The 57,671-nt window shown below is 43.3% G+C and carries 64 protein-coding genes (1 of these 64 running past the window's edge); 51 read left to right on the top strand and 13 right to left on the bottom strand.

All coding sequences use genetic code 11. From position 1 onward, the window contains the following. Nucleotides 1-529, top strand: partial view of a dTDP-4-dehydrorhamnose 3,5-epimerase gene (gene rfbC / locus F9K23_12545; GenBank protein KAB2914948.1) — the 3' portion only. It extends 14 nt beyond the left edge of the window; 529 of the gene's 543 nt are visible here — the last part of the coding sequence; its start codon lies off the left edge, out of view; the stop codon is at nt 527-529. A gap of 38 nt (nt 530-567) precedes the next feature. Further along, nucleotides 568-1,500: a tryptophan 2,3-dioxygenase gene (locus F9K23_12540; protein KAB2915031.1), complete on the top strand. Its 933-nt coding sequence runs from the start codon at nt 568-570 to the stop codon at nt 1,498-1,500. Between the two features lie 140 nt (nt 1,501-1,640). On the opposite strand, the gene F9K23_12535 is transcribed toward F9K23_12540, so the two are convergent. Further along, entirely contained in the window at nt 1,641-4,148 is a 2,508-nt protein-coding gene (locus F9K23_12535; GenBank protein ID KAB2914947.1) for a T9SS type A sorting domain-containing protein, read from the bottom strand. Nucleotides 4,149-4,221: 73 nt separating this feature from the next. Further along, nucleotides 4,222-4,851: a hypothetical protein gene (locus F9K23_12530; GenBank protein ID KAB2914946.1), complete on the bottom strand. Its 630-nt coding sequence runs from the start codon at nt 4,849-4,851 to the stop codon at nt 4,222-4,224. A 209-nt stretch (nt 4,852-5,060) separates the two neighbouring features. Between F9K23_12530 and rbfA the strand changes: the two genes are divergently transcribed. The 8 genes from rbfA (at nt 5,061) to F9K23_12490 (ending at nt 11,524) form a co-directional block, all read left to right on the top strand. Beyond that, nucleotides 5,061-5,444, top strand: a complete 384-nt coding sequence (gene rbfA, locus F9K23_12525) for a 30S ribosome-binding factor RbfA (GenBank protein ID KAB2914945.1) — start codon at nt 5,061-5,063, stop codon at nt 5,442-5,444. 11 nt (nt 5,445-5,455) lie between these two features. After that, a complete protein-coding gene (locus tag F9K23_12520) occupies nt 5,456-6,262 on the top strand; it encodes a class I SAM-dependent methyltransferase (GenBank protein ID KAB2914944.1) in 807 nt (268 codons plus the stop codon). A gap of 109 nt (nt 6,263-6,371) precedes the next feature. Further along, on the top strand, nt 6,372-7,598 hold the full coding sequence (locus F9K23_12515; GenBank protein ID KAB2914943.1) for an FtsX-like permease family protein: 1,227 nt from the start codon (nt 6,372-6,374) through the stop codon (nt 7,596-7,598). A gap of 6 nt (nt 7,599-7,604) precedes the next feature. Then, nucleotides 7,605-8,165 (top strand): aminoacyl-tRNA hydrolase, encoded by a 561-nt coding sequence (locus F9K23_12510; protein ID KAB2914942.1) that lies wholly within the window; start codon nt 7,605-7,607, stop codon nt 8,163-8,165. Nucleotides 8,166-8,173: 8 nt separating this feature from the next. Beyond that, nucleotides 8,174-8,905: a sulfite exporter TauE/SafE family protein gene (locus tag F9K23_12505; GenBank protein KAB2914941.1), complete on the top strand. Its 732-nt coding sequence runs from the start codon at nt 8,174-8,176 to the stop codon at nt 8,903-8,905. An 88-nt stretch (nt 8,906-8,993) separates the two neighbouring features. After that, complete coding sequence (locus F9K23_12500; GenBank protein KAB2914940.1) at nt 8,994-9,698, top strand: CPBP family intramembrane metalloprotease; 705 nt, start codon at nt 8,994-8,996, stop codon at nt 9,696-9,698. 34 nt (nt 9,699-9,732) lie between these two features. Next, nucleotides 9,733-10,722, top strand: coding sequence for an NAD-dependent epimerase/dehydratase family protein (locus tag F9K23_12495; protein KAB2914939.1), 990 nt, complete (start codon nt 9,733-9,735; stop codon nt 10,720-10,722). Between the two features lie 4 nt (nt 10,723-10,726). After that, on the top strand, nt 10,727-11,524 hold the full coding sequence (locus tag F9K23_12490; GenBank protein ID KAB2914938.1) for an SDR family NAD(P)-dependent oxidoreductase: 798 nt from the start codon (nt 10,727-10,729) through the stop codon (nt 11,522-11,524). A gap of 104 nt (nt 11,525-11,628) precedes the next feature. Here F9K23_12490 and F9K23_12485 read toward each other — a convergent pair whose 3' ends face one another. From F9K23_12485 to F9K23_12475, 3 genes are all read right to left on the bottom strand, one after another. Continuing rightward, nucleotides 11,629-12,705 carry a restriction endonuclease gene (locus tag F9K23_12485; GenBank protein ID KAB2914937.1) on the bottom strand — a complete coding sequence of 359 codons (1,077 nt, stop codon included), beginning with the start codon at nt 12,703-12,705 and terminating at the stop codon, nt 11,629-11,631. A gap of 320 nt (nt 12,706-13,025) precedes the next feature. Next, on the bottom strand, nt 13,026-13,313 hold the full coding sequence (locus tag F9K23_12480) for a GIY-YIG nuclease family protein (protein KAB2915030.1): 288 nt from the start codon (nt 13,311-13,313) through the stop codon (nt 13,026-13,028). A 226-nt stretch (nt 13,314-13,539) separates the two neighbouring features. Beyond that, nucleotides 13,540-13,965 carry a GNAT family N-acetyltransferase gene (locus F9K23_12475; protein KAB2914936.1) on the bottom strand — a complete coding sequence of 142 codons (426 nt, stop codon included), beginning with the start codon at nt 13,963-13,965 and terminating at the stop codon, nt 13,540-13,542. Nucleotides 13,966-14,116: 151 nt separating this feature from the next. Between F9K23_12475 and F9K23_12470 the strand changes: the two genes are divergently transcribed. From F9K23_12470 to F9K23_12445, 6 genes are all read left to right on the top strand, one after another. Continuing rightward, on the top strand, nt 14,117-15,190 hold the full coding sequence (locus F9K23_12470; protein ID KAB2915029.1) for a class I fructose-bisphosphate aldolase: 1,074 nt from the start codon (nt 14,117-14,119) through the stop codon (nt 15,188-15,190). Nucleotides 15,191-15,369: 179 nt separating this feature from the next. Then, the gene (locus tag F9K23_12465; GenBank protein ID KAB2914935.1) at nt 15,370-16,251 is read left to right on the top strand and encodes an acetyl-CoA carboxylase carboxyltransferase subunit beta; all 882 of its coding nucleotides are present in this window, start codon (nt 15,370-15,372) and stop codon (nt 16,249-16,251) included. Nucleotides 16,252-16,262: 11 nt separating this feature from the next. Continuing rightward, complete coding sequence (locus F9K23_12460) at nt 16,263-16,661, top strand: VOC family protein (GenBank protein KAB2914934.1); 399 nt, start codon at nt 16,263-16,265, stop codon at nt 16,659-16,661. A 72-nt stretch (nt 16,662-16,733) separates the two neighbouring features. Then, nucleotides 16,734-17,003 carry a 30S ribosomal protein S15 gene (gene rpsO, locus F9K23_12455; protein ID KAB2914933.1) on the top strand — a complete coding sequence of 90 codons (270 nt, stop codon included), beginning with the start codon at nt 16,734-16,736 and terminating at the stop codon, nt 17,001-17,003. Nucleotides 17,004-17,099: 96 nt separating this feature from the next. Next, nucleotides 17,100-19,502 (top strand): polyribonucleotide nucleotidyltransferase, encoded by a 2,403-nt coding sequence (locus tag F9K23_12450; GenBank protein ID KAB2914932.1) that lies wholly within the window; start codon nt 17,100-17,102, stop codon nt 19,500-19,502. A gap of 60 nt (nt 19,503-19,562) precedes the next feature. Continuing rightward, nucleotides 19,563-20,024, top strand: a complete 462-nt coding sequence (locus tag F9K23_12445) for a hypothetical protein (protein KAB2914931.1) — start codon at nt 19,563-19,565, stop codon at nt 20,022-20,024. Here F9K23_12445 and F9K23_12440 read toward each other — a convergent pair whose 3' ends face one another. From F9K23_12440 to F9K23_12430, 3 genes are all read right to left on the bottom strand, one after another. Beyond that, on the bottom strand, nt 20,025-20,852 hold the full coding sequence (locus tag F9K23_12440; GenBank protein KAB2914930.1) for a hypothetical protein: 828 nt from the start codon (nt 20,850-20,852) through the stop codon (nt 20,025-20,027). Between the two features lie 9 nt (nt 20,853-20,861). Next, on the bottom strand, nt 20,862-23,477 hold the full coding sequence (locus F9K23_12435) for an AAA family ATPase (protein KAB2914929.1): 2,616 nt from the start codon (nt 23,475-23,477) through the stop codon (nt 20,862-20,864). Between the two features lie 300 nt (nt 23,478-23,777). Further along, nucleotides 23,778-25,019, bottom strand: coding sequence for a T9SS type A sorting domain-containing protein (locus F9K23_12430; protein KAB2914928.1), 1,242 nt, complete (start codon nt 25,017-25,019; stop codon nt 23,778-23,780). Between the two features lie 182 nt (nt 25,020-25,201). Between F9K23_12430 and F9K23_12425 the strand changes: the two genes are divergently transcribed. The 3 genes from F9K23_12425 to F9K23_12415 are packed head-to-tail and all read left to right on the top strand — an operon-like array spanning nt 25,202 to nt 28,387. Further along, entirely contained in the window at nt 25,202-26,371 is a 1,170-nt protein-coding gene (locus tag F9K23_12425) for an ABC transporter ATP-binding protein (protein ID KAB2914927.1), read from the top strand. A 5-nt stretch (nt 26,372-26,376) separates the two neighbouring features. After that, nucleotides 26,377-27,894 carry a hypothetical protein gene (locus tag F9K23_12420; GenBank protein ID KAB2914926.1) on the top strand — a complete coding sequence of 506 codons (1,518 nt, stop codon included), beginning with the start codon at nt 26,377-26,379 and terminating at the stop codon, nt 27,892-27,894. Between the two features lie 49 nt (nt 27,895-27,943). Beyond that, nucleotides 27,944-28,387: a GNAT family N-acetyltransferase gene (locus tag F9K23_12415; protein KAB2914925.1), complete on the top strand. Its 444-nt coding sequence runs from the start codon at nt 27,944-27,946 to the stop codon at nt 28,385-28,387. A gap of 65 nt (nt 28,388-28,452) precedes the next feature. Here F9K23_12415 and F9K23_12410 read toward each other — a convergent pair whose 3' ends face one another. Both F9K23_12410 and F9K23_12405 read right to left on the bottom strand, forming a co-directional pair. Continuing rightward, complete coding sequence (locus tag F9K23_12410; protein KAB2914924.1) at nt 28,453-29,031, bottom strand: hypothetical protein; 579 nt, start codon at nt 29,029-29,031, stop codon at nt 28,453-28,455. 74 nt (nt 29,032-29,105) lie between these two features. After that, nucleotides 29,106-29,684 (bottom strand): hypothetical protein, encoded by a 579-nt coding sequence (locus tag F9K23_12405; protein KAB2914923.1) that lies wholly within the window; start codon nt 29,682-29,684, stop codon nt 29,106-29,108. Between the two features lie 125 nt (nt 29,685-29,809). Here F9K23_12405 and F9K23_12400 point away from each other — a divergent pair, with 125 nt between their 5' ends. From F9K23_12400 to F9K23_12385, 4 genes are all read left to right on the top strand, one after another. Further along, nucleotides 29,810-30,721, top strand: coding sequence for a TIGR01777 family protein (locus F9K23_12400; protein ID KAB2914922.1), 912 nt, complete (start codon nt 29,810-29,812; stop codon nt 30,719-30,721). 38 nt (nt 30,722-30,759) lie between these two features. Next, a complete protein-coding gene (locus tag F9K23_12395) occupies nt 30,760-31,095 on the top strand; it encodes a hypothetical protein (GenBank protein KAB2914921.1) in 336 nt (111 codons plus the stop codon). Nucleotides 31,096-31,193: 98 nt separating this feature from the next. Further along, nucleotides 31,194-32,249 (top strand): NAD-dependent epimerase/dehydratase family protein, encoded by a 1,056-nt coding sequence (locus F9K23_12390; protein KAB2915028.1) that lies wholly within the window; start codon nt 31,194-31,196, stop codon nt 32,247-32,249. Nucleotides 32,250-32,588: 339 nt separating this feature from the next. Continuing rightward, nucleotides 32,589-33,257 carry a hypothetical protein gene (locus F9K23_12385; GenBank protein ID KAB2914920.1) on the top strand — a complete coding sequence of 223 codons (669 nt, stop codon included), beginning with the start codon at nt 32,589-32,591 and terminating at the stop codon, nt 33,255-33,257. A gap of 1,631 nt (nt 33,258-34,888) precedes the next feature. Here F9K23_12385 and uvrA read toward each other — a convergent pair. The 3 genes from uvrA to F9K23_12370 form a co-directional block, all read right to left on the bottom strand. Beyond that, entirely contained in the window at nt 34,889-37,717 is a 2,829-nt protein-coding gene (uvrA, locus tag F9K23_12380) for an excinuclease ABC subunit A (GenBank protein KAB2914919.1), read from the bottom strand. Nucleotides 37,718-37,861: 144 nt separating this feature from the next. After that, complete coding sequence (locus tag F9K23_12375; protein KAB2914918.1) at nt 37,862-38,431, bottom strand: hypothetical protein; 570 nt, start codon at nt 38,429-38,431, stop codon at nt 37,862-37,864. Between the two features lie 53 nt (nt 38,432-38,484). Next, nucleotides 38,485-39,231 carry a TonB family protein gene (locus F9K23_12370; protein ID KAB2914917.1) on the bottom strand — a complete coding sequence of 249 codons (747 nt, stop codon included), beginning with the start codon at nt 39,229-39,231 and terminating at the stop codon, nt 38,485-38,487. A 732-nt stretch (nt 39,232-39,963) separates the two neighbouring features. Here F9K23_12370 and F9K23_12365 point away from each other — a divergent pair. From F9K23_12365 to F9K23_12230, 28 genes are all read left to right on the top strand, one after another. Beyond that, on the top strand, nt 39,964-41,169 hold the full coding sequence (locus F9K23_12365) for a site-specific integrase (protein KAB2914916.1): 1,206 nt from the start codon (nt 39,964-39,966) through the stop codon (nt 41,167-41,169). 463 nt (nt 41,170-41,632) lie between these two features. Next, nucleotides 41,633-42,481 carry a hypothetical protein gene (locus F9K23_12360; protein ID KAB2914915.1) on the top strand — a complete coding sequence of 283 codons (849 nt, stop codon included), beginning with the start codon at nt 41,633-41,635 and terminating at the stop codon, nt 42,479-42,481. A gap of 138 nt (nt 42,482-42,619) precedes the next feature. Continuing rightward, nucleotides 42,620-42,922: a helix-turn-helix domain-containing protein gene (locus F9K23_12355; protein KAB2914914.1), complete on the top strand. Its 303-nt coding sequence runs from the start codon at nt 42,620-42,622 to the stop codon at nt 42,920-42,922. Between the two features lie 88 nt (nt 42,923-43,010). Further along, on the top strand, nt 43,011-43,244 hold the full coding sequence (locus F9K23_12350; protein ID KAB2914913.1) for a hypothetical protein: 234 nt from the start codon (nt 43,011-43,013) through the stop codon (nt 43,242-43,244). Between the two features lie 49 nt (nt 43,245-43,293). After that, the gene (locus F9K23_12345; protein ID KAB2914912.1) at nt 43,294-43,500 is read left to right on the top strand and encodes a hypothetical protein; all 207 of its coding nucleotides are present in this window, start codon (nt 43,294-43,296) and stop codon (nt 43,498-43,500) included. Further along, a complete protein-coding gene (locus tag F9K23_12340) occupies nt 43,497-44,789 on the top strand; it encodes a winged helix-turn-helix transcriptional regulator (protein KAB2914911.1) in 1,293 nt (430 codons plus the stop codon). Before F9K23_12345 ends, F9K23_12340 begins: the two co-directional genes overlap by 4 nt. Before the next feature lie 29 nt (nt 44,790-44,818). Then, nucleotides 44,819-45,115: a hypothetical protein gene (locus F9K23_12335; protein ID KAB2914910.1), complete on the top strand. Its 297-nt coding sequence runs from the start codon at nt 44,819-44,821 to the stop codon at nt 45,113-45,115. Next, nucleotides 45,112-45,519, top strand: coding sequence for a hypothetical protein (locus F9K23_12330; GenBank protein KAB2914909.1), 408 nt, complete (start codon nt 45,112-45,114; stop codon nt 45,517-45,519). The genes F9K23_12335 and F9K23_12330 overlap by 4 nt, the downstream gene beginning before the upstream one ends. 109 nt (nt 45,520-45,628) lie before the next feature. Beyond that, nucleotides 45,629-45,835 carry a DUF4248 domain-containing protein gene (locus F9K23_12325; protein KAB2914908.1) on the top strand — a complete coding sequence of 69 codons (207 nt, stop codon included), beginning with the start codon at nt 45,629-45,631 and terminating at the stop codon, nt 45,833-45,835. Between the two features lie 190 nt (nt 45,836-46,025). Beyond that, entirely contained in the window at nt 46,026-46,499 is a 474-nt protein-coding gene (locus F9K23_12320; GenBank protein KAB2914907.1) for a DUF5004 domain-containing protein, read from the top strand. A gap of 186 nt (nt 46,500-46,685) precedes the next feature. Continuing rightward, on the top strand, nt 46,686-47,270 hold the full coding sequence (locus F9K23_12315) for a hypothetical protein (GenBank protein KAB2914906.1): 585 nt from the start codon (nt 46,686-46,688) through the stop codon (nt 47,268-47,270). Beyond that, entirely contained in the window at nt 47,267-49,048 is a 1,782-nt protein-coding gene (locus F9K23_12310) for a hypothetical protein (protein KAB2914905.1), read from the top strand. The genes F9K23_12315 and F9K23_12310 overlap by 4 nt, the downstream gene beginning before the upstream one ends. Nucleotides 49,049-49,077: 29 nt before the next feature. Continuing rightward, a complete protein-coding gene (locus tag F9K23_12305; GenBank protein KAB2914904.1) occupies nt 49,078-49,641 on the top strand; it encodes a hypothetical protein in 564 nt (187 codons plus the stop codon). A 127-nt stretch (nt 49,642-49,768) separates the two neighbouring features. After that, nucleotides 49,769-50,446, top strand: coding sequence for a hypothetical protein (locus F9K23_12300; GenBank protein ID KAB2914903.1), 678 nt, complete (start codon nt 49,769-49,771; stop codon nt 50,444-50,446). Nucleotides 50,447-50,501: 55 nt separating this feature from the next. Next, nucleotides 50,502-50,876 carry a hypothetical protein gene (locus F9K23_12295; GenBank protein ID KAB2914902.1) on the top strand — a complete coding sequence of 125 codons (375 nt, stop codon included), beginning with the start codon at nt 50,502-50,504 and terminating at the stop codon, nt 50,874-50,876. Between the two features lie 5 nt (nt 50,877-50,881). Then, nucleotides 50,882-51,136 carry a hypothetical protein gene (locus tag F9K23_12290; protein ID KAB2914901.1) on the top strand — a complete coding sequence of 85 codons (255 nt, stop codon included), beginning with the start codon at nt 50,882-50,884 and terminating at the stop codon, nt 51,134-51,136. Nucleotides 51,137-51,245: 109 nt separating this feature from the next. Then, nucleotides 51,246-52,208, top strand: a complete 963-nt coding sequence (locus tag F9K23_12285; GenBank protein ID KAB2914900.1) for a hypothetical protein — start codon at nt 51,246-51,248, stop codon at nt 52,206-52,208. After that, complete coding sequence (locus F9K23_12280) at nt 52,198-52,440, top strand: hypothetical protein (GenBank protein ID KAB2914899.1); 243 nt, start codon at nt 52,198-52,200, stop codon at nt 52,438-52,440. The genes F9K23_12285 and F9K23_12280 overlap by 11 nt, the downstream gene beginning before the upstream one ends. Before the next feature lie 2 nt (nt 52,441-52,442). Continuing rightward, nucleotides 52,443-52,703, top strand: a complete 261-nt coding sequence (locus F9K23_12275; protein ID KAB2914898.1) for a hypothetical protein — start codon at nt 52,443-52,445, stop codon at nt 52,701-52,703. Next, complete coding sequence (locus F9K23_12270; GenBank protein KAB2914897.1) at nt 52,700-53,518, top strand: hypothetical protein; 819 nt, start codon at nt 52,700-52,702, stop codon at nt 53,516-53,518. The genes F9K23_12275 and F9K23_12270 overlap by 4 nt, the downstream gene beginning before the upstream one ends. Nucleotides 53,519-53,667: 149 nt before the next feature. Further along, nucleotides 53,668-53,865 (top strand): hypothetical protein, encoded by a 198-nt coding sequence (locus tag F9K23_12265; protein ID KAB2914896.1) that lies wholly within the window; start codon nt 53,668-53,670, stop codon nt 53,863-53,865. A gap of 1 nt (nt 53,866) precedes the next feature. Continuing rightward, on the top strand, nt 53,867-54,808 hold the full coding sequence (locus tag F9K23_12260; protein ID KAB2914895.1) for a hypothetical protein: 942 nt from the start codon (nt 53,867-53,869) through the stop codon (nt 54,806-54,808). Continuing rightward, the gene (locus F9K23_12255) at nt 54,809-55,051 is read left to right on the top strand and encodes a hypothetical protein (protein ID KAB2914894.1); all 243 of its coding nucleotides are present in this window, start codon (nt 54,809-54,811) and stop codon (nt 55,049-55,051) included. Between the two features lie 38 nt (nt 55,052-55,089). Further along, the gene (locus F9K23_12250) at nt 55,090-55,602 is read left to right on the top strand and encodes a hypothetical protein (GenBank protein ID KAB2914893.1); all 513 of its coding nucleotides are present in this window, start codon (nt 55,090-55,092) and stop codon (nt 55,600-55,602) included. Continuing rightward, entirely contained in the window at nt 55,602-56,231 is a 630-nt protein-coding gene (locus tag F9K23_12245) for a hypothetical protein (GenBank protein ID KAB2914892.1), read from the top strand. The genes F9K23_12250 and F9K23_12245 overlap by 1 nt, the downstream gene beginning before the upstream one ends. Continuing rightward, nucleotides 56,228-57,004 (top strand): N-6 DNA methylase, encoded by a 777-nt coding sequence (locus tag F9K23_12240; GenBank protein ID KAB2914891.1) that lies wholly within the window; start codon nt 56,228-56,230, stop codon nt 57,002-57,004. Before F9K23_12245 ends, F9K23_12240 begins: the two co-directional genes overlap by 4 nt. Before the next feature lie 81 nt (nt 57,005-57,085). Further along, complete coding sequence (locus tag F9K23_12235) at nt 57,086-57,298, top strand: hypothetical protein (protein KAB2914890.1); 213 nt, start codon at nt 57,086-57,088, stop codon at nt 57,296-57,298. Further along, a partial coding sequence (locus F9K23_12230; GenBank protein ID KAB2914889.1) for a hypothetical protein occupies nt 57,285-57,671 on the top strand: 387 nt, incomplete at its 3' end. The genes F9K23_12235 and F9K23_12230, both read left to right, overlap by 14 nt.

Here is a 57,671-nt window from a genome sequence, read left to right as displayed (position 1 = left end):
AATTTTCATGGATGGCCCGTTGGTTTTACAACCGAAGGTTTTTTACGATGAACGCGGCTATTTTTATGAAAGCTATAATGCCGATGCTTTTAACAACGCGGGCATACCCGATGTGTTTGTGCAAGACAATCAATCGCTTTCGCAAAAAGGAGCATTGCGCGGTTTACACTTCCAAGCCCCCCCATACGCCCAAGGAAAACTGGTGCGCGTAATAAAAGGGGCGGTTTACGACGTTATTGTGGATGTGCGTAAAGATTCGCCTACTTATGGCAAACATTACGGCATTGAGCTTACTGAGGAAAATTTTACAATGTTTTGGGTGCCGCCGGGGTTTGCGCATGGCTTTGTGACCCTAAAGGATAATACCATCTTTACTTACAAATGTACCAATGTTTACAACAAAGCATCAGAGGGCGGCTTGCTATGGAGCGACCCTGCATTGGGCATTGACTGGAATATTGAGAACCCTATTGTATCTGACAAGGACAAGGTTTTGCCCAATTTTGAAAACTTAGTTTCTCCCTTTTAATTTATATTGCGAAGATTTTTATGAAAACAGAGGAGTCAATAGAGATTACCCCACGCATGTATGAACTGCTCTCACAACTTGAGCAGAAATACGAAACGATGGGGCAGAACATGGAGGCATACCTTGAAGGGTTGTTGTATGCCGACTATACAACGTATTGGGATTACATCCAAACCGATGCATTGCTGGCTTTGCAAACACCGCGTACGAGCTTTCCGGATGAGATGGTGTTTATCATGTACCATCAAATTACCGAGTTATATTTTAAACTTGCTTTGCACGAAATTGAACAGATATGCAAACACCCTAACCTTACTTCGGCATTCTTTGCCCAACGTATGAAAAGGGTAAACGCATACTTTGATAACCTTACCGCTTCATTTAAGATTATGATTGACGGTATGGAACCTGAGCAGTTTCTTAAGTTCCGTATGTCGTTGCTGCCTGCAAGCGGCTTTCAATCATATCAATACCGCGCTATTGAAATTTGCGCTACCAACTTTTATAACCTTGTAGGTAAAGATTACCGCGACCGTTTTAATGGCGAGGCAGATGTGGATGCAATGTTTGATTACATCTACTGGAAATCAGGTGCTACTGAACTTGCTACTGGCAAAAAAACGCTTACTCTTACTCAGTTTGAGCGCAAGTACACCCCTGCATTGAAACGCCTTGCTAATGAATACAACCACAAAAACCTTTGGGAACGTTTTAAACAGTTAACCGACAAAGACGATGAGTGTGTGAAAGAAATGCGCCACTTTGATTTGAATGTGAATGTTAACTGGCCCATGGTACACATGCGTTCAGCAGCACGCTACCTGCAAAAACCTGAAGGTGAAATAGCTGCCACAGGAGGTACTAACTGGCAAAAATACCTTGCCCCCCGTTTGCAAAAGCGCATTTTCTACCCTCAGCTTTGGAGCAACGAAGAGTTAGAAAATTGGGGTACCGGTAGTGTAAACTATTAATCCAACAACTTTTAAACGTATAAAATCCCGCCACTGAGCGGGATTTTTTCATTTCAGCCCATTACATAGCTACCTTGGACAATAAAAAAGGCGCAGCAAATTGCTGCGCCTTATAGCAACTGATAGCTCCAGTAAATCCCTTATTTTATTACCAACCTGCCTGCTGCCAACGTTTCAGTAGTAGTGCGTACTTTATACGCATACATACCGGCAGCTAGGTTTTGCAGGTTCAATGTGGTTTCATTACTAGTTAACTCTATTGTTGTAATTACACGCCCTATAACATCGTACAACTCAAACTGAATGCCTTTGTATCGGGCAACATCTTCAATTTTTATCACGGTGCTGCCTTCGGCGGGGTTGGGGTACACCAATAAACCAACTTTGTTAATGGTCTCTCCTACCGATGATTTTACAAACGATATTTGTTTAGTAACACTATCAGCCCCGCAAAAATTAGCCACTACCATTGTTACAGGGAATGTGCCGCTTTGATTTGGAATAAGATTAAGATTACGGTTGGGGTTGGTTTGGTTTGTCCCGAATTTCCAAGTGTATGAATTACCAAACAGAGAGGTATCACTCAATCTAATCGTATCATTTTGTATGGTGTAGGTAAACCCTGCTTTTGGGCTGTTGATTACCGTTAATGATTTTTTAGACGAATCGGATGAGCTTCCGCAAACATTTGCAGCCCTTACCCAAATTGTGTGCGCAGCCCCCGGATTACTAAACGTAATCACCACCGAGGTATCGGTACTGTTATCAGTAGTGCCGCCGCCAATTACACCCCACGAGTATCCCAAAGCAGTGGGTACGCTGTTGATGGTAAACAATTGTTGTTTCATACACCCTGTATCAGGTCCTGTAATAACTCCGGGTTGGGCAGGTTTTGCAGGCAAAATGTTAATATAATCTACTTTAGTGGTGGTATCATTATCTACAACCCCTTCAACAATTAGTTGAACGGTTTTAGCACCTGATGTGTTATACATTACTGTGTGAGGGCCTTTGCCTGTAGCGGTTGCAGGCGAAGCTCCTGCGCCGAAATCCCATGTGTAGGCATTGGTACTGCCCACCGAAGTATCAGTAAATATTATTGACGACCCTGGGCAAACTGAGGTAAGCGAAGCTTTGAAACCTGCAATGGGGATTAACGAACAGAAGTTAGGATTAAGCGCCTTCATAATGGGTTTAGCACATACGGCGGCCGCTGTGTTCATGTCCATTACATAGTTACCGCCTTCTAAATCACCAAAAGAGCTAAGCGCACGTTTGGTTTGACCGTTTGAGATGGAGTAGTGCATAATCTCGCTACTGTTTATCACGTGACCCAATTGATGCCCGTGACCCAACTCGTGCACTGCAACACTTTCAAAATCGTATTGACTAATTGAAGGCGAACTGGTGTTAAAGTTCCAATTAACTCCGTCATCAAACACAATATCCAATTCAGCAACGTACCAAAAGGTAGTCGGACCTATCACACAACCGCTCCACCAGCTTGAGCAACGTCCTAATACACCGTTGGGCAACTCGCTGCCAATATCAAAACGGATAACGTTTACGGCATCGCGGGCAATCGTATTTACAGTGGTTGTGCTGCCAATATCCCAATTAATAAGGGTGCCGCAACGCCAGTTCTGAAACGCCCTCAAAAACGATTGCTTGGCCGCAGTATTCGAGTTAAAATCGGTATAAAACTGCCAAGTGTACCCAGTTCCGTTAATACCCACATGAACGGGTTGGTACACAATATCATTAGCATCTTTTACATTCAGTTGGGCAAAATTTATTACAAGATTGCCAGTTGATTGTGCTGTTCCGCTTCCGTTGTTCACTTCTATTTTTCCGGTACCTGCTTTAGAGGTTATCTCTACTTTTATTTCAGTATCAGTCCACGAAATGTATTCAACATCTACAGGCTGTGTTACACCGCTACCACCGTTATCAGCATTTTTAAAAGCCACATAACTTGCTCCGCGTGTTGCTCCAAAATCAGTACCTGTTATGGTTAGTACGGTTTTTGTACCTGCCGAAGCACTATCAGGAGTAAACGAGGTGATTGTAGGAGCTACGTTTATTACAGGGTCGCCGTTTTCTGAATATGTATCCAATACCACGGGCTGCTTGCCTGTAATAGCAATTATTTTAGTATATAGTTCGTTTTTAATGTGGTATTTGGCAAAAGGGTCGGTAGCAGTAATGCCGTCAGCAGTAAACTCTGCAAAGCCCTGCGGGCCGGCATAAGCCTCAAACTTATCAAATGAGCTTAACGCTCCTGCCCCGTTCAAGCGCACCTTACTTGGGTTGCAGAAGAACACTCCTCTGTCGCCGGTGTGCAGTTCAAGGGTAGCACTTACCTCTTGTCGTGTAAGTCCCATAGTACCACCTTCTGTTACCACATAAAACACCCTGCCGTTATTGGCCAGACTGCCCTTAAACAGTTTGTAGGCATACACCTTATGCACGGTGTAAATATTATCACGCAAAGTGTTCCAATAGCTGGTGCTGCTTAGCACCCTACCTTCTACAATATGTGAAGATTGGTTAACACGGTCGGCAAGCGGTACCGGATACAACATACATTGTCCCCATACTCCCGCACTAATAAATAAAAGGGTAGTAATTAGTAAAAAACGTTTCATGCAGCACAATAAATTGGTTAGCGGCAAGATACTTATTTTTTAGACAAGAAATAAAAACGGAAGTGTGGTTACACTATCTAAAGAGATTGATAATTAAGGCTACAGCTACCAAAATATAAACCATTGCAACAATACGGTTCATCCACATGGTAAACTTATCAGTAAGCTTATTTTTAATCTTGTGAGCTCCCAATGCAATCATGCTTTCAGTAAAAAAAATACCGCAAAGCGCACAACTAAAAAACAAGATGTTTTGATTGAGGTTGTACCCCATTTCGCCCGTTGTATAGGTAGAAATAGCAGCCCAAGCAAAGAAGTTAGCGGGGTTTAATGCGTTTAATAAAAATCCTTTACCAAAATAATAAACCATGCCTCCAAAACTGATAGGTGCCGAAGCAGCTGATTTATCGATGGGTTTTTTGGCGTGCAACAATGTATAACCGCCCAACAACATTAAAAACGAAATAGCGGCAAGCTGCACCCAACGACTACTTAAATCACCCTCTGTAAATAAGCTGGTACCCAATAAGGCAAAAGAGATAAATAAAATATCTGAAGCAATTACCCCTGTAGCAATGGTGATACCGGTTTTATAACCGCCTTTAATACTGTTTTGTATAAGGGCAAAGAATACCGCCCCCAGTCCCATGCTGAGTCCTAAACCAGTGGCAAAACCTTTAAAAACGATACTAATTGTATGCACGCGTGGGGCGAAGATACAGAATACGCCTATATTTATACAACACCTGCCGTGTAATTGCGGTTGGTTACCTCCCGCTGAAGCCGCCTGCCACGCATAGTACAGACAAGCTGTAGTCTATTTTAACTTGTTAGTTTTGAATTTTTTAAATCTTTTTGGCGTGAGGTTTGTTGTATATACATAAAAGTGATAGATATTTGTAAGTTAGTTTTATGGACAGCCGAAGGCAGGAAAAATTCGCGAAACTTATTCAGCGAGACTTGGGGGATATTTTCCTTCAGAAAACATCCTCATTGTTTAAGGGTAATTTTATTACCATTAGTGGGGTAAAAGTATCGCCCGACTTGGGCTACGCTAAAATATATCTAAGCTTTTTTAAAGCGGATAAACCAAACGATTTGTTGGATATTGTGCAATTGCATGCTAAAGAAATAAGGCATGAACTTGCTGCCAAAATAAAAAATCAGGTACGCAAAATACCTGAACTTGAATTTTATATTGACGACAGCTTGGATTATGTGGAACACATGGAAGGTGTGTTTAAAAAGATAAAAGACGAAGAGCAACGCACTATAGCCCATCAAAGCAAAGGATAACAGGTAAGGCAATGGATTGTCAACGGATTGAAACGGTATTAGCTAAAGTTTTTAACAGCAATACCAAGCAAAAACAAATGTTTTATTGGCTGCTCGACTTTTTCTTACTAAAAAGCTGGCACGTTCACAGGGAGCTGAAAATATGGTCTCAGGCCAACAAACATCCTTCTCATATTCTTGATGCAGGCTCAGGCTATGGGCAATACTCGTACTACATGTCTAAACTAAGCCCGCAGTACAACATTACTGCGATGGACTTACGCCAAAATGCTATTTGCGAGTGCAACCAGTTTTTTAGAAGACAGGGATTAAACAATATATTCTGCCGCAGCGGCAACTTGCTTGAATTGAATCAGCCTAACTCATTCGATTTGATTTTGGCAGTAGATGTGATGGAATACATTGAAGAGGATACCACTTTATTTAAGTTGTTTTATGACGACCTTAAAGACAATGGTAACCTGTTGATATTTACCCAAGCATCAAAACGCAACGAAAAACCTACCGAGTGTATGAGCACCGGTATGCACGGCGAAAAAGTGCGCGTAGGTTATGATATGGCAGAACTTAAAGAACGTTTGCGTAAAGTAGGCTTTAAGAAAGTTCGTGCACGCTACTCGTATGGCAAAGCAGGTAAACTTTCATGGGCATTATCAATGAAGTTCCCCTTCAAACTGCTTAACATTTCACGTTTATTCTTTATACTGCTTCCGTTTTATTACGCGGTAATGCTACCCGTGTGTTTGTTACTCAACTACCTTGATACACACGTGGGACACCTTAACGGCACCGGTTTATTGCTAAAAGCCTATAAATAAGACACATCCCGCATTATTTTTCAGGATATACTTTAGTGTATTGTTTTGGTGTTTTAAATACTACCATACAAGCACCTAAAACCTTATTTTTGCCTCAAAGCCCACACGTTTGAACCTTTCTAACTTTATATCGCGCAGATACCTGTTTTCAAAAAACAATAAAAACGCCATTAATATTATTTCGGGTATTTCTGTAGCGGGCTTTGCTGTCGGCTCATTTGCCTTGGTAGTAGTACTCTCGGTATTTAACGGGTTCGAAAGTTTGGTTACATCGCTGTTTAACTCGTTTGACCCCGATATAAAAATTATTGCTGCCGAAGGCAAAGTATTTAACCCTGATACTGCCAAACTTCCACAATTGAAACAAATTGACGGAGTGCTGCACATTACCGAAGTATTGGAAGAAAAAGCGGTTTTGAAGTACGACGACAAACAAACAAAAGCCACCGTAAAAGGTGTGGGCGAAGGTTTTGAAAAGTACACAGGCATTGACACCATGATGGTTGACGGCAACCTTGTGCTAAAGGATAAAGAACACCAATATGCCGTATTAGGCTATGGGATAGCCCGTTACCTATCAATAAACGTAGATAATTTTTTCATTCCCCTTACTGTATTTACCGCCAAGCGAGGCGATGTTACTTCGCTTGACCCTGAAAACGCCCTTGTAAAAAAGCAGATAACCCCTGCGGGTGTTTTTAGTATTGAAGAAAACATTAACGATGAGTTTGTAATAGTACCTATTGAGTTTGCCCGACAGTTACTTGAATACAAAACTGAAATATCAGCCTACGAGGTGATATTGAAACCGGGCACTAATATGCAAAAGATGCAACGGCAAATGCAGGAAGTTTTGGGCAACGGTTTTGTGGTTAAAAACCGCTACCAACTGCAAGAAGTATTGTACAAGGTGTTTAATACCGAGCGTTGGGCCACCTACTTTATCCTTACGTTTATATTGCTGGTAGCCGCATTTAATGTAATCGGTTCGCTTACTATGCTGGTGATAGATAAAAAAGGAGACATCTCAGTCCTAAAAAGCATAGGTGCCAGTGACGGATTGATACGCAGTATCTTTTTTAAAGAGGGCTTGCTGATTGCTCTTATCGGTGCGTTTGTGGGGATAGGTTTAGGCGTATTAGTATGCTGGTTGCAACAAACTTATGGGTTTATTACCTTGGGCAATCAGGGTACGTTTGTGGTAAGCAACTATCCTGTGAAAATGAAAGCGTTTGATATACTGCTGGTGTTTTTCACCACTATAATTTTAGGGGCTGTTACATCCATGTACCCCGCCCTTAAATCATCAAAACAAGAAATGTATTTTGGAAAATAAACGGGTATGAAGTACTTAATAGCGGGACTGGGAAACGTGGGTGCCGAATATGAGTTTACAAGGCACAATATAGGCTTTGAGGTGTTGAATGAAATAGCAAAACGCCTTGAAGTACAATTTGAAGTAGGCAGGCACGCCTATGTAGCTGAAGCAAGGCACAAAGGCCGCACACTTTTATTAGTGAAGCCTACCACTTACATGAACCTGAGCGGTAAAGCGGTGGCCTATTGGAAGGCCGAGCTTAAAGTAGAGTTAAACAATATAATGGTGGTTACCGACGACCTTTCGCTGCCGTTTGGCAAAATGCGGATGCGCGGCAAGGGAAGCGACGGCGGACACAACGGACTGAAAAACATTACCGAGGTATTGCAAACCCCCAACTATCCCCGTTTGAGGTTTGGTATCGGAGACAACTTTGCCAAAGGCCGTCAAATAGATTACGTACTTGGCAAATGGAGCACCGAGGAGCAAAAAGACCTTGAGGCTAACATACAACGAGCCGCAGACGCTATATTGTCATACACTTCTGTTGGCATAGAGCGTACAATGAACGTATATAACACATAGCAATACTTATGGCTGCCCAATACATTCTTTTTCTGATTATTGTTCTTATTTCAGAAATATTGGGCACACTCGGGGGCTTTGGCTCATCAGTGTTTATGGTGCCTGTTTCACAATATTTTTTTGGCTTTCACATGGTATTAGCGCTTACGGGACTGATGCACGTTTTTAGCAACGCCAGCAAAATGTTTCTTTTCTACAAACACATCCACTGGAAAACCACCTTGCTTATAGGCATACCCGGAGTATTGTTTGTGTTGTTAGGAGCATGGCTCACCACCATCATACGTTTCACATGGGCAGAAGCCGTTTTGGGATTGCTGCTGATTGTGATTAGTGCCGGATTATGGATAAAACCCAACTGGAAACTTCCTCCAACGGTTACAAATACAATTACAGGCGGAAGCATTGCAGGTTTTTTAGCAGGTTTTGTAGGCACGGGAGGCCCTATTCGCGGGTTGGTATTGGCCGGATTAAATCTTGAAAAAAGCGTGTTTGTAGGTACTTCAGCCGCAGTAGATATGGGCATAGACCTTAGCCGCTCTTTTGTTTACTTAGGCAACGGGTACTTGGAGAAAGAGATGTATTACCTCATCCCTTTTCTCATCGTAGCCTCTTTCGTAGGCTCGTGGATTGGCAAACAATTACTGGACAAAATAAGCCAAGAGGTCTTTAAAAAAATCATACTGGGGCTCATCTTTGCCATCGGCGTATCGCTGATAATAAAGTTCTGGCTCAATTAAATAACCCGCTGATTAATCGGCGTTTTTCTACACTCTGTCAATAATTAATGCCTTCTTAATATACATAACTGCTAATTTTGTTGCCGTTTTGCAAATATTCATTGCCGCATACACCCTATTTTTAGTAGGCTTTGCCCTTTACTTTCTCTTATTGTATAACAGAAAAAAGGTAGAGAATTACTTGTGGCTAAAGTACGGCACTTACAAAGCCAACCAACTGTATGTGGGGCTTGAAAAATTTACCGGCTTTGTTACCATGATGCTACTACCCCTTGCAGTGCTTCCCTTTTTAAATGATTTTGATACAACAGCATTGGGCTTAGAATTTACCAACGTACCGTTAACGCTGATGTGGTGGGGAATATTGGGCAGTTTGATGCTGATTGTAAACCTGATACGTGCCGGAAAACCTGAAAACTATGCCTTATACCCGCAAATTCGTTCCCCGTTATGGAGCATTAGCCTGCTGGCTTACTACCTGTTTGGTTGGGCACTTTATTTACTGGGATACGAGTTTCTGTTCAGAGGGGTTTTATTCTTTTCAGGAATAGAGATATTGCCGTTGTGGTTAAACATTACCATCAACTGCATACTGTATGCGTTGGCACATTTGCCCAAAGGCAAACTTGAGATTATTGCCTCGATACCCTTTGGAGTGGTGCTGTGCCTTGTTAGCTGGCACACCGGTAACTTTTGGGCAGCGTGGTTGATACACCTAACACTGGCAGTATCAAACAGTTTGTTAGCGATAAGAGCTAACCCGGCAATGACTGTGAATTTTAGAAAGTTATAACACGATATATTTTTGTGATAGGGGGTTTTGACAGATGAAGATTTTTATAACAGGAGCTACAGGGTACATAGGCAGGCAAGTGGCATTACACCTTGCCAACAAAGGGCACGTGCTCCACGCCATTGTGCGCAGCCCCAAAAAAGCACAATTACTGCAACACCCCAATATTATCTTGTTTGAGGGTGATTTACATCAACCTGAACGGCTAAGCGCTGCTGCAACGGGTTGCGATGTATGCCTGCACGCTGCCGCATACGCAGCCATCTACACCAAACAAATTGAATTATTTGAAGAGATAAACATTAACGGCACCAAAAACGTATTTAATGCCGCAAAAACAGCAGGTATCAAGCGTTTTATCCTTATCTCATCAGCGGGCATATACGGACCCAGCGAAGGAGATATCCCCGTTACTGAAAACTCGGTGCGTAAGGTTACCTTCTTTAATGAATACGAGCGTACCAAAGCGATAGCCGACGATTGGGTGCTTGAACAAAATAGCCCTGAAATGACCACGCTGTCGCTAAACCTTACCCGTGTATATGGCCCCGGTCAGTTGACCGAAGCCAACGCAGGAACACGACTGATACAACAAGTAATACAAGGCTGGCGGATAATACCCGGCGACGGTAAAAACATTGGTAATTATGTTTTTATTGATGATGTGGTGCAAGCCTGTGAAAATGCATTAACATTGGGCAACGGTGGAAACCGCTATATAATCGGCGGTGAAAACCTTAGTTTCGATGAATATTTCGGGGCAGTGAAACAGGCTACCAATGCCCGCCAAAAGATGATATACACCCCTGTGTGGCTGATAATGGCAGTATCATACATAATGTTGCTGTTGGCTCACCTTGGTCGTACCCCGCTGATAACACCGCAATGGGCAAAGCGATACATGAAAAACTGGATATTAAACAGTGCCAAAGCCCAAACTGAATTGAACCACTCTCCTACTGCTTTTGAAGTTGGGGTAAAAAAAACTGTAGCATGGCTGCAAAATGGCAGCCCCTTAAACTAAAACTGTGAAACAACAAACAAACTATGTGCTTATAACTGGTGCCGGTGCCGGACTTGGCCGGTGCCTTGCGCTTGAAATGGCAAAACAAGGACACTCTCTTATTTTAGTATCGCTGCTACAAGAGGAATTGGACAGGGTAAAAGCTGAAATATTGACAAAACATCCCGCTTTGGCAATTGAAACGCTGGCGCTGGATGTGCTTCAACCCAATGCTGCCGATACTGTTGATGCTTGGCTAACCGAAAATAACATTGCCCTTAAAGGATTGGTAAACAACGTAGGCATGGGCTATACAGCCAACTATGAAGTAACAGATGCCGCCTTTTTTCAAAAACTGTTACAACTAAATATCATGTTTACTCATAGCCTTACCCATAAGGTTATACATCGACTAATAGGGAATGCTCCTGCATTTGTGCTTAATGTAGCCAGTATGGCTGCCTTTTTCCCGCTACCCTACAAAGCACTGTACTCAGCCTCAAAATCGTTTATTTTAACCTTTTCGAGGGCTTTGCGTGCTGAAATGTGGGACAACAAAGTGCAAGTAAGTTGCTTGTGCCCCGGCCCTATGGTAACTAACAACGAAGTACGCGAGCGGATAAAAAACATTGGTTGGCGCAAATACATTACCAACATATCCGAGCCTGAAGAAATTGCGCAAAAAGCGGTGAAAGGACTTGCGGCCAACAAAGCTGTGATTTTGCCCACCCTAAACGATAAAATAACTGTTGCCGTAAAACGCATCATTCCCGCGCCCATATTATCATGGCTGCTACGGGTATTGTCTAAGAATACGTATTAAAAATACAAGCTACATTTACTTATGCGATCCTGAGACAAGCTCAGGATGACGGGAGGCAACCCCTGCCAGTCATGCCGAACTTGTTTCGGCATCGCCACACTATCTTATTTAACGTCTGATGCTCCGTAAGACAATACAACAGCAATTAAACCATCCGCATGTTTATATATTTCATCAATGGAGCTAATTTCATGCTTGGTCTCTTTTTTATCAGCATCAAATACTCCTAAATACTTTTTGCCCCCATTTAAATATATCCTGCAAATAGGTTTTCTGTTATTATCATCAAGAATCACAGAAAAATACGACTGTGCATCGCGATAAAAAATTCTGCTACCTTCTACATTGTTTCTTAAAATAGCTTTAACAATGTAATAGCTTTCAAGCTCTTCAACTGTTGTATCCAGCTTACTTTCACTATCTTGTTTTTGCACAACGTTTTCTGCTGATTTCTGCAAGGAGTCATCCGCCTCCCTTTTTAGTGCATTTTTTAGCCTTTCTGTTACAACATCACTAATGTATTGATTAAATGATGTTTTTGTTAGTTGCGTAAACTGCTCTAGAACCTTTTCTGTAATTTTACCCGGATAAGCCTGTTTTGCAAAGTGCTTAACAAAATCTACAGATGGTGAATTAAGTTCATTAGCAATAAGATTCTTTATCTCATTGGTATACTTTAACTCACTGGCTGCATTTAAAATACTCTCAACATCAAAGTTTGATTTATGAAATTTTTTCAGTTCATCAAACTGATTATCTCTTATATCTGTAAGGTTTACTTCTAAGAATGGTTTTTCATCCATCTTGTTAGGATGAACCAAATCCGTATAAAACCTAAAAATTATACCGTTTGTCAGTATTCCAAACTTAGCTTTTGACACATGAAAGTATCTAAGAAGTTGACCGTCATGTAAATTAAGATTTTCAACCCAATGCTTGCATTCAACCAGAATGACAGGGTGCCCGTCTTTCATAATAGCATAATCTATCTTCTCCCCTTTTTTTGTACCAATATCTGTTATGTATTCCGGCACTACCTCATGTGGGTTAAAAACATCATAACCAAGTGTTTTCAGAAAAGGCATAACAAATGCGTTTTTTGTAGCTTCTTCTGTCTTAGTAATCTCTTTCAGCTTATTAACCCTGTCACCAAGCTGTTTTAGTTCATCTTTAAAATCCATAACTTTAGTTTTGCAATCCGTTAATACAAATAACGAAAATTAATTGAATATATCATTTAAACCTTCCGAGTACAGTTATAAATTATCCCAATAGTCTTTATATACAATATTTAATAGAACCTATTTCATGACAAGCACAGGATGAAGATAGGCAACCCCTGCCAGTCATGCCGAACCTGTTTCGGTATCGTATTAGCTATCAACAATTCTTTTTATGCGATCCTGAAACTAGTTAAGGATGACGGGAGGCCACCTCGGCCAGTCATGCCGAACTTGTTTCGGTATCTCATTACTTTATATGCTACCTACGTTGTAAATACCTAAAGTTGATCAAACAAATCAACAAAGCCGGGATTGAAATCACGGATTAAATTGAATTTCCAGTCTCTGTGCCAATTCTTTAATTGCTTTTCCCTTTTAATGGCACTTCTAATATCAAATAGCTGTTCATAATACAACAAGTAAGTCAGATTATACTTTGCTGTAAATGCACTACCTGTTCCGTTCTTGTGCTGGCTAACTCTTGTTTTTAAGTTTGCAGTAACGCCAATGTACAATGTAGTGCATAGCCTGTTTGAGATTATATATACAAAACCACTTTTAAGCATGATGCTTAATATGGCAGTTCCCAATTTTGTAAACAATACCCGCAATATTTATTTATGCGATCCTGAGACAAGCTCAGGATGACGGGAGGCAGCCTCAGCCAGTCATACCGAACTTGTTTCGGTATCGTATTAGCTATCAACAATTCTTTTTATGCGATCCTGAGACAAGCTCAGGATGACGGGAGGCAACCTCAGCCAGTCATGCCGAACTGGTTTCGGTATCGTATTACAATCCTCTCAACACCATTTTAAAGTGTTTTATTCCGGCTTCTTCAAACTCTTCGCCTTCGGGTTCAAATCCTTGCTTTTTATAAAAATCAACTACTTGGCTTTGGGCATGCAGGTATACTTTTTGTGCTTTCGTATCAATATCGTTTAGTACTGCTTTTACCAATTCCCTGCCCACTCCTGCACTTCTAAAATCGGGCAATACAGCAAAACGTTCCAGCTTTATCCCCTTCTCGGTTTTGCGCCAACGGGCTGTGCCTGCCTCTTCACCATCAACTAAAGCAATAAAATGGGTACTTTCTTCCTCGTGCTCGTACTCCAAGTCCCTATCCACACCTTGTTCATCCACAAACACCTTCACGCGTATATCAAACGCCAGCTGCAAAGTTGCAGGGTCGCTAATTTTTGTAACTGTAACCGTCATATAATAACAAATATACTAAATAACCGCTGCGCTAATAGCTGTAAAACGCCTGATAGCAACTACTAACAATGAGCTGTTAACAGTTTACCTCTGCACATTCAAAAAAAAACATACCTTTGCCGAAATTTTTAAAAACCGACCTCATACTATGATGGACATTTCGAAAATCCAAGAGCTGCTGGGCGACAAAGCTGATGCCCTGCTAAACCATGAGAGCAAAACCGTATCAAAAGATATGCTGCACTTGCCCGGCCCCGATTTCACCGAGCGCGTTTGGGTGAACAGCAACCGCAACCCACAAGTGTTGCGTAGCCTTAATGCTATTTATAACACCGGTCGTTTGGCCGGTAGCGGTTATGTATCAATACTACCTGTTGACCAAGGTATTGAACACAGCGGCGGAGCGTCGTTTGCAAAAAACCCTATTTACTTTGACCCTGAAAACATCGTAAAACTTGCTATTGAGGGCGGTTGTAATGCTGTTGCTACTACGTTTGGTAACCTTGCAATGATGTCTCGCAAGTATGCTCACAAAATACCTTTTATGGTAAAAATCAACCATAACGAGTTGCTTACTTACCCTAATAAATTCGACCAGATTATGTTCGGAAGCGTTCGCGAAGCATGGAACTTAGGTGCTACTGCGGTGGGTGCTACCATTTATTTCGGTTCTGAAGAATCTTCACGCCAGATTATTGAGGTTGCTGAAGCTTTTGAAGAAGCGCATGAATTGGGTATGGCTACTGTGTTGTGGTGCTATGTACGTAACAATGCTTTCAAAAAAGACGGTGTTGATTACCACGTATCTGCCGATTTAACAGGCCAAGCCAACCACTTGGGTGTAACTATCCAAGCCGATATCATCAAACAAAAATTACCTGAAAACAACGGCGGTTTTAAAGCTCTTAATACAGGCTCAAGCAGCTACGGTAAATTGGATGAAAGAATGTACACCGAGCTTTCAAGCGATAACCCTATTGACCTTTGCCGTTACCAAGTGGCCAATTGCTACATGGGTCGTGCCGGTTTGATTAACAGTGGTGGCGATAGCAAAGGAGCTACCGATATGGCTGATGCTGTACGCACTGCAATTATTAACAAACGTGCCGGCGGTATGGGCTTGATTTCAGGTCGTAAAGCCTTCCAAAAACCAATGAACGATGGCGTTGCTTTATTGAATGCCATCCAAGATGTGTACCTTAACAAGGACGTTACCATCGCTTAATTCTTTAATTTCTATACTATCGGGTAATAGTTACCGGTTATCGGAGAATTTGTTTTCCGTTTGCCGATAACTATTATCTTTGATTTTTGGTTAGCAGGTAACTGTTGTTGGTTATCAGTAAACTACACACTGACTTACAAGCAACTACCTATAACCGGGATAAACCCAATAACTAACAAATGAGTTGGTATAAACGCCTCAAAGAAGGAATATCTACTTCTACTAAAGATAAAAAAGCTACACCGGAAGGATTATGGTACAAATGTCCCCGTTGTAAAAAGGCTACACTTACCGAAGACCACAAACAGGCAAACTACGTATGCCCACATTGCCAATACCACCATAAAATTGGCTCTGAGGAGTATTTTGATATTTTGTTTGACGATGGTCACTACAAAGAGTTAGATGCTAATATGCTTAGCGCCGACCCTTTGGAGTTTACGGATAGTAAAAGCTACAAAAACCGTATTGAAGAAAGCATACAAAAAACCGGTTTACACGATGCATTGCGCACCGGCGTAGGCAAGGTTGACGGCCACCCCTTAGTGGTTGCTTGTATGGATTTTAACTTTATTGGCGGTAGTATGGGTAGTGTGGTAGGCGAAAAAATATCACGCGCCATACAACACAGCCGTGCCAACCATATTCCTTTATTAGTAATTTCAAAATCGGGCGGTGCCCGTATGATGGAAGCTGCCCACTCGCTGATGCAAATGGCTAAAACCAGTGCACAATTGGCGTTGTTGAGCAAAGAAGGAATTCCTTACATATCGCTTATGACCGACCCTACAACAGGTGGTGTTACCGCATCGTTTGCTATGTTGGGCGATTTTAACATATCAGAACCCGAAGCCCTGATAGGCTTTGCAGGTCCTCGTGTAATTAAAGAAACCATCGGTAAAGATTTGCCTAAAGGTTTCCAAAGCGCTGAGTTTTTGTTAGAACACGGTTTTCTTGATTTTATAGTGCCCCGCACTGAACTGAAAGAAAAAATGGCGCTATTGCTACAACTGCTTACTGAAAAGAAAAGCAAAAGCAAAAAGGCCGAAGCCGCCTCATAACAATTCAGGTCTTGCAACTAAATCAAGTAATAGTATCGGTAAGCAACATCACCAACTCCGTAGCCTTTTACAAAACGTTAGGGTTTCAGTTGATAGTTCTCACCGATACTTATGCTCGGTTTATCATCCCTGATAATCAGGCAACATTTTCACTGCATCTTGCAGAAAATGTACTCCCTTCAGACACCATGTTGTATTTTGAGTGTGAGGATGTTGACAGTACATTTAACCAATTAAAAAATAAAGGCATTGAGTTTATTATGCCTGTTACCAACCAGCCGTGGTTGTGGCGCGAAGCCTACTTTAACGACCCTGATGGAAATAAACTGTGCATTTACCACGCAGGTGAAAACAGACTAAACCCGCCTTGGAGGATTAAAGAGTATTTAATAAATGCTAACATTAAGTAAACAAACATTTGCTTTATGTTATTACTCTTAATATCTTTGCACACTATTTTATAAGAGATAAACCGTAATACGATGCAAGTTACATCAGAAGTTAAGAAAGAGATATTTAAACAACACGGCGGCGCGGAAACAAACACAGGCAGTGCCGAGGCTCAGATAGCCCTTTTTACTGCCCGTATACAACACATTACTGGGCACCTGAAAGTAAACAAACAGGATCACTCAGCAGAGCTTAGCCTAATTAAACTGGTAGGTAAGCGCCGTGCTTTGTTGGACTACTTGGCCAAAAAAGACATTTTCAGGTACAGGGCCATCATTAAAGAACTTAACATTAGGAAATAAGTTCAAAATATTTTGACGAACTAAAACCTTAATAAATCAAAAGCCTTATAGCCATAAGGCTTTTGTTATTTTTACACATTTATACAATCCAACTATATGTCTAATCCACTAGGAGTTACCAAGACAATCGATTTTGGTGACGGAAAAGTAATTGAAATTGAAACCGGCAGGCTTGCCAAACAAGCCAACGGTTCAGTGGTGCTGAAAATGGGCAATACGATGATACTAGCAACCGTTGTGGCTGCGCCCGAGCACAAAGAAGGAGCTGACTTTTTGCCCCTTACCGTTGATTATCAGGAAAAATTTGCATCTGTAGGCCGCATTCCAGGCGGTTTTTTAAAGCGTGAAGCACGCCTTTCTGACTATGAAATTCTTATCAGCCGTTTGGTTGATAGGGCTATCCGCCCCTTGTTTTCTGAAGATTACCATGCCGATACGCAGGTAATGCTAACCCTTATTTCTTCTGACGAGAACATAATGCCCGATTGTTTAGTAGGCTTAGCCGCTTCTTCGGCCATTATGCTGACTGATTTGCCTTTTAACGGCCCTATGAGCGAAGTGCGTGTAGGCCGTATCGATGGTAAGTTTGTAATAAACCCTTACAAGAGCGAACTTGAGAACAGCGATATTGATATGATTGTTGCCGGTACCATGAATGATATAAACATGGTGGAAGGTGAGATGAATGAGATATCTGAAGCTGACATGGTAGAGGCTTTGAAGTTTGCTCACGATGCAATTAAAAAGCACTGCCAAGCACAGCTTGAACTTTGTGACCTTTTAGGCGGACGCAAACCCCGTATGGAATATAACCACGAGGTGAACAGCGAAGATGTTAAAAAACAGGTGTATGCTGATTTGTACGACAAGGTGTATGCCATTGCAAAATCACAAGCGCCTAAAAAAGAACGCAGCAAAGCATTTTCTGAAATTGTAAAAGAATACATTGCTGCCATGCCCGAAGATACCACCGATGAGGTGAAAGGCTTGGTGAAAAAATACTACGGCCACGTGCAGTACGATGCCATGCGTAACATGGTATTGAACGAAAAAGTACGTTTGGACGGACGTAAGCTAAACGAAGTGCGCCCTATATGGACAGAGGTAAACTACTTACCATCTGCACACGGTTCGGCTATATTTACAAGGGGTGAAACCCAATCGCTAACCAGTGTTACTTTGGGTAGCAAATTGGACGAGCAAATGCTTGACAGCCCAATGAACAGCGGTTTCAATCGTTTCATGCTTCACTACAACTTCCCCGGTTTTTCAACAGGTGAAGTAAAACCAAACCGCGGACCTGCCCGTCGCGAAATCGGACACGGTAACCTTGCCATGCGCGGTTTGAAAAAGATATTACCCGGTGATGATGTAAACCCTTACGTAATCCGTGTAGTATCAGATATTCTTGAGTCTAACGGTTCATCATCTATGGCTACTGTTTGCGCAGGCTGTATGGCAATGATGGATGCCGGTATTCAAGTAAAAAATATGGTTTCGGGTATTGCCATGGGTCTTATTTCAGGCGAAGATGGTAAATACTCAATTCTGACTGACATTTTGGGCGACGAAGACCACTTGGGCGATATGGACTTTAAAGTGGTAGGTACTAAAAATGGTATCACGGCCGTGCAAATGGACATCAAAATAGATGGTTTGCGCTGGGAAATTGTTGAAGAAGCACTTAACCAAGCCAAAGAAGGCCGCTTGCACATATTGGGCGAGATGAGCAAAACCATTGCTGAGCCTGCATCTGATTACAAACCACACACTCCACGTATTGTGCGCATAGATGTTGCTACTGAGTTTATCGGTGCAATTATCGGACCCGGTGGTAAAATGATTCAAGGCATCCAAAAAGAAACCGGTACTTCTATCAGCATCACTGAAGAAGGTAACAAAGGTATTGTTGAGATTGCCAGCAACGATAAGGCAGGCATGGAAAAAGCCGTGAAGATTATCGAAGGTATCATTGCTGTACCCGAAGTAGGCGAAGTGTACGAAGGTGTGGTGAAAACCATTACTGAGTTTGGTGCATTTGTTGAATTTTTGCCCGGCAAAGACGGTTTGTTGCACATTTCTGAAATCAGCTGGAAGAAACTTCCAAGCATGGAAGGTGTAATGGAAGTTGGCGAAGAGGTGAAGGTGAAGCTTATTGAAGTAGATAAGAAATCAGGTAAATACCGTTTAAGCCGCAAAGTATTGTTACCACGCCCTGAGGGTATGCCTGAGCCTGACGAAAACGAAGGCCGTGAGCGTCGTGATAACCGCGACCGTGGTGGTGACAGGGGACGCGATAACCGTGGCCCGCGTAACGACAACCGTGACCGTGGCGGACGTGATAACCGCGACCGTGGTCCACGTAATGATAATCGTGACCGTGGCCCTCGCAACGATAACCGCGACCGTAATAATGACGGACGTAACCGCACCAACGGTGGTGGCGAAAACAACAGCCAAGCTACCAACGATGCGTATAACTTTGACGGAGAACTATAATATTATATAGCTTTTTACTATTTTTAACTCCTGTTACACTATTGTAGCAGGAGTTTTTTTATGAATAAACAATCGGTTTTTGTGATAGTTGTTATTGCCGTTTTATTGGGTGCTTCTTGTAAAAAAGACAAGGACGAAAACAATAATACTGTTAATGTGAGTGAGAAAACAAAGCTTATTACCGGTGGCGGGGCTAAAGGCTGGTTGTTCGTTTCGGCAAAGAAAGACAACGTAGAAACGCTTGAAAATTGCCAAAAGGATAATCTGTACGTATATAAAACCGACAAATCACTGATTGTGGACGAAGGGGCTACAAAATGTGCAGCCAACGACCCACAGGCCGTGGCTGCCACATGGTCGTTTAACGCTGCCGAAGACAGCGTATCTTATAACCTTGCCGGCAGTATTGAAAAATACAAAATTGTAGTGCTTACTGATAAGGATATGCAGCTAAACACCCTTGATACGGTGTTGGGTGCTGGTACGGTATATACTTACACCATTAGCTTTAAAGCCCAGTAATTAACGGAATATTGTACCTACCCCAAGTGTTATTGCTACGTTTGAGAATGACAAATTCCGCTTCATAAAATCTACTTCAGGGCTGTTAAAACTATTATCTACAACCTCCCTCAACTCTGACCTGATGTATGACAATGAATAATTGGTGCTTGCCAGTAAGTACCAATCCCCCTTCATTAAATACTTAATATCTGCATTTAAGAATAAGAGCGGGGCAACATTACCGCCCACCTTCCACGAACCTCCCTTATAAAAATTGCTACTATTAATCCCTTTGTGCACACGCAAGTTCAAAACCCCGTCTTCTTTATTAATATTCCTAAAATAAGTAACACCAACTCCTACCCCGCCTGAAAAGGCTATTTTTTTATGTAAGTACGAATACGATATACCGCCATAGGCACTATAATTTTCATACAAAAAGAAATCTAAACCTGATATAATTGAGTCACCATATTTTTGCACGTAACTCTTGTTAAAGGCTATATTATCAAATTTCACCCTGTTGAAAACAGCTCCAATTACATACCCTATCTTATTATGGAAAAATTTAGAATATTTGGCATTAACACTTACCTGCCCATAATAGGGCTCTGCAAAAGCATCTTTAAAAGGTTCATTCTTGGCTCCAAAACTACCTACAGGGATATTCCACCCCATTGAAAACTGAAAGTCGGCTTTATAGGGTTCAAACCATTTGTACACTACAGTATCAACTTCATACTCAGCGGTGTCTGTTACTTCTTCTTCCTCGTCCTCAAATTGGGCAAAAAGAAAAAGCCTGCAAACAACAAGTAGTGTTAGCAGGCAATATTTTTTTATATTCAATGTAAAATTTTATCGTTTAAAACCGATACCGCTGCTTGGGTTTGCGGCTTGGTTGCGGTCAACACTAAAGTCCTCAACATCTTTAATGGTGATGGTTTCTATCATTTTTTGGTTGCGGTCTTCCTGTGCTGTTTGACTTAAGCGCAAGTGCTGGTTTTTAATCACGTGCTCAATAATCTTGCGCACTTCGCGGCCGTTACCAAAGTATTTATCTTTAACTGTCAACATGTGATTAAAGTATTCCTGCAAGTGTCCTTTTGCTTTTTTATCAGGCTGCACGCCGTTTTCTTTAAACAACAGCATGGCAATATCCATCAACTCATTTTCATTGTAATCTTCGAAGTGGAACGCGCGGTCAAAACGTGATTTCAAACCGGGGTTCGACTCAAGGAAATAAGTCATGTTTTGGGTATAACCTGCAGCAATTACCACAAACTCTCCCCTACGGTCTTCCATACGTTTCAACAGGGTTTCAACCGCCTCACGACCGTAATCTCCGCCGCCGCCTTCGGTTAACGAATAGGCTTCGTCAATAAACAGTACGCCGCCCATTGCGTTATCAATCAGTTCGGCAGTTTTAATGGCGGTTTGGCCAATGTAACCACCTACTAACCCTTGTCGGTCGGTTTCAAGCATGTGGCCGCGTTCTAAAATACCCAACGCTTTGTATATCTGAGCCAAGATACGGGCTACAGTGGTTTTACCTGTACCGGGGTTACCTGTAAATACCGCATGCAATGAGAATGATTTGCGGAAGTCTTTACCGGTTTCACGGTAAAAGCGCACCAGTTTCACCAACTCGTCAATCTCTTCTTTGATTTTGCTCAAGCCCACCATTGCTTTTAGCTTGCCCATCGATTCGCGTAGCAAATCTTCATCAATGGGAATATCGGCAAGGCTTTTGGTTTTAGGGGCGTATATTTTCTCGATGTCCTCAATTTGAATGGTCGAAAGTTCTTCTTCGGTCAACAACTGAGGGTCTTTTTGCTTCATGATGCGCAAGCCCAGATTGATTTTTGATTCATCAATCAATGAGTTTACTAGACGAGCGTTACCAAAGGTTTTATTCCTGTCACGGTATTCATCCACCAACTTGCGGTACATGGTATCGCGGGCAATAGGACTTAGTTTAACACCGCGTTTATCGGCTGCGTAATCAGCAATTTGTATTAGCTCTTGGGGAACATAGTCGGGGAAATCAAACTCAACATTAAACCTCGATTTCAAACCGGGGTTTGAGTTAATGAATGAATCCATTTGCTCTGGATAACCAGCTACAACTACAGCCAAATCACCTGTACCGTCGCTCATTTCCTTCAACAGCACTTCAATTGCCTCACGGCCAAAATCTTTGCTATCGTCGTCTTTGCGTGATAAAGCATAGGCTTCATCAATAAACAATATACCGCCTTTGGCTTTCTTAATAGCTTCTTTCGTTTTGGGCGCTGTTTGACCTATGTATTCAGCAACAAGGTCTCCCCTATCCACTTCATGCACGTGCCCTTTGCTTAGCAAGCCCATTTGCTTGTATATTTTACCCAACATCCGCGCTACGGTTGTTTTACCCGTACCCGGATTTCCTTTGAACACGGCGTGCAATACCACATTATCAGCATCTTTTAAACCGCGTTGTTTACGCAGTTTAATAAAGTTCAGATAGCTGGTGTATTCCATTACCCGTTTCTTAATCGGGGCCAAGCCTATCAGGCTTTGAAACTCCTTCATCACATCGTCAAGGGTTTCAGCACCTTTTGCGGCTTCAATTTCTTCTTTGCGTATCTGGCGTTCTACCAATGTAGGCGGCTGTGCTTCAAAGTCCTCATCGTCGGCTTCTTCGTAATCATAGCCCACTTTAAACGGAACTTCTGCAATCAGCTCGTCCATAAAAAGAATATCAACGTAATACGCGTCGTTATTCCAAGTACCCTTGGTTTCACTTCCCCAGCCTACAGTACAAACAATCTTTTCATCTTGGGGATATACAAACAACAGCTTGTCAATTTTTCCAATCAACTGCCCTGTGTGGGTTTTAAACTGGAATATCAATTCACAAGCCCAGTAATCATATTGTTTCACCAAGTTATCGGCGGTAAACTCAACCCAAATGTAACGGGCATCAGCACCGTAAAAGGTTTTAAAGTATTTACGGTCTTTTGGTTTTACGTTGCTATCGGGGCCTTCGTACAACTTAAGGGTTTCCAGCTTAAAGTAAGGATTGTGGTTTTCGGTCACAATGCCTTCCTTCTCCACATAAAAATGCTTCTCAGCCACAAACTTTCCGTTCACGTGGGCTTCCCAACGATAGCTGCCGCGTTTCCAATAACCTCCGGTTTCCTTCACACCCCAACCTTCACGCACAAAAACAATATTGTCTTCTTTGCGTATGCGGCGGTCGCAATTCAGCGTACATACTTCCTTATTGTCTGACGAGTAGCACTTCAGCTCCATTTTAAGATCCCAGTCTTCTTCGTCAAACAATTTATTGTATAGCGAGACCTCGCAGTATATATAGCTTACTTCGCTCTCGTCGTATACCAGCCTGTAATTCTTTTCATTATTGGCCAACCACTCGGTAGAACCAAATACCTTTATATCTCTGTATTTATACTCACTATTCTCTGCCATATCTCTATCTTAATTCGGGGTGAAAGTTAACTTTTCTAAGCAAAAATCAACTACTTTGCCAAAAATCTTTTTTCACCCTAATATTTGTTTACATCTTGTTTATTAGACTACTGTTTACGCAGTTAGTTGAAACAGAATGTGTTTTAACGCTATAAACGTAAAACCATCCAATTGGGTAACAAATATTTAGCCGATTGGATTACAAAAAATAAGGGCGCCTCCCGGCGCCCTACATTTACTGTACTTATTTTTGCTTCGCAAAACGGGACGCGGACTGGTTCCAACGCCCCGCTTTGAGTGTTACTGGTTTATTGCTAATTTTTGGGTAAACACTTGGTTACCCATGGCCACTTGCACCATATAAAGGCCGTTTGCCAACCCTTGGGTGTTAAGTGCATGTGTGCTAAGCCCGTTGCCTTGCAAGGTTTGGGTGTTTAGCACTTTTCCACCCATATCCATAATGTTTACGGTTGCATCAGCCGCCATATCCATTACGATGGATACAGCCCCTGCCGATGCCGGGTTGGGATATAGTGTGAAGAAGTTGTTTTTAACAGGAGCATTTATGCCTACCGATGACGTTAGTTTCTCTTTCGAGAACACAAACTTGCCGTTGCTGCTTGCAAAGCCTGTAAATATTAGCTTCCACACGTCATCGTTACCGTCTTTAATAAAGTATACGGTGCTGTCTTCTATTACATAGGCACCCAATGTCATGTTGTAGGTTTTCCATCCCCATCCCAACGTATTTATTGTACTGCCAAACGTTTGGCTTGCATAATCTTTATAGGTTGAAGGGTCGTTTACAGGATATACTTTTACAGTTCCCGTGGTTTTGTTAGTTAAAACACCACTTACGGTGTACGCTACAGGCACAAATGCGGTGTATTGGGTAAAAGTTAAATCCCAATTGGCAGCCAAAGGCTCACGATTCACCTGTGTTCCGTTTTGTATTGAAAAGTATCCGAAGTTTTTACCTGTAAAATCAGCTTTAGCAATGGTTTTGGTTTCTTCGGCTGTATTATCAAGGTTACCATATTTAAAGGTGTAGGTTGAGTTTGCCAATTTTTCAATCCAAAGCTTTTTATAAGCACCGTTTGATAGTTTAATCACGTATAAGCTATCGCCCACCACCTGATGGTTTGAGGTATTATACACACCCCACCCCAAATCTGCGGCATCAAACGGGTCAATGTTCACATTAAATGCACCCATTTCCCATGCTAAATCAGAGTTGTAAAGTTTTGGCCAAGTAGTTATACCAGTGGTATCAATAGTACTCCAGCCGGTAATATCACTTTTTGGATACACCCATAATGTGTTACCGTTTGCGCTGTTTAATAGTATCGATGATGTGATACTGTTAATTTCGAAAGCTATGTCCCAATTGTTTTTGGCCGAAGTTCCTTGCTTATCGTTTGCAAGGCTGTACCATACTTGGTTGGCATACTGTGCTCCCAGCATTACAGAATCGTTTACTGCCTGAGCGAATGAAAATGTTGCTACCAGCAACAGTGTTAATGAGGTTAAGAGTTTTTTCATACTAATGTCTTTATTCTTATTTAGACTAATTATAAACAGAGGCAAATGTAAGAGTATCCTTAATCTGTCAAAACTCAAATTCAAAAGCTGACATTTTTATGACAATGACAATTGGTTAACCGATAATACTCTTTGTCGATAATTTGCGTTTACTTTCTTAATTATTAGCGTATTTGCATACTATGAACCCAGCATTTGAAACCCACCTTCAAGAAGTCCATAATCATTACCAATCGGGTGATGCATTTTTAGGGCTCCGCCGTCTCACGGATTGTGCGTTTGAGACACAAGACCCTGAAGTGTTTAGAAAAACGATTGCGTTGTATGAATGGCTTGAAACCAACACAAATGCTGATAACCAAGAAGTGTTGCTGAAGGTAGGACACCTGCTTGAAACAATACGGAATGCCGGCTTAAAAACGGAGCACAAGGAAAACGCTAAAATATTGAGTGTGCAAAAGGTGACGAAAACCTACCTGAAAAGCGGGTTCAAGATTAAAGACCTGAATTTTGAGTTAAACGAGCGGCAGATAACCGGCTTGGTGGGCGAAAACGGGAATGGTAAAACAACACTCCTAAGACTACTGGCCGCCGAGTTAAAACCCGATAACGGCATCATAAATTACTCGTTTGCCAAGGATACCGCCGACCAATACGACCTAAAAACCAAGCTGATTTACATAGAACAACGCATTCCGCGCTGGTACGGAACGCTGATGGATAACCTGCATTTTGTGCTTCCCTATTACGACATTAAGGGTGAGGAGGGGCATTTGTGGGCAGATATGATGATTGCCCGCTTGGGTTTACGCCCCTACAGGCACTTAACGTGGAATAGAATATCATCAGGCTACCGTACACGGTTTGAGCTGGCAAAAACATTGCTGCGCAAACCTAAGATTTTGTTACTAGATGAACCGCTGGCCAATTTGGATATACTTTCACAACAAACAATCCTGCAAGACTTAAAATTTATGGCCAATTCAATAACAGCTCCGTTTGGGATGATATTGAGTTCACAACACATTTATGAGGTTGAAAAGGTATCAGACACCATTATCTTTATTAAAAACGGGGAGCCTCAATACCAAACCAATACTACTGAGCACACCCCTACAGCTACCAACGAATTAATTGTGGAGCTTGAAACTTCTGCTACACGAGAGGCTTTGGCAGCAGCGTTCAATACCATCGGGGTTACAAAAATTCAATACAACGGCGGAGTATTTCTGCTCCACTTTCCGGCAACTGTATCTGTAAGTCTTTTATTAGATACAATGGCTAAAAACAATATTGCTCCTAACTATTTCCGCAACATTTCTAATTCATCACGCAGGTTCTTTATCAACTAAAAATCATGCTAAAAAAACTCAACCAAAAACTGATAAGCAAGTACCCGCTATTGTGGAATACACGTGTTGCATTTGTTATTCCTGCGGCGCTTATCATACATATACTTTTTTACCTGGCCGGTTTTTTACAACCCATAAAACTTACAGAACTGTGGGTGTACCGTTACTTTAGTATGGAGGGAGTAGTAACCTTTTCCGTACTTATTTCTGCTCTTATGATTATTGGCTGGCTGGTATTTTACCTCCGCAACAATCCCTTTAAATCATTTTATACCATCGGTAAAGCCTATTTGTATTACGAGTTTCTGCTCATTTTCACCGTATTCTCTTCAACCTCTACCTTTTTCTTTACCTATCAACAAGGACTTTATAACCGCGTTGAACTGGTAAGTAGAGAAGTAGTGCTTGAAGACGACGCGAATGCTATAAACCTTGCTATGCACTTCATGGCTTTTGATGAGGGTGATTTTGACATCCGTTACAGTTGTGACTCTTTGAGGGCTGATTATCTAAGAGACTCATTGGAACAGCTGAGTAAGAAAAATATGACTCAAGCTACACAGGACTCGATAGCGGCAGCAATGGAGCTACTTGAATCAGAGTATCAGACTGTTGATACTGTAGAATATGAAAAAAGCTACCTGCACTATTGCAAACAACATATACGTTTCTACAACAGCCCGATAAACATATTGCATGAGTATGACTTGGATGCCATTGCCCAACGGTGGTTAAATGAGGGGCGTAAGGACTCTATTGCTGCGCAAATAAACAAGTTTAAAGCATTGTGTACCAAGTATGGTATAGACCACAACATCAATACTGAAAAACAAGTTGCTGAATGTTTTAATGATAACAGGCATACGGTAATGCGCATATTGGCCTCATCAAGAAATTACGCTGATGAGAATAATCAAGGTAGAGCCGTTTACAGCGGCTACTATGCTAATAATCATGAGTTGACAAATGCCATCGAAAAGGTGGATGAAGTTAGAAACGGATTTTGGAACAACGATTTATTACTTGTTATTCTTTATTACTCGCTGGGAATGTCCATCATAATTTTCAGCTTCCGTACCACCCGACTCAAACAATGGTTTATGGCTATTATAGGCATGGGGTTGTTATCGGTTGCAGTAAGCATTATTGTTCTTGGTTTCAGAAATGAAGAAAAAGCAATTCCCGCCCTACTACTTTTTATCTGGGTAATTGTCTTATTCTTCACGCTTCGGTTCATCTATAAACAAGGACCTAAAACCATTAGCGGTATTTTCCTCAACTGGGTGTTTTGGTTTATGCCGTTTGTTTTACCCATGATTTTTGTAATAACATATGAAGCTACAGATACGGATTGTTATAAAGCTTATCAGCAAGGGTTGCCTTGCCCCCCCGACTCCCCTATCCATACATGGATAAGGCTTAATTGGGATATTATTAACGGGAGTAATATTGTGCTGATTCTGTTATTACTTGGGGCTTATATAGGCCTTGCACGTAAATGGCAAGCAAACCCTGAGGAATAACTAGCAAACGCTACTTTTTTTATCGCACGCTTTTTTATTGCTTTGGGGCATGATTATCCGCAACGCATTTGCAGGCGACGTTGACGCCATTACCCTGCATAACTGCCTGATGGCAATGGAAACCGAAAGTAAAACCCTTGATGAGGCAATTGTGAAAATTGCGGTAGAGGCTGCAATAAACGACCCCGGTAAAGGTTTTTACCTGATGGCTGAGATTGAAGGCGAGGTTGCCGGAAGCCTGATGGTAACGTACGAGTGGAGCGATTGGCGCAATAAAAACATTTGGTGGATACAAAGTGTATTTGTGCGCGAAAATCATCGCCGTAAAGGGATTTATAAAGCGTTATATGCAAAAGTGGTGGAGCTTGCCAAAGCCCATAGTGTAAAAATAATCCGTTTGTATGTAGAGCATGAAAACACCAAAGCCCAAGCTACCTATGAAAGTTTAGGGATGCAAAAAAGCAATTACTTGCTATACGAAGCCGAGATATAAACAAATAGGCGCAACCCTTTGCTGGATTGCGCCCGTGTTATAATCGTCCTTTTAGCCGAAGGATTTTACTTAGTTGGTTCTTTGTAGTAGTAATTCCAGAAAATATACATTTCAGAGCACTTATTACCGTGAAAATCATAGCAAATAAAGGTAATGCTCACGTGGCCCTTCACAAACTCGTAGTTACCTGAGTTTACACGTACCGGGGTACCCATAATCTTCAAAATATCATCTTTGTGCATTCCTAAAAAATCCACTTTTATATCGTTGATTTTTCGGTCTTTAAAATAGGCTTTAGTCTCAGCATAGTTGGTATTTCTATTGCCGGTAATACGTATGTGATTCACCGCGTTGGTGGTTTTATCATACGTGTAACTGAACATACGGTTCTTGCTTGCATCATCGTAGTAGCAGGTTACAAAACTGTAAGTGTTTTTCTCGTCTTTGGTGGTTTTGGTTGCATCTCCCAAAAGCGATACGGCTTTGGTGTTCAAATCACCCTTTTGCAAGCCCAGCACATTTGCAAAATCGTCAATGGTGGTTTCCTGTATTGTTTTAGGTTTTGCTGTAGAGCCGCCTTCCTTGTTTGTTCTGCAAGCTGCAAGTGCAACAAACAATACGGCCAAATAGATTGTATTTTTCATATTGGTAATCATAGGTTAGGTTTAATTCCATCAAAATACAAAAAGTAAACGATACTTATTAAAAAGCTGTTTAACTACTCTTGTTCTTTGTAGTAATAGTTCCAAAAAACAAGTATCTCGTCGCAAATTCCACCTGAGAACTCAGGACATAAAAACGTAACCGTAATCCCTCCTTTTTGATATTCCAACTCGCTTTTCTGCTCACGTTTAGGCTCACCAAATACACTCACAATACTATCGCGGGGCATTCCTAAAAATTGAAGTTTTATATCGTTTACCCCGCATTGTTTAAAAAATTCACGGGTGCTACGGTAACCAATCTCGTTACTGCCCGTTACCCTGATATAATTAAGCGTGTAGTTGCGTTTATCATACGTAAGAGAGAAAAGTCTTTCGCCGTACTCGCCGTAGTAGTACATCGATGCGTAATTTATCTTCGACCCTTCATTGGTTTCTTCTTTACCCGGCTCACCCCAAACGTTAATGGCACTATCATAGGTGTAGTTTTTTTTCACCCCTAAGAAACTATAAAAATCATCCACGGTTAAAGCATGCAATTGCCTTGATTTTTCAACACGGGCGCGCTTTGCAGCACCGCAACCCGCCCATAATATCCCTAAGGATACTACCAGTAAGATTATTAGCCTCTTCATCGATTCCTAAATTACGTTTTCAAAATTATGCAAAAAGCTTTAGCTAAATCACCTTGTTAAAATTTATATTTTCAATAAATTTTGAAAATATAATAATTATATTTGAGCAGCGAAGAAAGAAAATCATGAAACCTAAAATAATCATCGCAGGCGGCAACGGCTATCTGGGTAAACTATTGGCTAACCATTGGGGAGCGGATATGTACGACATTGTAATTCTGACAAGAAAACCTTGTAACCTTAAAAACACCCGAACTGTACTATGGAATGGTGTTGATACGGGCGACTGGGTTGCCGAACTTGAGGGTGCATTTGCCCTGATAAATTTTGCAGGCCGCAGTGTTGACTGCCGCTATACCAAGAAGAACAAAAAGGAAATCATACAATCGCGGGTGAAAAGTACCCATGCGTTAGGAATAGCAGTACAAGGCTGCAAAAACCCGCCACAGGTATGGCTAAATGCCTCATCGGCTACCATCTATCCCCACTCTGAAAAAGAAAAAATGACGGAAGCTTACACCGATTTTGGTAATAGTTTTTCAGATACCGTTTGCAAGGTATGGGAGGAAACGTTTTTTGCTGTCCCCTCCCCTGCCACGCGAAAAGCGGCGTTGCGCATTGCTTTAGTAATGGGCAACAACGGTGGTGCTTTCCCTGTATTAAAAAAGTTAGCACAACTTGGATTAGGCGGCAAGATGGGCAAAGGCACACAATACATAAGCTGGATACACGAGCAGGATTTTTGCAGGGCAATAGACTATGTATTAAACCAACCGATAGAAGGCGCAGTAAACATTTCAGCACCGCAGCCTGAAACTAACCAACACTTTATGGAATCGTTGCGGCAAGGCTTGGGCAAACGTTTCGGCATCAACCATCCCCGATGGCTGCTTGAAATAGGGGCAATACTTCTGCAAACAGAAACCGAACTGATACTTAAAAGTCGGAATGTTGTACCGCACCGATTGCTGGAAAACGGGTTCGAGTTTGAATATCCTTCAATCACAGAGTCATTTAAAAGCTTACTGAAAGATTAGTACCTTGGTTAATTCTATATTTTTTAAACCTTTGCAGTATGACAAAAGCAGAGGAACTATACCACCGGATTGCTGAAACTATTAACAATGCTACCAAAAGTAAAATGTTTGGTGCCATGTGTCTTAAAGCACCAAATGGCAAGGCAGGTGTAATGTTTTGGAGAGATTATATGGTATTTAAATTACCTGAGGCTGAACTGAACGAAGCATTAGCACTTGACGGTGTGCAAATGTTTACCCCAATGGACAACAGGGCGATGAATGGCTGGGCTCAAGTTCCCTACGATTACGCTGACCGCTGGAAGGATTGGGCAGAACAATCGATGGCGTATACGGCTACAATTGAAGTAAAACCCAAAAAGAAATCGAAGTAATTTTTACAATACGGTATTGTAAAGCCAACGTATTGTTTTAAAACAACATCTTTGCCAATAGAAGGTAAATTGTACTTTTGCAGAAAATAGAAAAACGGATGAACATTCACTTAGTATCAGGCGGCTGTGGTTTTGTTGGAAGAAACCTTGTGAAACGCTTGCTTAAAACTACCAACGATATACTTTTTGTTATTGATGATTTAAGCGCAGGTACTCCCCGCCCCGAAGAGTGGTTGGAGAATACCGAACACACCGTACATCAGGATTTGAAACTGTTTATGGGTGGCCGAATGATTTATTGGGAAGGTGATTTCCGTACGTTTTTACGCAACATTACCAACAACCATAACTACATAAACGATACTTACGGTTTTAACTATCCTAAGTTTACCGATACATTCCATTTTGCGGCGATTGTTGGCGGACGCTCTAAAATTGACGGCGACCCGATGATGGTAGCCTTGGATTTGAGTATTGACGCTGAGTTTTTCTACTGGGTATGTAACTACAAACCCAAAAGGGTAATGTTTCCCAGCAGTAGTGCTGCTTATCCTGTGGATTTACAAACTACTGACCACGCAATAGCGTTGAGCGAAAGCGACATCAGTTTTGACGGTAGTCTTGGACAACCCGATATGACCTACGGCTGGAGCAAACTAACGGGTGAATACCTTGCCCGCATTGCTGCCAAATACTACGGCATTTCAGTAGCTTGCGTACGCCCCTTTAGCGGTTACGGCGAAGACCAAGACCTTACCTACCCTGTACCGGCCATTGCAGCCCGTGCAGCTAAAAAAGAAGACCCTTTTGAAGTATGGGGAAGCGGCAAACAAGGTCGCGACTTTGTACATATCGACGATTGTATCGACTGTATTTTGATGGCGTTGGACAACATCAGCGATGGTTCGGCCATTAACATCGGTTCGGGCAAGCTAACCAGCTTCCTTGAAATTATTGAATTGTTTACCAAATTTGCAGGCTACGAGCCTACCATTAAACCGTTGTTGGATAAGCCTGTAGGTGTGCATAGCCGCTACGCTAACATGGAGTACGTAAACAACAAGTTTAACTGGTACCCGAAAATCAGTACTGAAGAAGGTATGCGCCGTGTGTACGATGCTGCCGTGAAAAAAGTAGCTGAAGCCGCCAAATAATCCATCCCCGAACTAGTTTCGGGATCTCATTCCTCAATTAACTTCTTGTGTGTATTACGATCTTGAAACAAGTTCAGGATGACGGGAGGCAACCCCAGCCAGTCATGCCGAACTTGTTTCGGTATCGCATTGTTATCAAAACTGAAAAGGCGACTGTGAAGCAATCCCGATGAAACCATACAAACGGATTGTTTAGGGAGACATAGCAATGACGGGTTGGCACAATCAATTCGGAAGCCTACTCCATACTATAAGACGGTAACAAACAAGTCCGGGTGTTTTTAGAACTTTGCATCACTAAATTAATTGTTTAGTATATTGTGATAAATAATTTTATCAATGGCAACAGAACTAGACCCTGAAGAAGATAAAAAGAAATATGAAATAGAAAAGCTAAAGCTTGAAAGTAGGAAGCTTGAAAAAGAGTTAAGGCCTTGGTTTAAAAGACCTTTAAAAGATGTGAATCTTATCCAAATTATAACTGCAATAGCAGCTTCTTTTGTTGCTATTGGAGCTATTAGAACAGAATATTTTAAACAACAAGTTGAGAGCCTTAAACACGACTCTGTAGTATTAAGGAATAGAATAGATTCATTATCAAAGGAAAGGCTAACAATAGAAGAGAGAAACAAAGATTTAATATCTGAAATGAATCAACTTAGTAATAACAAAACGATATTGAGCAATAACGTTAATAACCTTAAAAACGCTATCAGCTTGCAGATGCACAGTGATGCATTTGTGCGAAAGGCCGCAAAAAAAAACCTTGAGTTTAGTATGGATTTTATTGGGAATAATATTGATACCACGAAACTTACGCCCAAAGAGCTTCAAATCATAAAAGACGAGATATATTTAACTTATTTACGAATTGGAGCTTTTGAAAAGCAAAATTCAAATGATGGGAATCGCATACAAGAATGGGCAGAGAAGTATTTTAAAGAACAAAAAGAAAATGACTCATTGAAAAGAGTAATAAGTCAATATAAAAAACTGTTTAAAGAATAAGGGGCTTTTATTGAAATGCGTTCCTGAGGCAAGCTCAGGATGACGGGAGGCAACCCCAGCCAGTCATGCCGAACTTGTTTCGGTATCGCATCGTTATCAAAATTGAAAAGGCGACTGTGAAGCAATCCCACAGAAACCGCTACAAACGGATTGCTTCGGGAGACCTCGCAATGACGAGGAAGCTACTGTCCTGCTGACGCAGGAAGCACCTTATAGCACTTTGTAAACACAGTTGTAATAGGGTTCTTCGCTATCGCTCAGAAGGACAGGATGGGCACTGACTGCATCCCGTCATTCCCGCGCAGGCGGGAATCTGCTTTTTAACTCACCCCTGACTACTAAATAATTGTACGATTAACCAACTTTTACCCTCTCTAATTGCAATTAGAGAGGGGCGACTGTGGGAACGTCGGGCTACTATTTTTTCGGGGGTGAGTTAAAAAATCTACCCCGCACTGATTCCCAATCAAGTTGGGAATGACAGCAGACGCACCCACATCCTGTCATGCTGACGCAGGAAGCACCTTATCCCGCTTTGTAAACACAGTTGTAATAAGGTTCTTCGCTATCGCTCAGAAGGACAGGCTGGGCACTGACTGCATCCCGTCATTCCCGCGCAGGCGGGAATCTGACTTTTTAACTCACCCCTGACTACTAAATAATTGTACGATTACCCAACTTTTCCCTTCTCTAATTGCAATTAGAGAGGGGCGACTGTGAGAACGTCGGGCTAATGTTTTTTCGGGGGTGAGTTAAAGAGTGTGCAAAAAGCGCTCGACTTTCGTCATGCCGAATTTGTTTCGTTTTTTCATTTCCTAATAAAATTCTTATACGTATTGCGATCCTGAGGCAAGCTCAGGATGACGGGAGGCAACCCCAGCCAGTCATGCCGAACTTGTTTCGGTATCGCATAGTTATAAAAACTGAAAAGGCGACTGTGAAGCAATCCCACAGAAACCGCTACAAACAGATTGCGTCGGGAGACTTTGCAACGACGGTTTGGAGTGCAAGTTCCCTACTATGGTGTAACAGGCGTAACAGGGGTGTTACGGTGTTACATCTGTTACACTGGTAATTTACTGTTTATTAATTAGTTAAACACATCGTGTTGAATTGTGTAACATTCTGTAACATTTTAGTGTTACGTTACACAAACGTTTATTTAGTTAATAATCAATAATATATATCATTATAGAGATATGCAAAGTGTAACATCTGTAACATTGTTACAGGGTTAATGAAGACAAAACAGATTTGTTGTAAAGCGCAGTATTTAAGTTATTTATAGTTATAGAAATTTATTAGTTGTAACAAAGTGTAACATTTGGGTGTTACAGCCTGTTACACTTTTAAGCATTTAATTAAATAACGAATGTGATATATTTATGTAATGTACTTATTTTTAGTTTATTACATATAAATTACTGCTTTGACTGTAACAAAGTGTAACATGTAGGATGTTACACTTTGTTACATCTTGTTACACTTTTAAATGTTTAACCCGCTGAGAAAAGTGTTTTTCTTAGGTAACTATTATATTTTGAACGGATTACAGTTAAATAACTACTTTAACTATAGTTGGTGTAACAGTGTGTTACGAGTGTTACGGCTGTTACACCAAACAAGAAATACTATTTAGCAGTTGCTTTTGCGTTGGGCAACTTCACCCCCAAATACTTGGCGGTGTAGCTTTGTTCAACGGCTAATAACCCTTCGGGGGTGCCTTCGTACACAATATGTCCGCCTGCATCGCCACCTTCGGGGCCTATGTCAATAATCCAATCGGCGCACTTAATCACATCCATGTTGTGTTCAATAATCACAATGGTATGGCCTTGCTCAATCAGGGCATTAAAGCTGCCCATCAGTTTGTTAATATCGTGAAAGTGCAAGCCCGTTGTAGGTTCATCAAAAATAAACAGAATGTGTTGGTCTTTGCTGGCCTTGCCCAGAAACGAAGCTAACTTAATACGTTGCGCCTCGCCACCGCTAAGGGTGCTGCTGCTTTGCCCCAACGACACATAGCCCAAACCCACATCTTGCAGCGGTTTTAGTTTGTTGTGCAGGGTTTTGGCATCGGCAAAAAAGTCCATCGCTTCATCAACGGTCATGTCTAATACATCGGCAATGTTTTTGCCCTTGTATTGCACTTCCAGCACCTCGTCTTTAAAACGCTTGCCGTGGCAGGTTTCACAAGGCAGGTGAAGGTCGGCCATAAACTGCATTTCAATCGTAGTTTCGCCTTCTCCCTGACAGGTTTCGCACCTGCCGCCTTCTACGTTAAAACTAAAGAAACTGCTTTTATACGCCCTTGTTTTGGCCAAAGGCTGCACCGCAAACAACTCGCGGATGGCATCGTAGGCTTTTATGTAAGTTACAGGGTTGCTGCGCGATGATTTACCAATGGGGTTTTGGTCAACCATTTCTACTTGGGTAATTTTTTTAATATCTCCCTCCAAGCGGTCGTGCTGCCCCGTTTTTCCGCCTGTATAGCTGCCCAGCACTTTTTGCAATGCGGGGTACAACACGGTTTTTATCAGCGAGGTTTTACCGCTACCGCTCACACCGGTAACGGCCGTGATAACGTGCAGGGGTATTTTAACATCTACGTTTTTGAGGTTATTTTCTCGTGCGCCTTTAATTTCAAGGTGGTCGCTCCACTTGCGTCGGCGTTCGGGTACGGGTATTTCCTCACGTCCAGAAAGGTATTTGCCCGTCAAGCTGTTATCGTCGGCCAGCATTTGTTTAAAGTCTCCCTGAAACATCAATCCGCCGCCGTTGCGTCCAGCAAATGGGCCAATATCAATCAACTCATCCGCCGCCATCATCACGTCCTCGTCGTGTTCCACAATCACTACCGTATTGCCCAAATCTCGCAACGATTTCAGCACACGGATAAGGTTTTCGGTATCGCGGCTGTGCAGGCCAATACTGGGTTCGTCTAATATATACATACTACCCACCAAGCTGCTGCCCAGCGAAGTAGCAAGGTTGATACGTTGCGATTCGCCGCCGCTAAGGGTATTGCTCAACCGGTTAAGGGTAAGGTAGCCCAAGCCTACTTCTTTCATAAACGAAAGACGGTTGGTAATTTCCTTCAAAATACGGTCGGCTATTTTGGTATCGGTGGGGGTAAGTTTCAGTTGGGTAAAATACTCATGGGCACGGCTCACGGGCATTAGTATGATGTCTGATATCGAAAGACGTTCTTCGGGTTTGGCTTCGTTCAGCAGTTTTACGTAGGTAGCATCTTTGCGCAAGCGGGTGCCGCGGCAATCAGGACAGGTGGTTTTACCCCTGTATTTGCTCAGCATCACACGGTACTGTATTTTGTAAACCTTTTCTTCAAGGTATTTAAAGAACTGATTGATACCCAATACGGTTTTTGCACCTTGCCACAATAAGTCTTTTTCCTGCTCGGTCAAATCGTAATAGCTACGATGCATGGGAAAATCCAAATGGATGGATTTTGCGATAAAATCTTCTTTCCACTCCTGCATGGTTTCGCCGCGCCAAGGGGCAACGGCACCTTCGTACACGCTAAGGCTTTTATCGGGTATCACTAAATCTTCGTCAATGCCAATCACCATACCAAAGCCTTCGCAGGTTTTGCAAGCTCCGTAAGGGTTGTTAAAGCTGAAAAAGTTGGTACTGGGTTGTTCAAAGCTGATACCATCGGCCTCAAACCTTGCCGAAAATTGCAGGGTGTGTTCTTTGCCTTCGGGGTTGGTTACTTTTACCAAACACTCTTGGTTGCCTTCTAAAAAGGCCGTTTGTATGCTATCGGCAGAGCGCGAGGGGAGCTCGTCATCGGCTTTATCGGTAAGAACGCGGTCAACCACCAAAAAGCAATTTTCAGGCTTTAGGGTTTTCAGTGTTTTGGCGTCTTCTAACAGTTCTTCAATTTTGTAAATGGTATCGCCGGCTTGCAAACGGGTAAAACCTTTTTGCAGCAATACTTTAAGTTCTTCGGCCAGTTTGCGCTGAGTGTTGATGCGGCTAAGAACCAACACGGTGCTGCCGTCTTCTAAACCCAAAATAAAATCAACTACATCGCCTACGCTGTGGCGTTTTACAATAGCTCCGCTAACGGGCGATACGGTTTTGCCTATTTTGGTGAATAACAGTTTCAGGTAATCGTATATCTCGGTGCTGGTGGCAACCGTACTGCGCGGGTTGCGCGTGTTTACTTTCTGCTCGATAGCAATGGCGGGCGAAATGCCTTTGATGTAGTCCACCTCGGGCTTGTTCATCTTATCCATAAACTGGCGCGCATAGGCCGAAAGGCTTTCTACATACCTGCGCTGCCCTTCGGCATACAGGGTATCAAACACTAAGCTCGATTTACCGCTACCGCTCACACCTGTAACCACCGTCATGCGGTTACGGGCTATCTCTACGTCTATATTTTTAAGGTTGTGCTCGCGCGCACCCTTAATTAAAATGTTATTTGCCGCCATAAAAAAACGAAGGTGCAAAATTACTTCACTTTGCACCTTATACCAACAAAGGGGTGAGATTTAATGTTTGGCCTAAACAGGGGTTAGTTGTTGGCGGTTAGTGGTTAGGCAATTCATCGGATAAATGTTTGCCAATCACCATGCCTAAAACAGTTTTATTGTAAAATCTTTATTGATGAAATACGGGCCTGTAAGGGTGTCTTTTCCGTGGGGCGAAGTACGTGTTCCAAACGTGGTAACACGATAGTACACATAATTTACTGAATCAACGGTATTGACATCTGCCAAGCATTTTTGCAACTCAGCATCGGCTTCTTTTTGTTTTTCTTGGGCATCATTCAGTCGGGCAAGCTCGGCCGCAGCCATTGAGGGGTGAACTTTGCGGGCAGCCTCTACCGTAATTTTTTGCATTTCTACAAATTGGTCTTGTATAGTTTTAAACTCTTCAAGTATACGGCAATAGTTTTGGCGCCCCATTTTTTCGGTAGCGCTGTCTAACTTCACTAGTGATATGGTATCAAGGCTGGCTCCGGTAGCTTCCGACATTTTTGTAAGGTGTTCTTTCACAGCCGCCATACATTTATCTTCTATTTCTTTGGTTGTATTGGCAGGTTCATTGGTATTTGTATTAGTGTAGGTATTACTAGTAGAGGGTTTGCAGCCAATAACGGCAATACCTATCACTGCAAATGCAAGCAGGACTGTTTTTTTCATGGGGCTAATTTAGGGGTTTATCCGTTTGGATGAGAGAAGGTGAAGGATTAGAGCTAATTTAATTTAAACTTAAGTGGCATTGTAATTTTGCGTTGTTTTTTTTGTCCCCAAGTGTACCAGCGAACTTCGTTAAGAATAATTTTAACTACACGCAAGGCTTCTTCGTCCAATAAATCATTAACTTTTTCATAAACAACAGGGTCTTTCCCTTTACCGTTTTCATCAATAGTGAAACTAATTTTTACCGTGCCTTGATACCCGTTTTCGACTGCTAATGGGGGATAATTAAGATGTTGAACCATCAGATATGATATAATATAACTTCCGCCTATTGGAGTTGGTAGTAAACAAGAGGACACATCTACGGCAGTATCAATACAGGGGTTATAAAAGCTTTCTTTACTGTTACTAAAACCTTCATCATATAAAAGCGTGTCTTTAGTAAAATCAAATTTCTGAACCACTTTGTCATTATCTCCATAAAAACTCCAAACACCTTGTTTAGTACCCATTTTGTATGAACCTTGACTTAGAATTTGCGATGTGTACCGTTTGTTATAATATGTCCATATACTATCCTTTTGTCCGTTATTATAATATCCTTGCTCTATAATTTTCTTTTTTTCTGTCCTTTTTATGTATTCTCCATGCTTTGTGGTTTTGTCACTTTTCAATACATAATAGATTTCTTCATAGGTGTTTCCATTTTCAATAATTTCTTTTTTGATTTTCTTAAGTTTTTGAGAGAATCCAAAAAAGGGTATTATGATAAGAAGGAAGGATATTAGTGTCTTTAGCATTCGACAAATTTAAGTCCTAAAGCTATTTAGTTGTCATTGTATAGGTAATTTCATTAATGGGGCAATACCGAAACAAGTTCGGCATGACTGGCTGCGGCTGGCACACTCTTTAACTCACCCCCGAAAAAGTATTAGCCCGACGTTCCCACAGTCGCCCCTCTCTAATTGCAATTAGAGAGGGGAAAAGTTGGGTAATCGTACAATTATTCGGTAGTCAGGGGTGTGTTAAAAGGCAGATTCCCGCCTGCGCGGGAATGACGGGATGCAGTCAGTGCCCATCCTGTCCTTCTGAGCGATAGCGAAGAACCCTATTACAACTGTGTTTACAAAGCGCTATAAGGTGCTTCCTGCGTCAGCAGGACAGTAGCTTCCTCGTCATTGCGAGGTCTCCCGAAGCAATCCGTTTACAACGGTTTCATTGGGATTGCTTCACTATTTCTTAATCTATATTCCTTTACTTTTGATTATACCCGTTCGCAATGACGATAGTCGGGTGCTTCTGGCACACTCTTTAACTCACCCCCGACAAAACATTAGTCCGACGTTTCCACAGTCGCCCCTCTCTAATTGCAATAAGAGGTTAAAACGTTATACGGTAACTTTATATAATTTTAATTGATTGTTTTACAGTTGTTTATGTTAATGTCAATTATACCTTGTATTGACATTTCTATGTATTTCTATGTTATTTGCTGTACCTATGTTGTACCCAACAAGGTTTAAATACCAAATATGGCATCCGTAAAGGTAATACTTAGAACCTCAAAAACATTGGCGAACGGCAACCACCCGATAGCCATCCGTATTATAAAAGACCGAAAGGCAAAATTTATCTTCACGGGCAAATCATCCTCAAAAGAACAATGGGACGAAGAAAAAGGGTTGCCCAATAAAAAACACCCTTTGTATAAGGAACTGGTAATTTATCTCAAAAAGAAATCACTGGACGCAGAGGCACAAATCCTGCAATTGGAGCGGGACGATACTTTTTATACCGCCGACAACATTGCACAGACCCTCACTAAGACCAAAGCGAGTACTAATTTCTTTGATTTTATGGACAAAGTAATTGCAGAGTTGGATGCAGCAGGCCGCATAGGCTCTAAAAACAGCTATGTGTCAGTGATGAAATCCCTGCTTGCTTTTACCAAGCAAAACAGAAACCTCGACTTTAAGGCAGTTACTACCTCATTTATCCTTAAATACGAACATTACCTGCGCTCCAAAGGGTTGGCAGAGTCCACCATGAAGTTTTACATCACCCCTATACTTACCTTATACCACCTTGCCAAAAAGGATACCGCCCCTATCAAAGAGTATGATTTTACAAAATTCAGGTTGCGCCCCAAACACAGGGCAATGGAAAAAGCCAAAATGGAAACCCTTTTTAAGTACCCTACCGAAGAAGGTACAGCCCAATACCATGCACTTAACTATTTTACCTTTTCGTATTACTGTTGGGGTATTAACATGGTGGACATAGCAAAGCTCCAGTGGAAGAATATCCAAGACGACCGTTTGTTTTACATACGGACAAAATCAAAGAAAGGATACAGCATCCCGCTATTAGCCCCTGCAAAGCGGATATTAGATTTATACAAACCCGAAGGGGCAAATACCGACCCCGAAGCCTACATCTTTCCGATATTAGACCCAAAAAAGTACAATACCCCACAAAAGGTAACCAGCAGAATAAAAAATACCACCCGTTCTACTAATGATGCCTTAAAAGTTATCGCTCAAAAATCAGGCATCCCTATTAACCTCACCACCTATGTTGCACGTCACTCGTTTGCCACCAACCTGCGGGACATGGAAATATCGGCCTCAAAAATCCAAAAGATGATGGGGCATTCTACCGAACGGACGACGCAAGGCTACCTTGACTCGTTTAAAAACAACGAATTGGACGATGCTGCCATGAAACTGATGGAGTAAGCCCCTGTTTTTTGGCCGTTTTACCGCCCAATCAACCCATTTCAGGATTTAGCAACAACGTGTTGTGAAAATTACGCTGCTTTTTATTGTAGTATATTGATAATTAACAAATAACCGTGCAATGCTCCGTTGCAAATTTGCAATGGAGCATTGCAAATTCAGCCTAATTGCCGTTGTATCTGCTTGCATGTCAATTCGTTGCATTTCACAACACGTTGTTGCTAAAAACGGCTAAAAAATTTGCAAAAAAAACAAAAAATTATTCCCCTCACCTTCAATTCATAAGCAAGCCTTGCTAACACGGGGTTTAAACTAAAACAACGCTTTCCCCGTTTAGGGTATCAATGCGTAAAATATTACCTGTATTAACTGTTTTTTACCCATAGCCTGCGGGGGGCGGGTTATGGAAAGGGCATGGATAGGAAATATTTTATGGATTTACAACACACACACTAACTTTTCTATGAATTTACGGAACAACATTTATGCTGAGGCCATGCTGGCTCATTTCCACAATTTCTTTTATTACTACAATAACTCATCCGGCAACGACGAACCCGCGCCCTCTGAACACGGCTATCCCGATGGCTTTTTTAACTGGTTCTACACTATAAAGGCAAATTCAATTGAAGGTATTGAAGAGCAGAACCAAGACCTGCGCCGCCAAATACAGGAAAGCATTGGAACCCTGCCGCAATTGGAGAATACTGCACCCCTGACAGTAAAATACCACCGCATCTTAGGTATAAAAATTAACCTTAAAAGCATCACCGTCCCGCATCCCGACGGCAGGATAACCACCTTTACCTACAGTTACCATTTTTACAAGCTCAGGTATGGGTTAAAGTATCTGTTAGAAAAGGACAGGTTTTCAAAAGCGGAGATTTACAATAAACACCTCAAAGAGCGTAAAATCAGCGTGTATCCTGATACCACTCCGCTGATATACCTTCAGGGAAGTTGGCAGGAAATTATTGAAGAGTGTCAGCAAAAAGAGTACACCCGAAAACGCCAGTGTTTCGCCATTTTGTATTTTTTGGATGAAATGGGGGTGGATATTGCCACCGTTAATTTAAGCGATGTAACAAGGTTACTCCACCTGTTTTCTGCTAAAGAAATTCCGTTGGACAGGTCAGAAACGGAGAAAATAGCCAATTCTACCACCTACAAAATGCTTAGAAATGTTAAAAATCAGGTGTACCAAGCGAACCAAACCGATATTCTTTTCATAAAAAACATCATTTTTCCCCTTGCTGAGCAACACAATTCCAAATTACTAAAAAGATTGTGTAAACGACTAACAGTTAAATAAGTAGTTCAAATTTTTTGGTAGGGGTAAGCCGTTTTTTTTGGTAGGGGGGTAAAAAAAAAGTTAAAAATTGACCCCTACCAACATACCCCTGCCGAATGCTTTTTTTGTAAATATTTGCTGCCGTAGAACAAAGAGAATATGGCGGCTCCCAATCCTTTTACCGAAATTAACGACAGGCTCGATATGCTGACCCAAATGGTCGCCGAGCTGATGAAAAAACCATCCCCCAACAGCACCCATGCTGCGGACACCCCCCTAAACGCAGTGCAGGCGGCCAAGTATGTAAACATGGCCGTTAATACCATCTACATACTGACCAGTAAACGGCAAATACCCCATTTTAAGCGGGGCAAACGGATATATTTTTATAAAGAAGAACTGGACAACTGGTTGAAGGCCAACCGCCGTAAAACCGTTGAAGAAATCGAAAGTGAAGCCTAAGACAATGACAAGACAACGCCGAAAAGGCAAAATGAATTTAGTACAAATGCGCTGCGGGAAAAATTGCACCTGTCCGCCCCTTGTGTCCATGCCTGAATTTTTAGGGGTGTATCATCACCCTACGGCACTGGACGGATGTATCCAATGCGGCAAAAACCATAAACTGGTGATGCAGCCCAAAGCAATCATTGCTTTCCCATTTACCCTGCCAAGCGGCAAAAAGATGAAAACAAGAACCCAATTACACCCAAAAAAGGAGGCTGCCAACACACCGACCCCTCACAAGCAAGTGAATAAAAAGCAAGCGCAGGGGGCTGAATAGCCCCCTTTGCCGCTTGGTGTAGTAGTTAAGTAAATTAAGACGGGGGAAAATGCAAAGGTATCTATTAAAAGCCAAAGCAGAGGCCGAAAAAATACAGCACATACAGCGGTTGCTGCTGTTTCCGACCGTACCCCACAATAGCGGGGATACCGAACTGTTAACCCGTCAAATAGCCACTCACCAAAGGATATACAAACGTTTTATCACCCTTGCCCAAAAACACCAACAAACTCCCAACAACACGTTGTTTTTATGAGAACCGACCGCATCACCCCCCAAAATACACACCCTGACCAAATGGACGAATTTGATTACCGCAGGATAGACATTGCAGAAGTGCGCAAACACCTCAACCAGTTTGTAAAAGACGTTAACCAAAAGGCCGCCACCCCTAAAGAGCGTATCAGAGGCGGGTTATTCCTTACGTTGTTAAAAGTATGCGATGCCTACGTGCGCCAAAATAACCGTGTAGGCTGTTTAACCATTAACCCCATACCCTGCCGCATGAACAATGTGCGGTTAGCCCACCTTGTCAAAGTGGACAAACGCACCATTTTAAACCACCTTTCCAAGCTGGAGAAAATGGGCATTGTACAAAAAACCTTTCGAGGAACAAAAGCCGATTACGAATTAACCGTGCCCGCTTGGATATTGCTATACGACCCCCAAAGCTCCAACAGCGTGTTGTTGGGAAACCAACCCGCCCCCGATACTGCTGAAAATAGCGACAAAACGAAAAATGTGCGCCAAAGCAATCTTGTAAACTCTTTAGAAAAGAGTAATATACACTCTATACCCTGTGAATTGGGGGATAACGGGATAGAAAACCATAGCGGCCAGCCTCCTTTGTCGGCTGATACTGCAAAGCCTCTTGGACTTTTCTCTTGCACACCCCTCAAAGCAGGCAGTGGTGTGGAAACCCCACCCTTATCCACAGCCGAAATTCCTGAACAAAGGTTGGGCGGCGGCGCGGCGGCCAAAAAATACCCCGCATGGCAGTTGGCAATGGTATTGGAGTTCTACCGCTATGCCATCAGCACCCTGTACCCTTACCACCAGTTTGATACGGAAACAGAGCGTAAAATCAAAAACAAGCTGTTTAACCACGTGTACGGCAGTTTTAAACAATCCCTTACCCGCGAGGATTGGGAAAAGTACCAGCAAACACTGATACAACGGGTGGATTTGATAGCGGCATGGAAGGAGCGGCCATTGGAGGGTGAAAAGAATAAAAAGTATCAAGAGGGTAAGTTTTTGGTGAACCCGATTACCTTTTTTGACAACAAATGCCCTTACGGGTTTATCCAAACCGAACAATGGCTGCTATTGCAATACAAGCGAAAGGCACTGATTAAAGCGGAATTGGAGTTAGACAAAGCCCGTAAAGAGTTGTTGACCGATACCGACCGCTTAAAAGTGTACCTCAAATGGGAAACCCGATTTAAAAACAAGAAGCTGCCGGAGGCTGAGGTAATGTTTTACCACGCAATGGTCAACATTCAAAAACAATGGGCACTGCAAAAACAAGGTGTTGTTGCCCGCTAACCGCTACTACATCCCAATAACCAAATACAATGGCAAACAACCCACATTTCATAAGACAACAGCAGGAGTATAAACCCACCGCTAAGTATAAACTGGTGGTGTACTTTAAAAACAAGGCGCATTTACCCCCTGCCATGCAGCACAATACATTCTTTTCCTGCCACCATCGGGACAAAAAGGGAGAGGACGGGTTAAAAGCCTTAAAAAAACTGGTAACAGGCCGTTTTATGGGTACGTACCTAACCGCCCTGATTTACAACAACCAAACAGGGGCTTTGCTGCACAAATGGGTGTTTGACGGGAGTAAGGACGAAAAAAGACTATGAACCAGCAATGTGTTGTTGACGGCTGGCAGAAGACGGTAGCAATACCCCCCGACCGAATACTGTATAGAATCAGCTACTCGGATGCACAGGCATTGGTATGGTTGCTGCACCGATTGATAGTACATGGGTATATAGGGTTGCAGCCTGTTCACCAGCGAACGTATCGGGCGGCTGTGTTATTGACCGAACCTTTGTTTATAAAGCTGCAAAATCTCTGTAAAAAGCCCTTTGCAAAGCGCAAAACCATAGCCATCCAACAAAAGGTAGCCGAAGGGTTAATGCTCGCATACGAAAAAGGGTATTTCAACAACGTGTTGTTGGGCGTTACTGAGCCTGTCAAATCGTACTATTCGGGGGTGTTGTACTTGTTATATGCAGAATTAATGAAGTATTACCCTCTTTAAACAACAAAGACGGGTGTTGCCCCGCCTTGTTGGTGTTCATAGTTAGGTGAAATTGACTATGTACTTACCTGTACTTTCAAAACAAACATACTAAAATTCAAACAGTGAAATGGGGAACAACGTAAAATTGGTAAGAAAAAACATTACCCAACTAAAAGATGAATACGAAACTTCTTACAAAACCATGATAAAAATGCTGCTGACCGTTCCTAACCTTAAGGTAAAAAACCGCAAGGTGCGGGATTATTCACCCAAAGAGGTAGAAATGATATACAGCCATCTTGGTGTGCCGGGCAAGGAGTTTGATGAAGCGTAAGCGTTTTCCTTTCAATTATAAATATTTGCTAATTAACGGTTTAAAAAGAAATTATTATAAGGGCAACGGGGCTTCATTTTTGGGGAAGCCCGCAATCAATGGATATACAATGGCTGTTGGTGTAAGTTTTATCGGATAACAATATTGGTTAATTAATTTCAACTATTTATCATTGCAGAAATTATTACCTATGAAAAAAATCACCCTTCTATTAGTTCTTTCTTCATTGCTATGTTTTACCGCGTGTAAAAAAGACGAAGAAACCAGCACTCCCCAAAAAACAAAATCGGAGTTATTAAGTGCCAAACCTTGGAAAATGACAGCCTTGACTGTTAACCCTGCCATCAACGCCGGAGGCACTATGATTACCGATATTTATGCCCAAATGCAAGCCTGCGACAAAGACGATGTTTACAGTTTTAAAAGTGACAAAACGTACACACAGGAAGAAGGGGCTACCAAATGCGACCCTAACGACCCACAAGTAAGCGAAGCAGGTACGTGGACATTCAGTTCTGATGAGAAGCAAATAGTGCAAACTTCATCAGGTAGCACCGAAAGTTCTACATTGGTTGAATTAACCGAAACCAAACTGGTTATTTCAAACACAGAAACAGACGGTGGTATTACCTATACCTATACAGCCACTTTCAGCAACCAATAATTCACACTACCATATAATTTAAAAGGGGCTGCCTCAATTTTGGGGCAGCCCCTTTTTTTGTCCCGTTTACCATTGTAAAACTTTGGAAACTATTGGAAAACTTGGGAGTGATTGGCATTGTTTGGGAGAACCGTGGAAGTGAAATTTCCGCCCCCTGCACCTTTGCTATCACTTTAACAAGCATAGATGACAGGATTATACAAATTAGCCGCAGCCGTAGCGGTAACAGGCATATCTGCCCTTACCGCCCTGCGCCTGTCAAGGATTAAAAAAGACCTTACCACAAGGGTGGGGTTGCCTCAAAAAATCGAATTTATCAGGGGTCAGGTGCGTTTTCATATCCCCGTTACCATTTACAACTACACAGGGTTTCGTTTAGCCCCTAAGCGGGTAAGAATAGAAGTATCTTACTTAAACGCTGAAAAAAGCCCCGTACAGTTGGGCATCAGCCCGCAACAACCCATTGACCTTGACCTTATAAAAAACAAGGAAATATCGGCTGTTTTTCAGGTGGATATAAACCCTGCCGTCTTAATGGGTTTGCAACTTGACACCCCTGTAACGGTGCGGGTAAAATTTGATTACCTGTTTTTCCCCGTTGACATTGATACCGTTATCAGGTTGTCCACTTTTTTCCCTTCTACACTGGTGAACACCCTTTCCAGTTCACTAAGCAGCATCCTAAAAAAACTGGGTTTGGGCAACCCAACGCCCTTATCGCCCGCTAAAGGCTATTTACCCACCTTAACCAAAATATCCGACCTGCTGTGAAGATAAAAGGCCCCTATATCGACCCTCTTTATGAGTCCGAAGTCCCCGTGTATTTTTTAAACGGGTTGGGACTGGTAGCCACAGGTAAACGCAGGGTAAAGGATATTACCCCGTTTTTGAGGTATTTCCCGATACCCGACGGTCAAGACACCCCTTACAACAAAGGCGAGTTTGTGCGCACGGGAAAAGTACTGCAACTGATAGAAGAACGGGTACACCGCTACTACAAAGACACCGAACGGTTTGCCAAAGAATATTTAACACAAGGGCTGCACCCTCAAGTACAAGGGTACGCAAAAGAAGTATGCCGCAGGCTCTACCGCTGGCTGATAAACTATGTGCAGTACAAACCCGACCGCACAGGCCGTGAAGAATTGCGCCGCCCTGCAAGGGTGGCACAGGAAGCAAGGACGGGCGTGGATTGCGACTGCTTTGCCTACTTTATCTCCACCGTCCTTAAAAACCTTGCTATCCCCCATAAGCTGCGCATCATTGCAGCAGGGGAAGCCACCGCCTACCACCACATCTACGTGGTTGTTCCCCACAGTGCGGGGAGCTTACAGCCCTATCGCGACAAATTCCGCTACACGGTGGTTGACCCCGTGCTTGACACCTTTGATGCAGAACCCCAAGACATCACGGCCTACCACGATTACCCCATGAATGTTACCCAAAATTCCGCCTTAAACGGCACAAATACCCCCATGCTCGACCAATTATACAACCAACTTAGCAACACACGGCAACTGATGGTACAAAACCCCGCCTCCTACCGTAGTGCGGGGATAAACCCCAATGCCGCCGTCCCCCTGTTGGACGAAGCCTTACAAGCGTGGTACACCCCCCAAAGGGATGCAGTACTTGCACGGCTCTCCAAACTGGATTATCAAATCTACACAGGTATCAACGGGTATCCCCTGAACGGCTTTTTCCAAAACGTGGCCAATGCTGCCAAAAAAGTGGTGAGTGAGGTAAAAACGGTAGTGCATACCGCAGTTACCGACCCTAAAAAACTCGTTAACCAAACGGTGGACAAGGCAAAAGACATCATCGACAAAGCCATTGACTACGGACGTACAGGGGCACTGTTTATCCCCCGCAAAGCCTTTATGGGTCTGGTGGAACTGAACGTAAGGGGGCTGGCCTCCAAACTTCAGAAAGGATTGTCTGACCCTGCCATTTCAGACCGTATCAAGCGGTTGTGGGAGGGGGATTTGGGCGGCGACTTCTCCAACCTTACAGGCTCTATTAACCGAGGGGCAAACAAACCCTTTTTATTCGGATTACGGGGCTTACAGGGCGACCCTGCCACCGTTGCCACCCTTACCGCATCGGCAGGGGGTGTATTGGCTGCCATCCAACCCATTTTGGACGCTATTGAAAAGTTCACTTCTTCAGGGGCTGGCAAAGCACTGGTAGAAGCGGGTAAAAGCGTGGTAAGCCTTGTTTCAAAAAACGACAACCCTGCTGCTTTACCCGTGTATATCCCCGACCCGTCTGCCAATACTACCGCATCGGATGCCTCCTACTACCCCGCCCCAACGGGTGCAAACCCTAATTGGAGCGCACCGCAAAACACTGCGGCAAGCTCAGAGGGTGGCAGCAGCAATACCCTGATGTGGGTAGGCGGCACGATAGCCGCAGGGCTGTTGCTCTTTGCTGTAACCTCTGCCAAAAACAAGAAAAATGGCTTAAACGGCCTTGAAGGTACAAAGAAAACGCACACGGGTAAGCACCACCGCAAGCCCAAAGGCAAAAGTGCCTCCCTCACCTTTTAATCACAGTAACACCAACGCATCACATCTTTATGAGCGATAAAAATCAAAAATCACCCCTTAAAAAATACATTGCTTCGCCCGTTCTGAAAAAGACAAGTCTACAAGCAGCGGGCGGTTTGGGCGGCCTCAGCATTGCCTATGCCGTTGACAGAACAGCAAATGCCCAAAAAGGTTGGATAATCCCCACCATTATGTTAGGTCTGGGACTGACAGGCTTGCACTATTTCAACGTGAACCCGCCCAAGGAAAGCGAAACCCTTTTGCAACTTGCACAGGGAACCTCAGCGGGGGTCGCTATGTACGGAGGTTTAAGAACCTTTGAATACGGCCTGCCCAAAATCACCGCAAACGGTATGAACGGCCTGCGCGGGTTTATCCCTAAACCTATCGCCGAAAAAATCGCCCGATACCTGCCCACCTTTAACGGTATGGGCGAAGTTAAACGCCCTTCGGGTTATTACGACGACCCGATGGCATCCATGATGGGCACACAAAACAATACCTACTACCAAGAACCTTCTTCGGGGGCACTCCCCGCAGTTCCCATCAACGGAAACGTGGAAGCCGAAAACGTAGTAGCAGAAGTACTTTAACCTGTCAACAGTCAGCTTTTGGCTATTAGCCCTTAGCCTTTGGCGAAAAAAGCTAATAGCTAAAGGCCAGTTGCCAACAGCACTGCTAATTCCTAACCACAAATCACCAACAACCAACCACCAAACAATGAGTGTAATACGACGCAACCCCAATTTTACAGCAGGGATTTCCCAATTTTTATTAGACCAGATTTCAAAAGGCAAGGCGGGCGAAGACATCCAACGCCAATACGGACAGGGCAATATCGAGTTTATTGATATGAGCTTTAAAATACGTTACAAGCTGGGCGCAATGGCCGCTTCTTCAAACGCTACGGTAAACATTATCGACACCACCCTTGCAAAAACCGAAGGCCGCACCGATTTGCACCAAGGCATTTTGCCAGGCAAGATGGCTTTTGCTATCGGGGCGATACGGTTAGCTTACGGCGAAACCGCAGGTTTACCCGAAACAGCATTGTACCGCAGCCGCAAATACGGGTTTAACATCACCCCCGCAGCAGCAGAACAGGCACAGTTTGTTCCTGCATTGCTCCAAAACAGCCGCTTTGAATTTTGGCAGGGGTCGCGCAGGCTGATAAACGAGCAGGTAGAGACCTTTTTTGCCGACACTGACAGTATCGAAGAAGGCGGCCACCTGTTAGACTGTTTGACCCTTGACAACCCTAAATTATTGATGCCCGACGAAGTTTTATCGGGGATAATCGTACCCCCGATAACAGGAGCGGCGTTAAGTGCCGATGCCTGTATCGAATTAAAAGTTATCGGTACTGCCGCCCAATTACGTAAAACATCTGCTGTTTAACCTGCCATAAATCCAAGGGGCGGACAACCAAGACCGCCCCTTTACCCTTTAACAAATGACACAACGAAGGCTTAAAACATTAAACATTTCACTTGCCGCAGCCACCGCCGCAGGCACATACTCCTATACGTTTACAGCGGACAAGGATATGCAACTGGTAACTGCCATTGCTGTTGCCGAAAACAAACGCAATACCGCAGACATCTACCGCATCGGCCTAAAACCGACCAACGGCGGTGATATAGTGATAGACGTTTGCAACCGCGCCTTTTGGGTAGTGGATACTGCAACCCCCATTAACGAGCGGATGCTGTATTTAGGCGAAGGCGGCATTATCGCTCAGGGCTACCAATACACCGTTTCGGTAACCCTTGTAGAGAACCTTGTCGGCGCACTGAATTTGGATATGGTATTTGACCAACGCAGCTAAGTAGTATGGTAAATTGGGAAGACTACAGATACACGGGCGATAACGACAGTTTTCCGCACGAAGGATATTCAGGGTACAGTGTCGAAAATACGGGAACGGTCAACGTAACCTTAAACGATAATACCTTACTCACTCCCGGACAGGAACGGGTATTCCCTTATTTCCCCGACCACTATTACAAAGGGTCGGTACGCCTTAGTTGGGCAACCGCAGCAGGCACTAAAAACATTACAGTTAGAGCCTTTCGGATAAGCTGCTAATTCAGTCAACGGTCGATAGTCCACTGTCAACGGTTTTTGCTGTTGACCGTTGTCGGTGGACTGTTGACTAATCCCTAACAACTAACAACCACCAACTAACAACCAAAAGATGCAAACCCCCTTCGGAAACACCCCCAATACAACCGCTTACCATACCTACGGTGCTGCCGTAGGTTCGGGGGAAGGTTTTGTATTAGACAGGGTTGCGGGGGCAAAACTGGCTTTATCGGTGCGGAAATTATCCGCCCTGTACAACGGCAGTTATGCCCGTATCCGCAGGCCGTCGGACAATATAGAAACCGATATTACCACCCCATACGGGGGCTTTATCGCCCCGCAGGCGGCAGTATCGGACGGTAGCGGGTTGCAAGGTTGGCTTTCGGGTGCGGACGGTGCAGGGGTACGGTGGTACGACCAAAGCGGAGCAGCCGCCCATTTAACCCAAAATACCGCAGCGAACCAATATTTGTTGCGGTTTGGTTTTACGGGCAACCGTACAGCCTTTGCAGGCAAGCCCTTATCGGATTACCAATGGGTGTATCCTGCCTCCACAGGCAATTACCTTTTTGGGGCTAACAAACAGTTCTGTTTTCATTTTGTGGTGAAAACCAACATAATGGCAGGGGCTGACTTTGCTATGTTTTACCACATCGCCTCCAATAACGACCTAATACGCGGATTGATACTGAGGGTAGTAGGTTCGGGTAGCGGCTACAAAGCAGGGTTTGTGGGCGGGGACTTAAACGCTACCGTCAATATGTCAACGGTAACTGTTTTTGACAATACCCGACCGCACCATGTTCTTTTCTGCTATGACGGAACAGTAAGCACCTCGTGGACGGACAGGCTGACAGTGTATGTGGACGGTATTGCAAGCCCGATGGCTATCTCTTTCCAAACAGGGCCGTTTCCTGCACCGTTGACCCAACCTGTAACTGTACCGAGAGTATGGGCACCCTATACCGCAATTACTAACAGCGGTTTATCCGAAGCTATCCTTTGGGACAGGCTCCTTACCCAAGCAGAAATTACCCTTATCACCCAAAACACCCGTAAAGCCTATGGAATATAAGTATTACACCGCCGTGTGCTTTGACACATTGAGCCAAGCTGCGGACTTTTCCCAAAGCTACCACCATAACTCGTTAGCGGAAGGACAAAATACCCGTTACCGTTTTCCTGTATCCCAAACCGAGCAGGGGACTTTTTGTGTGGTGGTGTATGACCTGAACGAACTAACAGAGCATGATATACAACGAATAACCATACAAAAAATAAGCACTGACTTTATACCCCTTGATTAACCATGTTTGATAAACAACTCACCTTAAAACAAGCCATCGGTATTGTAGTCTCTGCCGTTACCCTCTGCGGAGGGGCATGGGTGGATATGAAAATATCGGTAGCAAGGCAGGACAATGCCATATCAGAAACCGAACGCCGATTGGAAGATACGCGGCGCACCGAAGAGGAGCATTACCGCGAACTGAAACACTCCAACCAAGCCATTTACGACAAGCTGATAGAGATACAGGTTTCACTACAAAACAAACAAGACCGCCCATGAATTTTAACCACATCACACAAGGGAACGCCATGCGCATATCGGTCAACGGCAGGGCATTAACCGTCTGCAAGCGGTACGAAGAGATAACAGAAGGGGGCAACACCCCCGAAAACTACGTCCGCGAAGTGTTGCAGGGTATGGGCTTATCCCGCTGTACGGTGGAAATATTCCGCTCCAACGGCAACTCCTTTAAAAAAGACAGTCAGTTTGAATATTCCTTAAACAGTCAATCACAGGCACAACGGCCACCTTCGGGCATCCCGTTAAGCGGTGCGTTTGAGGGCATGGTATATACAGGCCACGAAGCATTGCTGGCAAAGCAGTACGAAAAATGGTACAACGAAGAGGCCGACAAAAACCGCAAGCTGCGCACCGAGTTGGACGAAACCTCCCGTGAGTTGAACAAAACCAAAAACGATTTGCAGCTTTTGGGGATGCGCAAGGAACTGGAGGCGGAGCAAAAAGCCCTGATGCTGGAAAAAGAAAACAAAAAGGGACTCAGCGGAATTGCCGATACCATTGAAAAGTACCCCTTCTTACAAGGGCTATTGGACAAAATCGTGGACAATTTCAGTTCACAGGGCAAAACGGGCGGGGTGGAAAGCATCGACGACCCTGAAATACAACAGGCCGTTACAGAGGCTACCCAACAGCTTATTAAGCTGGCCACGACCGACCGCGAGCATTTTGCCTACGTAACCCTTGCCGCAGACAAGCTGGCCGCCGATAAAGAAATGGCTAAGTACATCTACAACTGGATGAACACCCCCACCGAAGGCAGTCAGCAAACAGCGGCCAATACGCCGCCGCTTTAATTAGTCGGTGGTCAGTAGTCAGTGGTTTGCCTTTGGCAAAAAAACTAACAGCTAAAGGCCAACCGCTAATAGCAATACTACTGACCACGGACTACTGACCACAGTCCACCGACCCCAACACTATACACCAATCACCAACCACTAAAAAAATGGCACAACTCATCATTAACACTAAAGAAACCGATTTAGTAGCGCAGAAAAACCGCGCCGCCGCCCTGCAACGCCTTGCAGACAGCCCCTTTTCCAACTCCTTTTTGTCCCTGTTGGCCGAATGGTCAGATATCAAAGGGGCGGAAGAAAAGATTGTACAAAACAAGGGAGCGATAAAAGCCAAACTGATACTGTAAGGTGGATTCTAAAGGATATAAAGACATCGGCATCGGTGCGGGGGTATTCCTGCTTGCCTACGGCGCATACCGCTTTTTCCGAAAAAAGGACTTGACAGAAACCCCCGGCACGGACGAGTATCAGGAAGCTGCCTTAAAGCAGATTACCGTGGACACTAAAAAGCTGGCTCGCGATAGTTTTTTCTATAAAAACACCGCAGACCAACTGGAAAACGAACTCTCGCGCCGTGTTGCCATCTTTGACATCTTCACCTACGATACCAAAAAGGTATTTTCCGCAGTGGAGGGCTTGAACACCGAAGAACTCAAGCAATTGCTAAAATCCTTTGGGGTACGCAGCTTAAAGAGTTTGAACCTTGTAAAGCTAAAAGACGGGGGGACGCTTTTGGAGTGGTTTGACAACATCCTTTCCAAAAGTGACCTTGACCGTATGCGGCAGGTGTTTGCAGCCACAGGACTGTGGTCGAAAGCCGACAGCACTAAAGCAAAGGAAGAGTACCTCAACTACCTCAATGCGTGGATGGGTAACCACCTTAGCAAAGTAAAATACCCGAACCCCCGCCTTGCCATTGGCCGACCTGTGTACTCGACCTATACGGGTAAGGAAAACATGGGCTACTTAGACAATGGGTGGTGGGATATTAACTCTTGGAGGTCTAAAAAAGGCCAAACGGGGGACTTTTACGTGCGCCCTTCGGATGCCATCCGCCCCTTGGGGACAATATCGGATGTAATGCGGTTGACTGAGGCCGACAAATTAGGGCAAGTGCCTTTAATCAAAGTAAAAATCACCCACCCCCAACTGTTTACCAATGCCCCAAACCCCTTACTAAACCGTGAAGTATGGCTTATCCCTTCGCGGTTGACCGATACCCCCTATAAGCCGCCCTTACAAGGGTTAGGCTTTTCACAACACCCTCAAAAACTTACAGAATTACTTTAAATGAAACGACTGAAAAACATTTTTGCCATTATCTATAAAAACCGCAGGACTTCGTTTGCGGGGCTGGTGTGCCTTATTGCCGCACGGCTGTTTTATACCGCCCAAATCTCTACCGAGGAATTTTTATCCGTAATGGGCTTTTGCTCCGCTTTGGGGTTCTTTCTTGCCAAAGACGGACAAACCCAAACAGAATACGATAAAGAGCATAAAACGGGTGCATACACACGATGGGGGGGCAAGTGAGGATAAAATACATTCTTATCTGCCTTTTACTGGCCGCTGTGTCCGTATTTGTGTATTCCCTCAACTGTGATAGGTCGGATAAGCCACCGACCGCCGCTTACCGACCACCAACCGATACATGGGTGGCTATCCCGCGCAGTGTCCATACTACGGACACTGTTACAAAAACCCTGTATGTGCCGATAGTGCAAACCCCGCCGCACGATACCGTGTTTATCGGGGCGGATACCGCCCAAATCCTGCACGGATACTTTACCAAAAGCCTTTACAAAGAGGTGTATTCGGACAGTGCAATGGAAATAGAAATCACCGACAGCATTGCCCACAACCGCCTTGTGTCCCAAAGTGTCCGCTACAAAACAAAAATCCCTCCTGTAAAGCCCGCCGTTAAGCTATGGGCGGGCATAATTGCCGATACCCGCAAAAACACAGGGGTCGCCTTGTATTTAAAAGACAAAAAAGAGCGGTTGTACGGGGTGGGTGTCTCTACCGATAAATCCGTTTGTTTCAGTATTGCCGTGCCCCTTTTTAAAGCGGGAGGCACACGCTGATGGACGCAGTATTTGAACTTTGGAACGAGTATATCCTCAAAGAATGGGAAGGGGGTATTGCCGACCGACCTTTAAAAGACGACCCGGGCGGTTTAACCAACAAGGGGGTGACTATTGCCGTATGGAAGGAATGGGCACCCAAACTGTTTAACATCGTTGGCAACGAAACCACCCTTAGACAGCTCACCGAAGCCCAAGCCAAACGGGTGGCTTATGAAATCTACTGGAAGTTTTACGGCATTGATAAAGTAACCAACCCTGCCATAAAGCTATTGCTTGCTGACAGTGTTTGGGGCGGGGGCGGTTACAGCAGTTTGGGGTACAAGTCGGGCACTTACGCCCAACGTGCCGCACAAATCAATAAAGACAACCAAGCCAACCCGAATTTATTTGATGTATTGATAGGCCGCAGGCTTGCCTATTTGCGAAGCCTGTCCAATTACCAAGCCAACAAAAACGGGTGGGAAAACCGCGTGTGGCGGGGCAACGGCAAAATGCTATCCCTCACCCAAGTGGTAGCCAAATACAACCTGAACAACGCCGTAGTAGGAGTTAGTTTAGTCAGCGCTATAGCATTGGCATTGGTAGCAAGGGCGGTGTATAAAAAGATTAAAAAGGAAAAGAAATGAACCTGCCCAAGTTTAAGAACCAGCACGAAGTAAACCTTTACATCCAAACCTTTATAGCCCAAAAGGACGGTAAAGGGGACGGGTACACCATTGAGGAAAAAGAACTGATAGCCCGCTATTCGGGCAGCGGCGGCCTTGGGGCAAAAGGTGCAAAAGCCGACGCGGGGCTACTATACGAATTTTACACCCCTGACTGGCTCTGTACCTTGCTTTGGAAACTTGCCCTCAATCACGGCTATGACGGGGGAACGGTATTAGAACCTTCGTGCGCTACGGGCAACCTTTTTAAAGATGCCCCCGATGTAAGTAAATGTGTAGGGTTTGAGACCAACCCCACCTCCGCCCGTATCGCCCAAATCCTTTACCCCAAAGCAACCATACATACAGGTTATTTTGAAACGGCCTTTTTAGACCCTCCGCGTTTTGTCTCTAAACTTAAAGGCAACACCACGTGGCTGAAAGAATACCCTTTTTCGTTGGTTATCGGCAACCCGCCTTACGGCCTTTACAAGAACAGGTACAGTACCTATTTTGATAAGAAACTCTTTAAGCAGGTAGAGATATTTTTCATTTACCAAGCCCTGCAACTGCTTAAATCAGGCGGGCTATTGGTGTACCTGTTAAGCCAAAACTTTTTGCGCACCGGCGACAAGTACAACACTGCAAAAGAGGCCATCGGAAAATACGCCGACCTGATAGATGCTTACCGACTGCCTAAAGTGTTTACACAATCCGATGTACCGACGGATATACTGGTACTGCGGAAAAGATAAATCAGTCCACGGTCAACGGACGACGGTCAACGGTTTTGCTGTGGACTGTAGACAGTGGACTCCCCAAAACAACAACCAACAATGACCGACCCAGAAATACACCAACTACGAACCGAAGTACGCAGGGAACTCCAAAGCCTTGCCCCTTCCGTATATCCCTATTTTTCAAAGCTGGCAAAGGATGCCGAGGGTTTAAACCAAGCCGAAGCCTTCGTGCTTGCCTACATGGCCAAAAACAGGGTACAGGCAGCTACCGCCATAGCACAATTGGAGGGGGAATATGAAGCGGGATAAACACCACGTATCGCAGCACCCCAAGTTTGTGCGGGGCAGGCTCAAAGCCATTGTACATTTTATTGACACCTTACCCGATACCGAAGACAAACACAGCCCCCGCGAACTGTTAAAAATGGGGTTTGTACACCCCGAAATAGAATACAACGTATCTGCCAAAACAGCGCAGTTCGGGGTCAGCCAATCCGAAGCCCCGCTCACTTTTACAGAACTTGCCAATTACTCCACGTGGTTTTATATCCATCCCGAAAAGATAGCAGGTACAGAAACGGTAGTTACCTCACGGGATTTTCCAATAAAGATTAGCGGTACACGCAAAGAGGTAGAAAACACTATCCTCCAATCCCTAAACACGACCCCCCGACAGCAAAGC

This window comes from Bacteroidota bacterium (genome assembly GCA_008933805.1).
Taxonomy (GTDB): domain Bacteria; phylum Bacteroidota; class Bacteroidia; order UBA8524; family UBA8524; genus SB11.
This window is presented reverse-complemented; position numbering and strand designations above follow the sequence as displayed.

Bases quoted from the DNA above. Each gene is read 5' to 3' on its own strand.
- F9K23_12535 (KAB2914947.1), bottom strand. From the start codon at position 4,148: ATGAAACGTTTTTTACTAATTACTACCCTTTTATTTATTAGTGCGGGA.
- rbfA (KAB2914945.1), top strand. From the start codon at position 5,061: ATGGACAGCCGAAGGCAGGAAAAATTCGCGAAACTTATTCAGCGAGAC.
- F9K23_12520 (KAB2914944.1), top strand. From the start codon at position 5,456: ATGGATTGTCAACGGATTGAAACGGTATTAGCTAAAGTTTTTAACAGC.
- F9K23_12510 (KAB2914942.1), top strand. From the start codon at position 7,605: ATGAAGTACTTAATAGCGGGACTGGGAAACGTGGGTGCCGAATATGAG.
- F9K23_12505 (KAB2914941.1), top strand. From the start codon at position 8,174: ATGGCTGCCCAATACATTCTTTTTCTGATTATTGTTCTTATTTCAGAA.
- F9K23_12495 (KAB2914939.1), top strand. From the start codon at position 9,733: ATGAAGATTTTTATAACAGGAGCTACAGGGTACATAGGCAGGCAAGTG.
- F9K23_12485 (KAB2914937.1), bottom strand. From the start codon at position 12,705: ATGGATTTTAAAGATGAACTAAAACAGCTTGGTGACAGGGTTAATAAG.
- F9K23_12480 (KAB2915030.1), bottom strand. From the start codon at position 13,313: ATGCTTAAAAGTGGTTTTGTATATATAATCTCAAACAGGCTATGCACT.
- F9K23_12475 (KAB2914936.1), bottom strand. From the start codon at position 13,965: ATGACGGTTACAGTTACAAAAATTAGCGACCCTGCAACTTTGCAGCTG.
- F9K23_12470 (KAB2915029.1), top strand. From the start codon at position 14,117: ATGGACATTTCGAAAATCCAAGAGCTGCTGGGCGACAAAGCTGATGCC.
- F9K23_12465 (KAB2914935.1), top strand. From the start codon at position 15,370: ATGAGTTGGTATAAACGCCTCAAAGAAGGAATATCTACTTCTACTAAA.
- rpsO (KAB2914933.1), top strand. From the start codon at position 16,734: ATGCAAGTTACATCAGAAGTTAAGAAAGAGATATTTAAACAACACGGC.
- F9K23_12450 (KAB2914932.1), top strand. From the start codon at position 17,100: ATGTCTAATCCACTAGGAGTTACCAAGACAATCGATTTTGGTGACGGA.
- F9K23_12445 (KAB2914931.1), top strand. From the start codon at position 19,563: ATGAATAAACAATCGGTTTTTGTGATAGTTGTTATTGCCGTTTTATTG.
- F9K23_12435 (KAB2914929.1), bottom strand. From the start codon at position 23,477: ATGGCAGAGAATAGTGAGTATAAATACAGAGATATAAAGGTATTTGGT.
- F9K23_12430 (KAB2914928.1), bottom strand. From the start codon at position 25,019: ATGAAAAAACTCTTAACCTCATTAACACTGTTGCTGGTAGCAACATTT.
- F9K23_12425 (KAB2914927.1), top strand. From the start codon at position 25,202: ATGAACCCAGCATTTGAAACCCACCTTCAAGAAGTCCATAATCATTAC.
- F9K23_12420 (KAB2914926.1), top strand. From the start codon at position 26,377: ATGCTAAAAAAACTCAACCAAAAACTGATAAGCAAGTACCCGCTATTG.
- F9K23_12415 (KAB2914925.1), top strand. From the start codon at position 27,944: ATGATTATCCGCAACGCATTTGCAGGCGACGTTGACGCCATTACCCTG.
- F9K23_12410 (KAB2914924.1), bottom strand. From the start codon at position 29,031: ATGAAAAATACAATCTATTTGGCCGTATTGTTTGTTGCACTTGCAGCT.
- F9K23_12405 (KAB2914923.1), bottom strand. From the start codon at position 29,684: ATGAAGAGGCTAATAATCTTACTGGTAGTATCCTTAGGGATATTATGG.
- F9K23_12400 (KAB2914922.1), top strand. From the start codon at position 29,810: ATGAAACCTAAAATAATCATCGCAGGCGGCAACGGCTATCTGGGTAAA.
- F9K23_12395 (KAB2914921.1), top strand. From the start codon at position 30,760: ATGACAAAAGCAGAGGAACTATACCACCGGATTGCTGAAACTATTAAC.
- F9K23_12390 (KAB2915028.1), top strand. From the start codon at position 31,194: ATGAACATTCACTTAGTATCAGGCGGCTGTGGTTTTGTTGGAAGAAAC.
- F9K23_12385 (KAB2914920.1), top strand. From the start codon at position 32,589: ATGGCAACAGAACTAGACCCTGAAGAAGATAAAAAGAAATATGAAATA.
- uvrA (KAB2914919.1), bottom strand. From the start codon at position 37,717: ATGGCGGCAAATAACATTTTAATTAAGGGTGCGCGCGAGCACAACCTT.
- F9K23_12375 (KAB2914918.1), bottom strand. From the start codon at position 38,431: ATGAAAAAAACAGTCCTGCTTGCATTTGCAGTGATAGGTATTGCCGTT.
- F9K23_12370 (KAB2914917.1), bottom strand. From the start codon at position 39,231: ATGCTAAAGACACTAATATCCTTCCTTCTTATCATAATACCCTTTTTT.
- F9K23_12365 (KAB2914916.1), top strand. From the start codon at position 39,964: ATGGCATCCGTAAAGGTAATACTTAGAACCTCAAAAACATTGGCGAAC.
- F9K23_12360 (KAB2914915.1), top strand. From the start codon at position 41,633: ATGAATTTACGGAACAACATTTATGCTGAGGCCATGCTGGCTCATTTC.
- F9K23_12355 (KAB2914914.1), top strand. From the start codon at position 42,620: ATGGCGGCTCCCAATCCTTTTACCGAAATTAACGACAGGCTCGATATG.
- F9K23_12350 (KAB2914913.1), top strand. From the start codon at position 43,011: ATGCCTGAATTTTTAGGGGTGTATCATCACCCTACGGCACTGGACGGA.
- F9K23_12345 (KAB2914912.1), top strand. From the start codon at position 43,294: ATGCAAAGGTATCTATTAAAAGCCAAAGCAGAGGCCGAAAAAATACAG.
- F9K23_12340 (KAB2914911.1), top strand. From the start codon at position 43,497: ATGAGAACCGACCGCATCACCCCCCAAAATACACACCCTGACCAAATG.
- F9K23_12335 (KAB2914910.1), top strand. From the start codon at position 44,819: ATGGCAAACAACCCACATTTCATAAGACAACAGCAGGAGTATAAACCC.
- F9K23_12330 (KAB2914909.1), top strand. From the start codon at position 45,112: ATGAACCAGCAATGTGTTGTTGACGGCTGGCAGAAGACGGTAGCAATA.
- F9K23_12325 (KAB2914908.1), top strand. From the start codon at position 45,629: ATGGGGAACAACGTAAAATTGGTAAGAAAAAACATTACCCAACTAAAA.
- F9K23_12320 (KAB2914907.1), top strand. From the start codon at position 46,026: ATGAAAAAAATCACCCTTCTATTAGTTCTTTCTTCATTGCTATGTTTT.
- F9K23_12315 (KAB2914906.1), top strand. From the start codon at position 46,686: ATGACAGGATTATACAAATTAGCCGCAGCCGTAGCGGTAACAGGCATA.
- F9K23_12305 (KAB2914904.1), top strand. From the start codon at position 49,078: ATGAGCGATAAAAATCAAAAATCACCCCTTAAAAAATACATTGCTTCG.
- F9K23_12300 (KAB2914903.1), top strand. From the start codon at position 49,769: ATGAGTGTAATACGACGCAACCCCAATTTTACAGCAGGGATTTCCCAA.
- F9K23_12295 (KAB2914902.1), top strand. From the start codon at position 50,502: ATGACACAACGAAGGCTTAAAACATTAAACATTTCACTTGCCGCAGCC.
- F9K23_12290 (KAB2914901.1), top strand. From the start codon at position 50,882: ATGGTAAATTGGGAAGACTACAGATACACGGGCGATAACGACAGTTTT.
- F9K23_12285 (KAB2914900.1), top strand. From the start codon at position 51,246: ATGCAAACCCCCTTCGGAAACACCCCCAATACAACCGCTTACCATACC.
- F9K23_12280 (KAB2914899.1), top strand. From the start codon at position 52,198: ATGGAATATAAGTATTACACCGCCGTGTGCTTTGACACATTGAGCCAA.
- F9K23_12275 (KAB2914898.1), top strand. From the start codon at position 52,443: ATGTTTGATAAACAACTCACCTTAAAACAAGCCATCGGTATTGTAGTC.
- F9K23_12270 (KAB2914897.1), top strand. From the start codon at position 52,700: ATGAATTTTAACCACATCACACAAGGGAACGCCATGCGCATATCGGTC.
- F9K23_12265 (KAB2914896.1), top strand. From the start codon at position 53,668: ATGGCACAACTCATCATTAACACTAAAGAAACCGATTTAGTAGCGCAG.
- F9K23_12255 (KAB2914894.1), top strand. From the start codon at position 54,809: ATGAAACGACTGAAAAACATTTTTGCCATTATCTATAAAAACCGCAGG.
- F9K23_12245 (KAB2914892.1), top strand. From the start codon at position 55,602: ATGGACGCAGTATTTGAACTTTGGAACGAGTATATCCTCAAAGAATGG.
- F9K23_12240 (KAB2914891.1), top strand. From the start codon at position 56,228: ATGAACCTGCCCAAGTTTAAGAACCAGCACGAAGTAAACCTTTACATC.
- F9K23_12235 (KAB2914890.1), top strand. From the start codon at position 57,086: ATGACCGACCCAGAAATACACCAACTACGAACCGAAGTACGCAGGGAA.